Source organism: Niallia sp. FSL W8-0951, assembly GCF_038006525.1.
Lineage (GTDB): Bacteria > Bacillota > Bacilli > Bacillales > Cytobacillaceae > Niallia > Niallia circulans.
The window spans coordinates 4037501-4095171 of the sequence record NZ_JBBOVK010000001.1 but is presented as its reverse complement, the minus strand read 5'-3'; the positions used below and the strand labels follow the sequence as shown (position 1 = coordinate 4095171).

The following is a 57671-nucleotide window of genomic DNA, read 5'->3' as shown; positions in this document are numbered from 1 at the left end:
TTATCTAGAGATTCATATTGTTTTTTTAAAGCTTCAGATAAATGAGTTCTATCAAAACGTTTACCAAACGGATCTATTCCTTGTTCACGCAACTCATTCATTTTGTTACGTCTAACTAGTAATTGGTCATTTAAGTTTAATTCTTCATGACTCATGCTTAATCATCTCCAACATCTTTTTTATGTATGATCACCTAAAAAAGGAATCGTTCAATTTATACATACTTTATTATTCTACACAATGTCACGAATACAGACACTAAAAAAGAAAAAAAACTGTTAGATTTTTTGTCTAACAGCTTTATTTTTACACATATTACAGGAAATTTAAACAGTTACGTTCAAAATTAACCTACTTCGATTTCAGAATGTCCTCTTGCTTCTACTTCCAAGACTAATGCATTCAAGATCGTTACTAATTGTTCCCTAGTCTCACATTCATTAATAGCACTTCTTGTTTTCGCATTTCCTTTAATGCCCTTCAAATACCAAGCAGCATGTTTTCTCATTTCTCGAACGGCTACATACTCCCCTTTTAAATGGATTAACCGATCCAAGTGCAAGATGCATACATCCATCTTCTCTCGAACCGATGGATCACTAACTAACGCACCCGTTTCTAAATACTTAACCGTACTATAAATCATCCACGGATTTCCAAGCGCAGCTCTTCCAATCATAACACCATCACAGCCAGTTTCATCTAACATTCTTTTCGCATCTTGGGGTGTATTTACATCTCCATTCCCCATTAAAGGAATATTGATTGATTGTTTTACTTCACGAATAATATCCCAGTTTGCAGTCCCTTCATAAAGCTGGACACGAGTTCGGCCATGCAGGGCAACCGCCGCTCCACCTGCGCGTTCAACCGCTTGAGCATTTCTTACTGCATATATATGGTCTTCATCCCAGCCCATACGCATTTTAACCGTTACTGGTTTACGAACATTTTCTACAACAGCAGAAACCATATCATAAATTTTATCCGGATCTAACAGCCATTTAGCCCCTGCATCACATTTTGTAATCTTTGGAACCGGACATCCCATGTTAATATCGATAATATCTGCATTGGTATTCTGATCAACAAATTGCGCCGCTTCTACTAATGTTTCCTTTTCTCCGCCGAAAATCTGTAAACTCATTGGATTTTCACGCTCATCAATATAGAGCATGTTCATTGTTTTTTTGTTTTTTAAAACAATCCCTTTATCACTAATCATTTCCGCACAAACAAGACCCGCTCCAAATTCCTTCACTGTTAGACGAAAAGCAGAATTTGAAATACCAGCCATTGGCGCAAGAACAACACGGTTACTAATTTCAACATTTCCTATTTTAAACAATCTTTTACCTCCCTGATGAACCGTGCTTATTTATTTTGAAGTGGATCTAACTCTTCTCTCGTTATCTTTAGCACATCTACAATAGAATCAATCATTTCTTCTGAAGGCATCCGATTACCTCGCTCAATCTCTCCTAAAATAGAAACAGAAACGAGTAACTCTTTTGCTAAACCTTCCTGTGTATATCCTTTTAGCTTCCGAAAAGCCCGAATACGTCTTCCCCATTTTTCCGTTGTTTCCATACCCTTACTCCTTCTCTATCTCGCAAAAGCTGCAAACTTTCTTTTAAAAGTATTGGTTTATTTGGTAACTTTATGTCTGGAGCAATTTCTATTAATGGCACTAAAACAAATGCTCTCTCTTCTATTCTTGGATGTGGAATAATCAGCTTCTCTGATACTATATTTTCTTGATTATACAATAAAATGTCAAGGTCTATTGTTCTTGGCCCCCATCTAATTATCCTTTTTCTTCCAAGTTCACTTTCGATATTTTGACATTGTTCTAATAAGGAACATGGATTTAAGGAAGTTTCAACCTGTATGACAATATTCAAAAATAGTGCTTGTTCCTCATATCCAACTGGATCCGTCTCATAAACAGATGAAATATTTACCACCTTTATCTCTTCCTGATTATGTAGCATTTGTACAGCTTCATGTATATATTCCAACCGATTTCCTATATTCGACCCTAAAGATAAATAAACTTTATTCATTCTTTTCTTTTCCTTGTGATTTCTACCGCAACTGATTTATAGTGTCCTGGAATCGGTGGATCTGGCTTAATGATCCGAACTGTTAATCCTTCAATAAGAGAGTAGGATTCTAATAATTTTTTTGCAATATTCTCCGCTACCGCTTCAATCAATTTATATGGCTCCCCTTCCACAATCTCCTTTACATCGAAGAATAGCTGGCCATAATTAACCGAATACTGTAAGTCATCTGTTGCTCCCGCTTTTGCTAAATCTACATCTGCTTGTAAATCCACTATAAAACGCTGGCCTAACTTAGTCTCTTCTTTAAACACACCATGGTAACCATAGAACTCCATTTGGTTTAATATTATTTTATCCACTGTACTCACCCTTTCCCATCAAAGCATCCATCATCCGCGCCATTCTTGTCATTTCTTTCACATCATGAACGCGAATTAACTGACATCCTTTTTGAATGCCATAGCATATAGTTGCACCTGTTCCTTCTAATCGTTCGCTAACAGGTAAATTTAATACATGGCCAATCAATGATTTCCTCGAGGTTCCCAACAAGACAGGATAGCCCATTTCAACAAGCTTATCTAAGCCGCGCATCATGTCCAAATTCCCCTTTAAATCTTTCGCAAATCCAATACCTGGATCAAGAATGATTTTCTCCGCAGAAACTCCAGCTCCCTTTACCATATCAATACTTTCCTGCAAATCAGACACTACATCTTCCAAAAAAGAAGTATAGCTAAGATTATCTCTATTATGCATTAAGATAATAGGAGCTTGATATTCAGCTGCAACCTCAGCCATACTAGGGTCTCTTTTTGCTCCCCATATATCATTGATAATATGAGCACCCGCCTGTAAAGATTGTCTCGCCACTTCTCCTTTATATGTATCAATCGATAGAGGAACATTCACTTCGTTAGCTAATCGTTCAATAATCGGAATTACCCGTTCTAATTCTTCTTCAATCGATATTTCTGTATAACCTGGTCTGGTGGATTCCCCTCCTATATCAATAATATCTGCTCCATCCTCCACCATCTGGACGGCATGTTTAACAGCTCTATCCATTTCGTTATATTTTCCTCCATCAGAAAAAGAATCAGGATTTACATTTAAAATTCCCATGATGATTGTTTTTTGATCATAGTTTAACGTATATGGACCACAATCAATTTTATTTACCATTCCCTTATTCCCTCCAACTCTTTTACAGACCATAATTGATTCGTATGTTTTCTATATTCATTATATAGCATTGTAACAACAGGACCCTCTTTTCCCTTATATTCATACTTATCGATTCTTTTAATCGGAATAATTTCCTGAATGGAATTTGTTGCAAATATCTCTTTGGCACTTGCAAGAATATCTCGTGAAAAAATGCCTTCTTTCACAGCAACCCCATAAACCTGTGCAAGTTTTACAATAAACTGCCTTGTGATGCCATTTAATATTCCTGTCTGCAAGCTAGGAGTATAAAGCTCTCCATCTACAACCCAGAAAATATTAGAGGTAATACCTTCTGCTAAATATCCTTCCTTCGTCAAAAAAATTCCTTCCCTCGTCGGCTCTGGCCCAATCTCTCTCTTGGCAAGAATATTATTTAAATAATGATGTGATTTTAAGCGAAAGAATCCCTCTGGTGTATTCCTTGGAACTGTGACTATTTGCCCTGTTTTTTCAACCATACCAGCTGCCTTTGGAAGAGGTTTTATATACACAATCGTATTTGGTTGTGTATACGGCTCTGTTTGCAGTCCAATCATGCCATTTCCTGCTGAAACATTCCAGCGGATATAGGCATTTTCTATGTTATTTATACTGAGCAGTGCTTTTATAATAGATACTGCTTCTTCTCGCTCATAAAATTTTTCTATATTCAGCTCCGATAACCCATCATTTAATCGTTTAAGATGATCATCTAATAAGAAAGGATGTCCATCATATACACGCAATGTTTCAAATAAGCCTAAGCCATACATAAATCCATGGTCAAAAACAGAGATAACCGCTTCTTCCTGACGAATTATTTGTCCATTTAAATATATATACATCTTCTACTTAGTTCCTTTTTGATAAAATTGGATAAAATTATGTAAGATTTCCATCCCAGCCTTAGTCATGATAGATTCTGGATGAAACTGAACTCCTTCGATAGGAAGTTCTTTATGTCTAAGCCCCATAATCTCTCCTTCTTCCGTCCAAGCAGAGATCTCTAAACACTTTGGCAATGATTCCTTTTTTACAATCAGCGAATGATAGCGCGTAGCTGGGAAGGGATTAGGTAAACCATGAAAAATTGTTTGATTATCATGATAAATAAGGGATGTCTTTCCGTGCATTAAATTGGTCGCTTTCACAACCTCTCCTCCAAAAACCTGTCCAATTGCTTGATGACCAAGGCACACACCAAAAATCGGTATTTCACCAGCAAAAGTACGAATCGCTTCCAAACTAATACCTGCATCATTGGGCGTACATGGTCCAGGAGAAACCATTAAGTACATTGGCTTTTCCCCTTTAATCTCCTCGATAGAAGTCTCATCATTTCTTTTCACTTGCAGTTCCTGCCCTAATGAACCTAAGTATTGGACTAGATTATAGGTGAAGGAATCATAATTATCAATCATATAAATCAATTGCCATCACCTAATTTCTCTTCTGCTAATTCTTTTGCATTCCATAACGCTCTGGCCTTTTTCATCGATTCTTTATATTCATTTGCAGGAATAGAATCAATTACAATCCCCGCACCTGCTTGTACATATGCTTGGTTTTCCTTCACCAACATAGTTCTGATCATAATATTCAATTCTATATCATGGTTAAAACCAATCCATCCTAATGAACCGGTATATGGGCCTCGTCGCACCGGTTCTAGTTCCTCAATAATTTCCATTGTTCTTATCTTTGGCGCACCCGTAATGGTTCCACCAGGAAACATACTATCAATAAGATCATACTCATCTTTATTGTCCGCAAGCTGCCCTTTTACATTAGACACAATATGCATAACATGAGAATACTTTTCTATTACCATAAATTCGTCTACTCGAACACTTCCGTACGCACATACTCTCCCTAAATCATTTCTTTCAAGGTCTACTAACATTACATGCTCTGCTCTTTCCTTTTCACTCTCGATTAATTCACGAGCAAGCTCTGAATCCTCTGCTTCATCTCTCCCACGGGACCTTGTTCCTGCTATAGGTCTTGTACTTACGTCCTTTCCCTTCTTTTTAACTAGTAATTCTGGTGATCCACTAACTAGCTGAAATTCAGGTGTATGAAAATACCCCATATAGGGAGAAGGATTTAAAACTCTTAGCTGCTGGTAGACATCAAGCGCAGATACATGCAGTGGTTTAGCCTGCCGAACTGACAAGTTAACCTGAAACACATCTCCTTCAGAAATATAGTTCTGAATTCTGCGGACAGATTGTTGAAATTCATTGTCTTCCATCGATACTTTTAATTCTGACGATTTCTCTGCATGTCCTTGAACTATCTCTTCCTTCTCTTCATCTATCCAGCCTAGCATATAGGATTCTACTTTATCTTGAATCATCGCTAACTGATTTTCTTCATATAAGGCTGAAATCCATAATTTATTTTCTTTATGATCATAAGTAAACCATTCTTCGAATAACAAAAAGAAAACATCTGGTATTTCCATATCATCTGTCGTCAGGTTGGGGATTTTTTCAATATAACGGATATAATCATAACTAACGAATCCTATCGCTCCACCTTGGAAATCTGGCAGCTCTGGATTAGTCTCTACAACATACTTATTCATCACTTCTTTTATAGAATGAAGGGGATTTCCTTCGATTCGTACAGTTCCTTTTCCGTCTATCACTTCTAAACCATTATTTCTGCCTATCATTTTCACTATAGGTGAAATTCCGCCAATACTATACCTGCCACCACGTCCACTTTCTAATAGAACATAATGGGACTTATCTTCAGCAAGGGTTAAAAAGCGCCTAAAAAACTGGTCATATGATAGAGGAATAGTCTTACTATATACTTTGTAATTTTTCAAACAGACTTCGCTCCTTATCTTTTATCTGTTCTCATCATACAAGATGTACCGAGAGAAATACAAAAAAATCACCTATTTGTCAGATAGCTGCATAACAGGAGTTTTTTAATCAAAAAAAACAAAAAGCCCCCTTTTCAAAGGAGGCCTATTTCCAAGGCTGATTTTTATCCTTATTCTTCATCAAATTGATAAAGAGGTGTGCTTAGGTAACGTTCTCCATTACTTGGGATAATTGCAAGTACTTTTTTACCTTTTCCTAGCTCTTTTGCAACTTGTAATGCTGCATAAATAGCCGCACCAGAAGAAATTCCACCTAATACGCCTTCTTCTTTCCCTGCACGACGAGCATATTCAAAAGCGTCTTCATTTGTAACCTTAATAATACCGTCATAAACTTCACTATTTAAAATTTCCGGAACAAATCCAGCACCGATACCTTGGATTTTATGCGGTCCTGGTTTTCCACCTGAAAGTACAGGAGAATCAGCAGGTTCTACTGCATATATTTTAATATCGCTATATTTTTCTTTTAGTACTTCCCCAGCACCAGTAATGGTTCCACCTGTACCGATACCAGCAATAAACGCATCTAAGCCTTCCTCACCAAAGGCCTCCACAATTTCAGGTCCAGTTGTTAATCTATGTACTTCAGGATTAGAGATATTTTTAAACTGCTGCGGAATAAAGTAACCATTTTCTTTTGCTAATTCTTCCGCTTTACGAATAGCTCCACCCATGCCCTCTGGTCCAGGAGTTAATACTAATTCAGCACCGTAAGCTTTCAATAGTCGTCGACGTTCCACACTCATCGTTTCAGGCATAACTAAAATCGCACGGTAACCTTTTGCCGCAGCAACCATCGCAAGGCCAATACCAGTATTTCCACTTGTTGGTTCAATAATCGTACTGCCTGGTTTTAAATCCCCGCTTTTTTCCGCAGCTTCAATCATCGCAAGCGCAATTCGGTCTTTTACACTGCTTCCTGGATTCATATATTCTAACTTCAAATAAACATCTGCACTTGAATCGTCCACTAAACGATTTAATTTAACAATGGGTGTGCCACCGATAAGATCTACTACAGAATTTGCGATTCTTGACATTTTCTATCTCCCCTTATCTTTATTCCGAGTATTTTAATTGGTTTTATAATATTAATTTACCAAATACCTCCTTTGTTTGTCAATCGATATGTTTGTATTTTCGGAAAAATTAATCATTAGTTCGGTTCTGTCGAAGTTTTTACTTAAATCAGGGACAAAGTGGTTAAACACATGGAAGTAAGAGCCAAATCGTTGAGTATATAAACCAAATTTGTTTTTCAACCAAGCCATTGGACTTCCAGACAAAAATTTCCTTTTTTTAACCGACCACATCATCTCCACTCCATTACAAAAACGGAAAACATTCTTCATAAAAAACACCTGCAAGGGATAATGAATCCCAATTCTGCAGGTGTCTAATAACTATTTTGCTTCTTCTAATAATGTTTCTAGCTCATCCTTTGTAAACAGATATTTCTCATTACAAAAATGGCATTCTGCTTCGGCTTGTCCGTCTGTGTTGATAATATCTTCGATTTCTGCTTGACCTAAACTAATAATTGCATTTGAAAATCTTTCTTTCGAACATGTGCATGTAAAGGAGATTGGCATATTTTCAATTATTTTCACATTATCTTTTCCGCAAATTTCTTCTAAAAGCTCTTCTGGCGTTAAACCTTTTTCAATTAATTTCGAAATGGGCGGAATTTCACTTAATCTTTGTTCAATCTTTGTAATCGTTTCATCTTTCGCTCCAGGCATTAATTGAATAATGAAACCGCCAGCAGCTAAAATGCTGTTATCTGGGTTTACTAAAACTCCTACTCCAACAGAGGAAGGCACCTGTTCTGAATTAAACAAGTAATAAGTAAAATCCTCTCCAAGCTCTCCAGAAACAATCGGCACCTGTCCAGTGAAGTAATCACGCATTCCAATATCCTTTACAACAGATAGTGTGCCCTCTGTTCCTACAGCTCGTTTAACATCTAATTTTCCATGTTCATTTAAATCGAAATGAACTTGCGGGTTAGTAACGTAGCCGCGTACTTCCCCTTTAGCATTTCCGTCTACTAGGATAAGACCAATCGGACCACCGCCATCGATTTTCACTGTTAGTTTTTGATCTCCCTTTAGCATAGCTCCTAGCATTGCTGTAGCTGTTAATGATCTTCCTAGAGCAGCTGATGCTGTTGGCCAAGTATGATGTCTTCTTTGTCCTTCTCCTACTGTTTCTGTACTTCTGACTGCATACGCACGAACTTCACCATCAAACGCTAACGCTTTTACTAAATAATCGCTCATTGTTTACTCCTTATCTTTAATCAGTTAATGAACGGAATGAAAGTTCCGTTTAAACATATTTTATTTTAGTGTATCCTTATTCTTCTTATAAATAAGCTGTAACCCTTTTAAAGTAAGAAATGGGTCTACTTCATCAATAATATTTGACTCTTTTGCAATAAGGTTCGCTAATCCACCTGTAGCAATAACCTTTGGTTGTAAATTGCTTTCTGCCTTCATCCTTTTCACAATGCCTTCCACCTGGCCTACATACCCAAAAAGAATTCCTGACTGCATAGCTGAAACGGTATTTTTACCAATTACTCCTTCTGGTCTTGCAATTTCAATACGCGGTAATTTGGCCGCTTTTGAATACAATGCCTCTGTCGCAATATTAATACCAGGCGCTATCGCTCCACCCATGTATTGCTTTTGCTCATTTATATAACAAAATGTTGTAGCAGTCCCGAAATCAACAATAATCAACGGGCTCCCATATTCATGAATAGCCGCAACTGCATTAACAATTCGATCAGCTCCGACTTCCTTAGGATTATCATATTTTATGTTTAGTCCCGTTTTTGTTCCTGGACCCACAACTAACGGTTTTAAGTGAAAATACTTTTGACACATTCTTTCTAAAGAAAACATAATTGGAGGAACAACGGAAGAAATAATTATTCCATCAATATCTGAAAACGTTAAACCGACATAATCAAATAGGGATTTAATGATCATACCATATTCATCTTCCGTTTTATAACGATTTGTTTCAATTCTCCAATGATGCTTTAATTCTTCTTTATCATAAACACCTAATACTATATTTGTATTTCCAATATCAAAGACAAAAATCATTATAGTCACCACTTTTTATTAATTTCATTTTCCCGTCATTATCTCGTATCACTTTATTTACTTAGGAAAGCTATACCTAGAGTCTATCCAATACTGGAAATATCATAACATACAACCAGAAAGAGACAAAGCCTAAAGCAATGACTGCTTCGAAAAGATACGGTTGTAAAGGTTTTGACAAAAAAAAGACACGCTCGAAAGCGCATCTTTTTCCAACGATTACTCGTTATCATCTTTTTTGTTAATATTTACTTTTAGATCTTCCGTGCCTAAGGTAGTATCGGCCTTTTTCGTACGGTCAGGCAAGACACCATCTTTGTATAAGCTATTGATTTGTTCTGCATCCAACGTTTCAATTTCAAGAAGTGTTTCAGCGATTAAGTTCAACTTCTCACGGTTTTCTGTAAGAATTTGTTTTGCTCTTTCGTAACATTCTTTTATAATTCGTTGAATCTCTAAATCAATGTCATATGCAATTGCATCTGAATAATTTTGTTCATTATTTAAGTCACGACCTAGGAATACTTGACTTTGCGCTTGACCAAATTGTAATGGTCCAAGTTTATCACTCATTCCATATTCTGTTACCATTTTACGGGCAATACCTGTAGCTCGTTGGAAATCATTATGAGCTCCAGTACTTACTTCCCCAAATACGATATCCTCAGCAACACGACCGCCAAGTAATCCAGTAATCTTATCAAGAAGCTCTTGTTTCGTCATTAAGAAACGATCTTCCTTAGGAAGCATAACTGCATATCCACCAGCTTGGCCTCTAGGTACGATTGTTACTTTATGAACCATATCCGCCTCATCTAATACAACACCAATAATCGTATGTCCAGCTTCATGGTAAGAAACAATGTTTCTTTCTTTTTTGGAAATAACACGACTTTTCTTGGAAGGTCCAGCAATAACACGATCTGTCGCTTCATCCATGTCTTCCATGTCGATTTTCTTTTTATCCGCTCTCGCTGCAACAAGTGCAGCTTCATTTAGAAGGTTTTCTAAATCCGCACCAGAGAATCCTGGAGTACGTTGAGCGATGCTTTTTAAATTAACAGACTCATCTAACGGCTTATTACGAGCATGTACACGTAATACCGCCTCACGACCATTAACATCTGGTCTATCTACCGTAATTTGTCGGTCAAAACGACCTGGACGTAACAATGCAGGGTCAAGAATATCAGGACGGTTTGTAGCAGCAATGATAATAATCCCTTCATTTGCACCGAATCCATCCATTTCAACTAATAGTTGGTTTAACGTTTGTTCACGTTCATCGTGTCCTCCGCCTAAACCAGCGCCACGCTGACGACCTACAGCATCGATTTCATCAATAAAGATAATACAAGGAGCATTTTTCTTCGCATTTTCAAATAAATCACGAACTCGAGAAGCCCCTACCCCAACAAACATTTCCACGAAGTCAGAACCACTGATAGAGAAGAAAGGTACACCAGCTTCTCCCGCTACAGCTCTAGCAAGTAATGTTTTACCTGTTCCTGGAGGTCCATTAAGCAGGACACCTTTTGGTATTCTAGCACCTAGCTCAGCAAATTTCCGTGGATCTTTTAAGAATTCCACCACTTCTACCAGCTCTTGCTTTTCTTCATCTGCGCCCGCTACATCATTAAAGCGAACCTTTTTCTTTTCTTCATTGTACAGTTTTGCTTTACTCTTACCAAAGTTCATTACACGGCCGCCGCCGCCACCTTGGGCTTGATTTAACAAGAAGAAAAATAAGATAAAAATAATCACAAACGGAATAATTGAAGTAAAGAATGTGATCCATCCACTTGTTTCTTGTGCAGGCTTGACATCGATTTTGGAACCTTCTGTAGCAGCCTTTAAGATCACTTGAGCATTTGTTTCATTATTAGTTACATAGGAAACAAACGTTTCATTTTCTTTATAACCTTTTAATTTCCCGCGTATTTCAAGGACACCTCTTTCAGGCTGCTGCGTTATTTCGGCAACATCACCAGCATCAAGGTGATTTATTAATTCAGTATATGTTAATTGCTTGGTAGGCTGATTATTTCCATTGAAAAAACTAACCACACCGATAATTACTAAAAATATTAATAAATAAAAAATGGTATTACGAAAAATACGGTTCATCCCTTACCTCCTCCCACGGTAAACAAACTATAGAGTATAGTAACATAGAAAATTAAGTAAATTCAAGGAATTACCCTCTCCGGGCTAGAATTCCTCTTTTCATGTACTTATTCACTGTCACTCGTATAAACTTCCGGTTTTAAAACACCAATATATGGTAGATTTCGATACCTTTCCGCGTAGTCTAATCCATAGCCAACAACAAAAGCGTCTGGTACGATAAATCCTACATAATCAGCTTTAAGATCTGTCTTTCTACCAGTTGGTTTATCAAGAAGTGTCACAATTTTGATTGATTTTGCTTTACGATAACGGAACAACTCTACAAGATAGCTTAAAGTTAAACCACTATCAATAATGTCCTCGATAATTAGTATGTCTCTTCCTTCCACAGAAGTATCCAAATCTTTTAAGATTTTTACTTCTCCAGAAGATACAGTAGAATTACCGTAGCTTGACACATCCATAAAATCCATTTCAAGGTATGTATCCACGCGCTTTAAAAGATCTGCCATAAAGGGCATAGCACCTTTTAATACTCCAATTGCCAAAGGAAATTTATCTTGATATTCCTCTGTAAGCTGAAATGCCAAATCTTTGATTTTACCTTGTATTTCCTCTTCAGATATCAATATTTTTTCAATATCGTGTTTCATTTCTTGTGTGCCCCCTAGAAGATCATTGCTTTTTATATGTTATTAATAGATTACTACCACTATTCGTATTACTATGAGAATATATCGATTTTTTTAGTCCTGGAATCCAAAGAATTTCACCTTTGCTATCCGTAACGATCGGCCAATTCTCCCTCTTATGGATTGGAATCTTTTCATCGATAAAAATACGGTTCACTTTTTTCCTTCCAACCATCCCTTTCAAATGAATTCTATCGCCATCTCTTCTAGTACGGATAATAAGAGGAAAGGAAATAGAAGATGCATCCAAAAGAATACAATGGTCATCAATAATCGTTTCACCGTCTATATATTCTACCTTAATATTGTACCCATTTGGTAATAATAACTCTCCCATTTTTGATAATTCATAATAAAAGGATTGTGCTGGAGAAAAATTAAGTTGAAAATGAAGAAAATGATACGACTTTTTCACTTTCAAACCATTCGGGAGATCAATATTTCCAGAAGAATGAGGACTCTTAAGTAATATCATCATTTGCTCAGTATGTAATGCGGATAATGAAATAGGTATCTCGTCATAGAGATAATTTAATATTAGTTGAATACATCTTCTTTGTAAAGGAATAGCTATTAAAAGAAAACGATTAATATCAACTACTACTTCCGCAGCCTTTTTTTCAACCATTACATCAGAAAGCTTTTCTTCAGCCTGCTTCATTAAATAGGTTTCATCGTCTGTTAATTCTTCACTAAACCGTTGAAAATGCTTCGCCGCATGAATATTTTCTTTTTTTAAAAAGGGCACAACGTGTTTTCTATATCTATTGCGGCTATAGGTATCTTTTTCATTGCTTGGATCTCTTCTTGGATTAAGATTATGTACTTTACAATATTCCTCAATGTCTTCCCTTTCTAAACATAAAAAGGGACGAATAATTTTCCCTGTACCAAAAGGACGCATAAAAGGAATTCCAGCCCTTGCTTTCCCTAAACTTCCTCTCGTTAATCGCATTAAGATAGTTTCTATTTGGTCATCTCCATGATGACCTAACGCTAAGTAATCTAAGTTATGCCTTTTCATTACTTTTTCATAAAAGGAATACCTGCATTCTCTTGCTGCTTTTTGTGAATTCATTCCTGTTTTTTGGATAAATGCTGGTAAATCTATTCGCTCCCAAGAAAAAGGAATGTTTCTTTCTTCACAGAACGATTTTACAAACTCAGCTTCATCGAGCGACTCCTCCCCTCTAAACATATGATCCACATGTCCAGCAAAAACCTTGATTTTCCATTCTTCTTGTTTTGTCCATAAAAAATGAAGAAGCGCTAAAGAATCTGGTCCTCCAGAAACTCCAACCAAGATTTTCTTACCTTCTAGGTTCATATTTTTTCCTTGCAGGTAATTTAAAATTTGATCCTCAAACATTTTTCATTACTTCCTTATCACTATCACTATTCTACCGGCCTTGATGTTATTACTTTTTCATCAGAGGTTGTAGTTACTATAGTCAAGGATATCACTTTTTTAAAAGTGATACCAAAGACTATTCTCTAAAAATTGCTGAAAATCCTCTTTTCAAGTTAATTGACCATATATATACAAAATATAACAAATAGAGATAAGGATAATGATGAGTATAGATTCAGCCCATCCTGCCTTTTTCTTCTTTTTAACCAATTTACTTCTTGTTTGAGCAGATGGAGCAGGTTGAATGTTCGCTTGGCGAGCTTTACTTCTATTCGTTCCAGCTGTTATCGTGCTTCTACTTGTTTTTTTTGATTCTCCACTTGTTAATTTTAAATAATCTAATCGCATTTCTTTTGCCGATAGATATTTTCCTGTTAACGCATTTAGTAGAATCCCCTCGAAACGCATTAATTCCTGCTTTTGTCGAATCATCATATGCAGCTGTTTGATCCCGCCCTCTTTTTTATTAAAGCGCTTTGGATAATAAAGATTTAGTATAATCATCGCAACAGCAAACAAATCATAGCTTGGCTCTGCCTTTCTTGTGCCTGCCCCCCAGTATCCTCTATCAAAGAACTCGGTAAATTCTTTAATCGCTCTCCCTTTTATGGTTGTCCCCCCTACATCAATACATCTAATTCTCGTTGGAGGTCCTGTAATAATCAGGTTTTCTGGTTTTAAATCTCCAAACACCCAATTATTTTCATGAAGATTTTGTAAGTCCTTTAATAATTGGATCATTAGCACATCGATCCATAAGTCTTCCTTATTATGGATAAAGGTTAGTAAATCAGGTCCATTAATATACTCCATTACATAAAAAGAAATAGTTCCTCTATTTGTTACCCAATCATCTACATCTATTAAAGAAGGTCCAAGGCTATAACCTTGGACCTTTGCGAAGGATTTCAAAACATTTACTTCAGAAGTTATAGATACACTGTTGTTGCTTAATTTCAAAGCAACTCTTCCTATTTTGGAATCTGCTAAAAAAACTGTCCCATTCGCTCCATAGCCAAGTTCCTTTAAGATTGTATATTGCTTGTTATGCCACTTTCCTTTTATTACTGTTCCACTATTTATTTTAAATTGACTCTTCGATGTATTCATCATCACTTGAAATCAAGCTCCTTAATGAGCGCTTATGCTTAAAGTAACGAATGGCTTCCTTTAAAGCTGGACCTGTTGGTGTAATGCCTCCTGTCGATAACTTTGGAAAGATACTTGTTAAAGATTCAAGACGAGGTGTCCAATCCATTAATTTTTCGACATCTTTCTTTTTCCCGGGAAATACAAACACAGAGTAGCGATTCTCGCCAGATCGAGCATTCAAGCTTAAAGATAGATCAAGCAAAGCTTCTTTTACAGTTGGTAGTTTATGTTTCATACTAGCGCTTGTATCTAGTAATACTAGCACTTCCAGCTCAACAGTTTCCCCCAGTTCGTCCACAACCTCCATTACCTCTCCTCTTTTTTCGGGAGGAAGATCCTCCATCGTCTTAGAGGAACCTAATATTTGCTGAAGCTCTTTATTTACTACCCCTTGGAGTGTTTGGGTCATCGCCTTTTTTGTTACCATTTGGACAGTCTGACTTAACTGCTGTGCATAAACCACTTGACTAACACCGCCTCCAGAGAGTGCAATGCCTTCAATTTCTTTCATCCCCTGCTCATCAATTGTATCTTGTTCCATTACCCCAATAACATTTACTGTAATTCCTTGTTCATTTGCTAATGCTGCCATTGCGACAGGATCTTCTCCTTTATTAGAACATCCATCTGTGATAAGCAAAATCTGCTTTAACGTACCTGTTTTCATAAATATCTCCCCTCCATCTTTATGAGTTAGTCCCATTCTCGACGAAAAGAGAAGTATTTATACCTGTTCTGAAGGATAAACAGATTAGTATAATAAAAAACTAACAAACAGTATTTTTCTCCTACTGAATGTTAGTCCATTTAAATTTTTATAGAACTAGAAGGACCATTTTAAACTGACAAATTTAGTTTGCAATTTGCTTAAAGCCTTTTACTGGAATGGACGCCCACTTTGGAATATTATGGTCGATTTTCGCAACTAATACGGTCATGTCGTCTTCAATTAACCCTAAGCGGGAGCGGATAACCTCCTCCATAATTAAATCTGCTACCTCTTGAGGGTTCTCTGTTTTTAATTCCTTAATTTTTCTCTTCATCCAAATCTCAAAGTTTTCAACATGTTTTGGTCCTTCAAACACACCATCACTCATCATAATGAGAAGATCTCCAGCCTTTAATTGTTCACTCACAACATCCACATCAAATTCTTGCAGGATTCCCATTGGCAAATTACTTGCCTGTATTTTCATAACCTTTGACCCTCTTTTGATGAAACTAGGTGTAGAGCCAATTTTCAGAAATTTGACTGCTGCGTTTTGGAGATCAATCATTGCTAAATCCAGTGTGGAAAAAATTTCATCCGTTGTTCGCAAAGAAAGAATAGAATTAATTGATTTTATCGCTACTTGTTCTTCAATCCCTGATTGCAGAATTTTTTGCAATAATTGAAGGGTCTCTTCACTTTCTACATGTGCCCGCTTCCCATTCCCCATTCCATCACTAATTGCCATAGCGTATTTACCTAAACCTAGTTCAATAGTAGAGTAGCTATCTCCTGAAATAAACCCGCCATCCTTTGCTGCATGCGCAACACCAGTCTCTATTGTATAAGCTTTTGCTGACCGGAATGTTGCATGACTATAGTCTTTGGAATACTCAGAAACCTCCTCTTTATTTACAATAATGGTCTCGCCAAGAATATCGGATAGCATTGGTGCAATTAGTTTTTCACATTCTCCGTAGCCTGTATTGTATGGAATAGTGATATCGATATCTACATTTCCTTGTTCCAAGCTGTATATTTCAACATTTTCAATATGAATGCCAAACTCTTGAATAGCTTCTAGGATTAATTCCTCCTGCTTGTAGTGATTTTCTCTTTCTCTTTGAATTTCTTTCGCAAAATCACCCATTACCTCAGAAACACCGAGCAATTGATCTGCAACTAATTTTCTGCTTTCCTGTACTTGTTTTTTTAATTTTTGATTTGCCTGATACAATGTCAATTCTTGATGGATTGCATCTGTCACCTTCTTCGACCTTGTACAATGCTTATCCCACTCCCTTTGAAGGCTAGAGGAAATATTCCCACCAGTATCAGCCATTTCAGTCATAATATCTTTCATATAGTCATAGGTTGTATTAAAGTTACGTGCCCAGCAATGTTCTTTACGAAAACATGTCTGACACGTCTTTTCTGTCACATTGCTTAAAAAGTAGTCTAGCTCCTTGTCTTCTTCCTCTATCATTTCACTTATATTTGTGGGAGAAAAACTTTTAGAGAGTGCTTGAAATACATTGGAAAACTGAGATACTCTTTGAGCTGTTACATCTCTCATTTTTCTCATATATTGCTGTTGTTCTTGGGAATATTCTGCTGTTCCTGGTATATGCTTTGCTATGCGTGAGGTTAAACTTCTCGGTGTCATAAGAAATAGGAAAACAGCTATAGTTGTTTCCATCAATGAAACAGATAGGACGCCCCCACCTTCTCCATACATGCCAATAAGGAGAGTAGCAATAAATAAACCAAGTGCTACACCGATTTTCTTTCCTTCTTTCAGCAATCCACCTAGAAGACCAGAAAAAGCCAATAAGCTCATATGATAGAAGCTAGAGATGCTTGCAAGACTAAAAATTAATCCGGTAACAACGCCAACAGTCGAGCCAATAGTGGCCCCTGCAATAAAGGAAAAGAGGAGAACTAAATAACGAGACATAATATGTTCAATCGATAAGCCATAAACAGCCCAGCCAATTGTTCCAGTCATAATAGAAGCTAGCATAATGATAAGACAGACAATTTCTTCTGTTTTAAGGGCTTGTCTTCTTTTATTGACCGTGAGTAACGGCAGACTTTGTAAAAAAATTAATGTAAGTATATAGCCAAGACTTCCTTCTACAAACGCTAACATTCCACCATACAGTGTAAAACCATTTGTTAAAAGATAGGCTTTCACTAAGCTGCCTAAAAAGACTAGTCCAAACACAAATAATGGTACAAGTTGCTGCTCTTTATTTTTCCAATTTAAAATGATTTTATAGCTAATCAAAAAGAAGAAAGACAAGACAAAATTAGAAGCTGCCTCTGTTACCCCTAAAGTAGCAGCACCGGCTATTAATCCAATAAGCGCGAGTGGTGCTTTATCTTTCCTTGATAGATATACTGCTGCAAAAAATGGAAGAGCAAAAGGAGTAAGTTGTCCTAATATTAAGGCTCGTCCAAGTAAAAAACCGAGAATTAATAGTAAAAAGCCTTTTACTAAAAAGAAGTTTTCTACTTTTGTATAAAATTTATGAACTAATGAACTGAAGCTATCCCGTGACTTCCCAAAATCAACTTCACCAATCGGATCGATTATATCCCTTTCCACTTTCTCCATAAACCACACTCCCTAACAAGTATCGTTGCTCCACATTATAGAAGGTAGATATTTAAAAGTTTGTCAAAATAACGAAGCAGTTCCAATCTTTCGCTCGACTTCTTTCCTCCAATTTTTTATGGAAATACAAAATTCGATAGATTCCTTCTATCCAGGAAAAAGTAGTTACTTTATAATTAGTGAGCCTTATCAACAGACAAGCTTAATATAAATGGTCTTTTCTACTGTCACTTTTTTTATATTTCTTGCTTGTTTTTGTCATTTCATGCAATATGCTTTTTGGTCTTTCTACTCATTAACAAGTGCTTAAACATACATTAAACTACCCTATTAAATAAATGTCTAAAATCTATTGACATTGCGATTATTTATTTGTATTATATTAATTGTCTTGTTAATATTATGGCGGTGTAGCTCAGCTGGCTAGAGCGTACGGTTCATACCCGTGAGGTCGGGGGTTCGATCCCCTCCGCCGCTATCCAAAAAACCACGTAAAAAAATTTACGTGGTTTTTTTGTATTCTTTTTTACTGCATAGCTGAACAGACAAACTTCCTATAAAAATATAAAAAGCAAGCCAAATTGGCTTGCCTAAGCTATGGGAATATATAAACGATAAACCCTGCTATCTATTTGGTTATTCAGCAGCAAGTTACCCTCGTCTAGCGCCTCTTCCCCCGCGTTTCGACTCAGTATTTCGTTTCAGAGAAGCTAATCGATCTTCACTGTCTTTTAAGAAACGAGCCATTTTAGATTCGAAATTCTCCTTAGGAGCACGATTTTCATTTGATTTTGCATTACGTGACCTTTGAGAATTCCCTCCGGAATAGCCGCCTCTTGATTCTCTTCTTTCTCCGCGTTCGTATTGTGGTCTTTCTGGTCTCTCAGGTCTTTCTGGTCTATCTTTTGCTTTCTTAATAGATAGTCCAATTTTTCCATCTTTCTCGACATTAATCACTTTCACTTCGACTTCATCGCCTACTTTTAAGTGATCATTAATGTCTTTTACATAATTGTCTGCGACCTCACTAATATGAACAAGACCTGTTGCGCCTTCTGGGAGCTCAACAAACGCACCAAAATTAGTAATTCCTGTTACCTTTCCTTGTAACTTGCTGCCTACTTCGATTGACATAAAAAAGTTTTGCCTCCTTAAGGATATAAAAAATCGTACTTACTTATATTATACAGAATGGAAAAAAAGAGTGTCAATATTACTGCTGACCTTATTATTTTCCAGTTGTGTTTTTTGCATCTTTTTCAGGGATATTAAAAATAATTTCCCCTTTTTGTGAAAGTAATAAGTCTTTCCTTGCTAATTTAGCTAAATACTCTTCATCATTTAACTTAGCAATTTGGTCTTTTAGGTCTGCCTCTTTCTTTTCTAATGCAACAAGTTGTCCATCTAACTTTTCTTTCTCTGCTCTTTTCTCTTTTAAAGTGGAGCTTTGTGATATGAGTGTGGAAATCATGATAAAGCCAATAACAGCAGCACATACAAAGAACGTTGTCAGCCTGCGCATCAATAGCTTTTTCTTTCTAGCTCCACTAAGACTATTAGCTTGATGCTGTAAATTATATTCTGTTGGAAATGTTGTAACATCTGGTTTTCTTATGGCACTCATATGAGGCTCCTCCTTTCCATTATTTTTTTCTTTTAGCCATCCATTGTTTCAAATAGTTCTTTATTTCAAAGTAATATCCTGCCAATTTATTAAAAATTCTCTCGACGAATAATTTACCCTTTTTCGGCACAATTAGCCACAGCAGGGATAAAAGCCATTCAATTGGTTTAAAGAGTATTCCTATGATAAATCTTAATGTCCTAATTATACCATTGACAAGTGCCATAAGTCCCTTACCTAGAGCAATTATTATCGACAAAAGGAAGAAAATGATAGATTTAATTGGCTTATATACAATATTTACACCTATTCTAAGGAGAAAACGATAAGCATGGACACAAAAAGAAATAATTCCTTTTAATAATTTAAGGTAAAGAGTTTGAAATAAACTTTTGTACATAGCAAAACCTAATAGCAATGCTAAAGCCAAGTAAATGCGAACTTCTCCTTTGTTTACTAGAAAAAGAACATAAAACATAAGAAGAGCTTGCAAAACCCAAAAAAGGATATCATGGATAAAAACAATACTTCTTTTCCTTTTTGGCCTTTTCAAGAAGTATTGATATGTATCTAAACTTATTCCAAAGAATAGACCCATGCTAACCATTGCCAGCATGGTCATAAATTGTGTAGATAGTGTCATCGGAATATCTTGCTAAAGAATCCCTTAGCCTTATCTCCACTTTGATCGTCCACATAAACTAAATCAAATACCTTACCTTTAATAGAGACGATTCCCTTTTCTACATCAAGGTTTTTCATTTGCAGATTTTGACCGCGAATAGATAAAAATCCCATTACTGTTTCTAATATGAATTCTTCGTTATCAAAACTCTCTACTTGCTTTACACCCGTAATATCAAGCAGCTTTCTTCCTCTCATAATCACATCATGGTCTACAGTATTACTTTTGGTCATATTTGATTCATGATATTGGCTCATCATTATCCCTCACAATCCATTAGTACAATCTCTACTTGTACAAATATATGTGAGGAATCCTTATTTTAGAACAAGCCTTATAAGCGAAGAAAATAACCCTACTTTGTTTATTGCCATCTATATCGATTACTAAACTTAAGAAAGTGTTTCTTCTTTAATTATTTTATACATATTGGCAGCATCTTCTTTTTTCGTGGATTCCTGCAACATTTCCACCTTAGCTGTAACTAGCTTTTGCCCAAAACGAACCTGTAGCTCATCGCCGACCTTCACATTTGTGCTTGCTTTCGCCTGCTGTCCATTCACTAAAATTCTTCCTTGATCCGCAACTTCCTTTGCCAATGTTCTTCGTTTAATTAAGCGCGAAATTTTCAAGAATTTATCCAGTCTCATCCTAATAGCTCCTTCATATTGTTATTTTTTCTTTGCTTCATTCCAAAATTGGTCTAATTCTTCTAAATTCATTTGGCTCCATTCCTTCCCAGACTCTTTTACCCTTTCTTCTATATAAGAAAAGCGCTGTATAAACTTTTTATTTGTCCGGAAGATGGCTAATTCTGGATCCACTTTATAAAACCTAGCAATATTTACAAGCGAAAACAAAATATCACCAAATTCACTTTCTATTTGTTCATTATTATTAACCTCTTTTAATTCCTCTTGAAACTCCAGAATTTCCTCTTTTACCTTTTCCCAAGCTCCTTCTACATTCGGCCAATCAAATCCTATCTTTGCCGCTCTTTTTTGCAGTTCATAAGCTTGCATTAAGTTAGGCAACGCACTATTTATTCCCTCTAAAACAGACTCCCTGTCCGTTTTTTCTTCTTGTTTTTTCGCATTTTGCCAATGTTTCATCACATCATCAACAGAATCTGCTTGTTCTTCTCCAAATACATGTGGATGTCTACGAATCATTTTATCGGAAATCCCTTCCAATACATCATCAATAGAAAAATAACCTTCATCTTCTCCGATTTGACTATGAAGCATCACTTGCAATAACACGTCTCCAAGCTCTTCAATAATGTGGTCAATATCTCCTTCATTAATGGCTTCAATTAATTCATAGCTTTCTTCCAGTAAATATTTCCGTAAGCTTTCATGGGTTTGCTTTTTATCCCATGGGCAGCCATTTGGTCCACGAAGCTCTGCTATTATCTGCCTCAGTTGAGAAAATTCTTTATATAAGAATTTTTCTTCCTGAACAGGAGGCACATATATGCTTGTTAAATTATTTAAATCTACCTCTCTATCCAACTCATGCAGCTCTATTTCTTTTATCTTTTCTAGACTGCTTCCCGCTGCAGTGACAATCTTAATTGGATAATCATATGGCAGCATATCCATTAAGGTTAACTTCACTTCCGATGCAGAAAAAGTATCATATACCTGGCCAATAATCAAATGATTTCTAAGCTGAATACTTGCTCGATTAAGAGCAGTTCCGTCTAGCAGCTGAAAGCCCTCAATTGGATCAATTCGCAATGCCTGAAAAATACTGTCTAAAAAGCTTTGACCCCCAGCAATTTCGATAGAGGCAATTCCTTCTTTATCTTTTTCTATTAAGAGTTGTACTGTTTTCTCTGCAACAAGCGGGTGACCTGGAACAGCATAGACAATATCCATCTCTTTTGCTTTTTCTAAAAGGAATTCAACAATCTCCTCATATACGGCTTCAAATTGATTATGTTTTTCATAAATAGAATCAAAGGAATAAAAGGTTATTCCCTCTTGCTTAAGCGTTGAGATAACGGGATGATCCTTCGTCCGGACATATACAGTTTTATTGTCATCAATTAAGCTGCGATAGACACCTAACGGCAGCTGGTCTATATCCCCAGCTCCTAATCCAATAATTTTTATTTGACTCATTTTATTTCCTTCCTTTTTTCGGTAAAAACCATTTTAGTTTACTTCCTAATGGTAATAATGATAATTCCTTTTCTTTAAAAACATTTCCTCGCAACACGAGTGCCACATATATTATTCCACCTATTACTACCCCGGATACTGCTTGAATAGCGCTTTTAATCCGGTCATGCTCGATCCCTTCAAGCAGTATAGAAGTAAGTGGTATATATCCTCTCAGTACAAGTAACATAACTAGACTCGCACCACTTATAATCATTATCTGTTTTAAACTAATAAGCGGTTCTTTGACTATTTTTTTCAATTTTACTGCCATTAAAATTAGAATGATAGATAATACAATAAGCGATGCATAGGCTGCTCCATCTATCCCAAAGGCAGGAATGAGCACAATGTTAAGAACATACTTCCCTATAAAACCTAATACAATCAAAAGGGCTGGATAGAAAGATTGCCCTAAGCCTTGAAGAACGGCCATTATCGTTGCAATAATAGCATTAAGGAATATTACAAAAAACAGAACAGTAAGCACTTCTGAACCGGCATCATTCTTAAACAGCATGCTGTTTGTCTCTCGAATAATCCCAATTAGCCCTACAGTCGCTCCAAGTCCAATAAAAAAACTGACTAAAAGAGAGAAATGGATATTTCTCATAAGATCCCTCTTACTTGTCTTTTGGCGATTCTTTGTAATAAGCGGGACAATACTTAAAGCCATCGAAGTAGAAATGATACTTCCAATTTGTATGAGCGGCTGCCCTCTATCATAAATTCCTTTCATCACTTTGGCCTTTTCATCAGCCATGCCATTTCCCATTAATAAGGAATATAAATTCAATGAATCTGCTAGTTGCAATAACACTAAAAGCATACTACTAATAGAAATAGTTATGCCCTCATATATTACTCTTTTACAAAGAATACGATTCTCCTTTTCAAAAAGAAGCGAAAAGTGAAAAAGCGAAAAAGAAAGGGCGGATTTCCTATAAAAATAAATTAAGACGAACAAGGAGAGTAAGCCCCCGACAATAGAGCCAAACATAGCACCTGCCCCAATGGCATATAAGGAGTAACCTTGATAAGAAAAAAACACAGCGACGAACAGAATAATCCCTACTCTGATTAATTGTTCGCCCACCTGTGAAACTGCTGTCGGAATCATATTTCCTTCCCCTTGGAAAATCCCTCTCAAAATAGCAATCAAAGGGGAAAACAGAAACGCAAAAGAAATAACTTTCATTAAGGATGCCAGATGAGGATCTCCCATCCAAGAGGCAAGTCTTCCTGCATTAAAAAATAGAGCTAGAAAAGCTATCATGCCAATGGGAACAAATAAGAAAAAAGAGGAACTCACAAGTCTATTTATACCTGATTGATTCCCCTCTACTTTCATTTCCATATACAATTTTGATAGTACGACTGGAAAACCATATGTAGATAAAGCAATAATTACCCCATAAAAAGGATAAACTTGCTGATAGATATAAAAGCCTTTATCACCAACAATATTTTGAAACGGTATTCGATATACAGCACTTAGTACTTTAGTTATTAAGGCAGCTATCATGAGAATAAAAGCGCCTTTAAACCAGACATTTGATTGCGAAGTCTTCACATGTCTAGCTCCTTCCATAATTACTTTCGCTAGTATTATAGCATAGTTAGATGGAAGATGTATCCTTGCACATAACACTTTTTCCACAAATTAACATAAAAAGAGGAGGGGGACATAATTGTTTAAGTCAAATTTAACCCCGAACAATTATACGTAAACAAAATTCGTATAATTGTCCGAGGCTTTTATCTATTTTATGAAAGAGGGGTTGTGGTAATCACCCGCAGACTGAATACACTTCGCTTCCCATGGGGCGAGCGCCAAGCCTCCTCGGCGCATAGAGTGTCTGTAGCGTAATGGAACGAATTGGTTTCACAACTAAATTAGAGGTTGTTCATCTTTATCCATTATATATTTTGTTTTTTCCCAGCCACGCCTAAAAACAAATCCCCTTATTACATAATGCTTATCAAGATAATAATAAGCATTGGTAGAAAAACAATGACATACCCAATTGGATTAGCAAAGTTTAATGTCCAGCCAACACCAAAACGCTTCTCCACAAAAATAGAAGGATCACTTTTATTAAAATAAAATAAACCACCTTTCCAATAGCTATCTCCATCAAAAGATGAGATTTCTTTGGTGTCCTGTTCTTCTCCCTCCGCTCCGCGATTTAATCTTTCTAATTTAATCGTAAAGAAAATTGCTCCAATTAATAAAGATAAGGTAATAATAATTGGAATAAGAAAGACTAAGTGATCACTGAAGATATTATCGTATAAAATTGTTAATTGTAACAATATGATAGGAACCGTTATAGCAATAGACGTAAGAAGAAAGAACCAGCTTGTATATTTGCGATACTTTAGCTGTCTAAGTTTAGATGCTTGTTTATTATTGGCACTTATTTTAATCCCTGATTTTTTAGTGGCGCTGTTTATACTTAAGAACATAATCTGCATAACCAGTAAAATCAATAGCATGGACACACCAGATATAGGCGTCTTCTTCGTAAATCGATCAGCTTTTCCAGACAATCCCCAGTGTACAGGTATTTCCGCTGGTAATAAATGATACTGTGTTGCCGTAAAGACCAAAAATCCTACCGTAATAATTATTGGAATAAGAAATACATACCACGGGAGCATCTCATCCTTTTGTCTAACTCCAATTTCTGTTACATTTATTTCTTTTAGCTCCTCCTCCCACTTATTCTCTGCTTTTAGTGCCATCATTTTTCCGTGAAAGTAAAAGTAGAGACTTAAGCTCCAAAACAAAATAGCAAACAGCAAAACGGTTCCACCAATCGCTACTTGATCTGCTTGAATATTATTCGCAGCTTGCCAAATATAATAAGCTATAATCCCAATAAGAGAAGGAACGATAACGAAGAGAGAATATCGTCTTTTATAGGTTGAAATTTGCGGATTATTTACTTGTTTGTTGGGAATGGTTACCCCAAATACAACTGTTTTTCGTACTAGAAAAGGCATAGCCGCTTCAAAAAAAACAGTAATGATGATCATACTAATAAAAATAATGGTTTCCATTTTTTTATTCCTCCTTTAATTTATGGATAATGGATTGTATTAACCCAGTTATTTCTTTTTCCTTCATTCCTATTACTAACGCCTCCACAATCATTGGTTTTAAGCTATTTGAAATTCTGTCCTGCTCTTCTTGGGTTGGAATCCCATTGTTTGTTCGAATGATTGCACCAGATTTAGGAATAATTTGAATAAGCCCCTTTTTTTCGAGAGCATGATAACTTTTATTCACAGTATGCATATTGACACCTAAATCAGCGGCCAGTGAACGAACAGATGGTAACACATCACCATCCTGTAATTCTTGCCTAATTATCCCTATCATGATTTGCATAGTAAGTTGTTCATAGATGGGCATTTCCAATTCAGGATTTATTTGTATATACATCATTAATCACCTCATACTGTTATATTCTCATTATAACAGATTTGTTCTACTTTTAGTAGAACAAATTTCATCCTAGAGTGCTATTCTTTTCGTAAACAAAAAAAGTCGACAGCTCTTTCCCGAGTTTGTCGACTTTTAAAATATATGGTTTAGTAAAAATGTTAGGCTAACCTTATGATTCCATTTGGCGAGCTAAAAATCCTGCTGCGGTTTCAACTGCCTTTTTCTCTACATCACCAAGTGAATCCTCTTTTGCGAAAATGACAACTGCCCCAATTGGATCACCATTTGCAATAATAGGACCAATGGTATAGGCAGAAATCGTTTCAGTAGTACCATCAACTAAGGATACTTGGTCTTGTTGATTCATCAGTATGGACCCTCTATCCTCCATTGCCTTTTCCACTACACTACTAATGTTCTTATTTAAATAGTCCTTTTTCGATCCACCCGAAACAGCGATGTAAGAATCTCTATCACAAATTAGCACAGCATTTCCTAAACTATCATAGAGAGCCTCAGCATATTCCTTAGCAAAATCGCTTAATTCACTTATAGGTGAATATTTCTTTAAAATTACTTCTCCATCTCGATCAACAAAAATCTCTAATGGATCCCCTTCGCGAATTCGTAATGTTCTTCTGATTTCTTTTGGGATAACGACACGACCCAAATCATCGATTCGACGCACAATTCCAGTTGCTTTCATTCCGTGTTGCCTCACTTTCATCAGATGATTTTTTTTAAATTGGCGAAAGCATTCTCACTATACATGAAATGTTCACCATATTTAAACATAGTATCTTTCATATGGTAAGTTCTATACATTAATCATGCAAAATTTTCTCTAGGTAGCTTTATTTTCCTTTTTGAATATTTCAAGAAGGAAAAAGATGATTTACCATATTATCAATTTTACCTCCCGGATTGGGATAAACCATTTATTTATTATTGTATTTACTTAGATGTCATTCCAAAGAAAATCTACTATTGTTATCTATATTGTTTATACCCTTGTCCCCCTATATTAAACATCCTATTCACGCTATTTTCTTTATAAAATAGGGAAATGGAAAGGAAGGTGCACAAAGAATAGCTAATGTGGAAAGATGGGTAATCTATATAACGATTTCAATAATAACTGGTTTCTCATATAGTATTTATAAGCCAATTGTGGAGAACACTTTCCAAATTAGAGGATTTTAGATCTTTGAAAATGAAAAACCCAAATGATTATACGAAATGTTATTAGCATCCGTATAATCATTCGGGTTTCTCCTTTGTGGGAATACTTACATTCCAATCACAAGACTGTAAGGAAACTCATCCCTATTATTTAGTAACTTGTTCTGGTTCTTTTTTAAATGTATTTAATGCTTCTACCATTTCATGGCAAGCCTTCAGCCACTTTTCTTTTTCAACACCCTTTACATGGAAGATCATTTTTAATTTTCTTCCTTCCATACCAAGACCAATCATTCGACCATACTTAGAACTCTTCTCAAATATTTTTTGGCCATCCATACGGTCGCTTCCATGTTCCGATAATAAAATAAGTACTTCATCCTTCGTCTGCTTGATCAACTCTACTCCTGCTTGCTTTCCATAAATCTTCATTTCTGTAATTTTGAAAAGATACGAAACTTCTTCTGGATAGTCTCCAAAACGATCAATTAATTCTTCTCTTAGCTCTTCCATATCCTCTAAGGAAGTAACACCTCTAAAACGCTTATACATTTCAATTTTTTGCTGTCCATCATTAATGTAAAAATCAGGAATATAGGCATCTATATCTAAGTCGATTTCAATCGTCTGCCTTAGTTCTTCACTAATTGTTCCTTTTCTCTCTTCAATAGCTTCTTTTAGCATTTGAGAGTATAAGTCAAACCCGACTGAATCAATAAATCCATGTTGTTGGGCACCGAGAAGATTTCCTGCACCACGAATAGTCAAATCGCGCATGGCAATTTTAAAGCCAGATCCTAACTCCGTAAACTCTTTGATTGCTTGCAATCTTTTTTCTGCGACCTCTGTTAGAACTTTATCCTTCTTATACGTAAAATATGCATAAGCTACTCGATTCGAACGTCCAACCCTGCCTCGTAATTGGTATAATTGCGACAGCCCCATACGGTCTGCATCCTGGACAATTAGTGTATTTACATTTGGTATATCTACTCCTGTTTCAATAATCGTCGTACTTACTAAAACGTCATATTCCCCTTCTAAAAACCCAAGCATTACTGATTCTAATTCATTTTCTGTCATTTTCCCGTGAGCATAAGTAACTCTGGCGTCAGGCACCAACATTGAAATTTCCTCAGCCTTTCTCTCAATGTCTTCAACCCGGTTATACAGAAAATAAATTTGGCCATTTCTGGCAAGTTCTCTTTCAATCGCTTCTCTTACAAGTCCACCGTTATACTCCATTACATAGGTTTGAATAGGGAATCTATTTTCCGGAGGGGTCTCGATAACTGATAAGTCGCGTACACCTAGCATAGACATATGGAGTGTTCTTGGAATTGGTGTAGCCGTTAGCGTCAATACATCAATATTCGTTTTTAATTGTTTTATTTTCTCTTTATGCGTTACACCAAAGCGTTGTTCCTCATCGATAATCAATAAACCTAAATCTCGATAAGAGATATCTTTTGATAAAATCCGATGCGTTCCTACGACAATATCAATGGTTCCTGCTTTAAGTCCTTTTAGCGTGTCATTTTGCTGTTTTCTCGTTCTAAATCTGCTGAGTAAGCCAATTTCAATTGGATAATCTTGAAAACGCTCTCTCAACGTTTCATAATGCTGCTGCGCTAAAATAGTTGTTGGAACCAAGAAAGCTACTTGCTTTCCATCCGCTATCGCTTTAAAAGCCGCTCTGATTGCAACCTCTGTTTTCCCGTAACCAACATCTCCGCAAAGAAGACGATCCATCGGTCTTTCTCTTTCCATGTCTTTTTTGATTTCATGAATAGACCGTAATTGATCCTCTGTTTCCTGGTAGGCAAATGCCGCTTCAAATTCTCGCTGCATTTCCCCGTCTGGAGAGAAGGCATAACCAACAGAAGCCTCTCTTTCCGCATACAGCTTAATAAGATCATCCGCTATATCTTGAACAGAAGACTCTACCTTTTTCTTTACTTTCTTCCAATCGTTACCGCCTAATTTGTATATTTTTGGTTCTTTGCTCTCTGATCCAACATATTTTTGGACCAAATCAATCTGCTCAACAGGAACGTATAACTTATCATTTCCTTGATATCGTAAATGTAGGTAATCCTTGTGGACACCATTAATTTGAAGTGTTTCAATCCCAAGGTATTTACCAATACCATGGTTAACATGGACTACATAGTCACCAACATTTAACTCAGAGTAACTCTTTATACGCTCTGCATTTGTTAGTTTTTGTCTTCTTTTGGATAACTTTTTAGTCTTTGTCTTAAATAGTTCTTCTTCTGTTATTACCGCTAGTTTTAGGATAGGAAGCTCAAATCCTGACTGCAGATGACCTTCTAATAATTGAATTTTCCCTTCGGAAATCTTCTTAGCGTTTTTTTGAATCATTACTTCCATATCATAATCTTGAAGAACTTGCTCTAACTTTTCTAAGCGCTCCTCACTATTACCAAGCAGAACAACGGTGTAATGATTTTTTTTCCATCTTTCCATTTCTGTCTTCAAAACATTCATTTGCCCGTGGAAATTCTGCATTTGTTTACAGGATACATTTATGATATTTTGCGGATTAGTATTTGGAACATGGCGTAAGAATAAAGATAAATAGACAATTGGCTGTTTTGCCTGATGTAAAAGATGATTGATACTTTGAGATAAGGTTAACCCATGAATAATTTCTCCCTCACCTAACAAGCTTGTATACCAATCAGCTTCTTCTTTCTCAAGCGTGTCATTCATTTCTTGCACTCTACTAATTTCATCGACAATTAAAAAACCGTTACTCGGTAAATAATCTATTAAACTGACATGTTCTCCATAGAGAATGGATAAGTATTTATATAGTTGTTCTGGCTTTTGCCCATTTCTTAGCTGTTCCATTTCCCTGCTAATATTCTGTGTCAGTAACGTTCTTGTCGCTTCATCTTTTATTTTTTTTAAGCTTTGGGCTAAGCCTTTTTCCAGCATAGCCAGCAAGTCGCCGACTGCATTCTCATCATAAAGAATTTCTGTCGCCGGTCCAATGCTTACGTTTTCCTTTTTTTCCTTCGAGCGTTGATCCTCAAGCGAAAAGGCTCTAATCGAATCAATTTCTGTATCAAATAATTCAATACGGAGCGGATCTTCCTCTGTTAATGGATAAATATCTAAAATTCCACCGCGCACACTAAATTCTCCCGGCGATGAAACCATCTCCGAGCGTACATATCCCATATGAACAAGCTTTAATAAAAAGGCTTCTAAATCAAGATCTTGCCCAATTTCAAGCTTTAATTGCGCTTCCTTCCATAACTTTTTTGGAGGAAGCAGCTTTCTCAGACCTGCTACTGGCGCAATCATGATTCCCGACTTTTTTTTCGCCCAATAATTCAATACCTCTATACGCTGAGCCTTTAATTCTGGACTTGCAATACTAATTTCAGCTGCAATTAATTCATTAGCAGGATAGAGAAAAACGTCCTTTTCGTCCACTATATTGGTAATATCATCGTATAGCTTTTGCGCCTGTAATAAATTATGAGTCACAATTAATAATGGCTTCTTTGTTTTTTCATAAATTGAAGTCATATATAAAGTACGTGCTGAATTGGAAAGTCCTGAAACTAATTGTTCATGTAATCCAGCATCTAGTCCTGAAATGACATTTTGTATATCTTCTTGCTGTTTAAATAATTGTTTTAGCCCTAACAAAAAATTTTCCCTCCCATTCGAAAGCAAAAGACACCATAAAATGGTGTTGAGCTAGTTTTTTCTTATTTTTTAGTAAAGTATATGACTTCCTGCTTGCTAGCTCTTTTTATTTTCAACGTGCATCCATTCCTGATAATTTGTTCTTATCTTACACGATATATCTATGATTGCAATCTATTTATTTCCTAATTAATGACTAGTTACTATTAATCCTTCAGCTCATGCCCCTTAAGCAGAATGGAATCATGCTTATCATGACATCATTTAAAAAAAGATGAAAGAAAATACTCCTTAATGTTGTTATATACGAGATATCTTGCCTATATTCCTGCTACCCGCAAGAAAACAAATATATAGACAACGGAAAAATGCTTTGGATTATTCCAAAGCTTTTTCCGAATTAAAAAACAATCCTCTAATGAATCAAATAATCATTTTCATAGTAGCCTGGGTTTTTTGACAATGATTCTTGGCAGTCCTCACAAATAGACTTTACCTCAATATCACCTGTTTGATGATATTGAATCATTTCTGATCGATCTTCGTCCGATAAATGATCAAATCCTAAGCGATTTGCTGCAATGGACTCTGTATCAAGTGTTCCCATATGCACACCACAATGTCTGCAATGATAATGTATAGCCATCCCTAGGCCTCCTTACTAGCACATTAATATTGCTAGTATTCACCTATTCGGATGTAAATATAACCAAAATAAGCGGATGGTTCTCTATCTTACTGGATATTATATTTATTCATTACTTGTAAAAAGGGTTCTTCTGCCCATTGGACACACGCATCTGCACATTTTTTTATGGTTCCCTCTAATATGTCCATTTCTTCTTTAGTAAATTTTCCAAGGACATAATCAACTACTTTCATTCCATTTTTAGGACGATCAATTCCAACTCTTATACGATTGAACTTTTCTGTGCCAACATGAAGAATAGTTGACTTAATCCCATTATGTCCGCCAGAGCTTCCTTTTTGTCGAAGTCGGATTCTTCCGACTGGCAGATCTAGGTCATCATAAATAACGACTAAATCTTCTGGCTCTAGATCATAGTAATCCATAATTGGACGAATAGACTCCCCAGAAAGATTCATATATGTAAGCGGCTTTAATAAAATCATTTTTTCACCGCCAATAACTCCTATTCCATAATTTCCTTTGAATTTTGCCTTATCTAATGGAATATTATAATGACTTGATAAAAAATCAATTACTTCAAATCCAATATTATGTCTTGTTCTATCATATTGCTTCCCTGGGTTACCAAGACCTACAATTAATTTCATATGAATCCCCCTGCTTTTTCATTCTATACTCCTATATCATACAAGAAAAAGGTTTGGCCAATAGAATGCTAATCGGTCAAACCTTTTTCTTGCTTTTGCTTTTCTAGAAATCCCTTTCTAAAAAAGTACAGGGAGAATACATTTAGATAAATCGGATTATTCTTCAGCTGTTTCTGGCTCTGTTTCTCTGCCTTCCACATTATCCGGCATACCTTCTTCTTGTTGTTCTCCTGTACTAATTTCTTCTTCCTGTCTTGGTGCAAGAATTGATGCGATAACTTCCTCTTTTTCGTGGTTAATTTCTATTTTATCATAACCCTTCACATCTCCGACAGTAATCGTATCTCCTACCTGAAGCTCTGTTACATCAATATCAATACTAGATGGGATATCATTAGGCTTTGCTGTCACTGTTACTTCGTGTAAAGCCTGCTGCATAACGCCGCCATCTTTTACTCCAGCAGCTTCCCCCACTAAAGATACTTTTACTGGTGCACTGATAGCCTTTGATAAGTCTACCGCTAAAAAATCCACATGTATAATGCCTCGCTTAATTGGATCAGCATCATACTCATTTAAAACGACATTATAATTTTCCCCATCAATATCTAGTGAAATAACGCCATTTCTTCCAACTTCACGAATCGTTTTCAAGAAATTAGCCTCACTCAAGGAAATTGCCGTATTTTCTATTTTTGATCCATAAACAATACCTGGAATTTCTCCATTATTTCTTAATTTTGTTAAGCTTGAATGTTTGTCCATCGTACGTTTTTTTGCCTGTAAAGTTGTTGTCATGATTTCACCTTCCATTATTTTATCAAATGAACACTCTTATATAAAAAATGCCCTAAATGGAAGATATTTAAACATAAAGAATTTGCTTTCTGTTTAAAGGAAAGGCACAATACCAATAGCCGCCTGCCTTTTAGACAAGCGACTAATCTGAATGATATAAAGGGTTCTATCAATCAAATAAGAAACTTACTGATTGGTCTTGGTGAACACGTAAAATCGCTTCACCTAATAGGTCAGCAACTGATAATTGAATAACGTTAGCTGAAAGTTTCTTTTCACCCAATTCGATAGAATTTGTTACAACTAATTCTTTGATTTTAGAATTATTAATTCTTTCCATTGCAGGTCCTGACAAAACAGGATGTGTACAGCATGCATAAACCTCTTTTGCTCCATTTTCTGCGAGAGCATTGGCACCAAGTGTAATGGTTCCAGCTGTATCAATAATATCATCAATAAGGATAGCAATTTTCCCTTCGATATTACCAACAATATTCATAACTTCCGCAACATTTGGCTTTGGACGTCTTTTATCAATAATAGCAATTGGCGCCTTTAATCGTTCTGCAAGTTTTCTTGCTCTTGTAACCCCGCCATGATCTGGAGAAACAATCACAAGCTCTCCATCGAATTCACGTTGACTGAAGTAATTACCAAGGATTGGCACACCCATTAAGTGATCAATCGGAATATCAAAGAAACCTTGAATTTGTGGTGCATGCAAGTCTAATGTAATAACACGAGTTGCTCCAGCTGTCTCTAATAAATTAGCTACCAATTTCGCTGTAATTGGTTCTCGTGCTCTTGCTTTTCTATCTTGTCTAGCATACCCATAATAAGGAATTACTAGGTTAATCGTCTTAGCTGAGGCACGCTTCAATGCATCAATCATGATTAATAACTCCATAATATGTTCGTTAACAGGTGCACTTGTTGACTGAATAACATAGACGTCACAACCACGGATACTTTCCTCAATATTAATTTGAATTTCACCATCGCTAAAACGTGTTACTGAACATTTCCCTAATTCTACTCCAATTGAATCGGCAATTTCCTGCGCTAAAGCTGGATTAGAGTTTAAACTGAATACCTTCAAATTTGGATCTAAATTCTTAACTGGCATGCTGAACCTCCACTGGTCTTTTTCCTCTTATAGTACGAAGAATGAAACATATCTATTAAACGAATTATTCTTCCTTTTAACCTATTTATTTACGTTTATAATTCTCTTTATTAACTTGACGTGCACGGGCAATCGAAAGTGCCTCAGAAGGAACATTATCTGTAATGGTGGAGCCTGCTGCAACATAAGCACCTTTTCCAACTGTGACAGGTGCAATCAAATTGGAATTACATCCAATAAATGCGCCATCTTCTATCGTCGTCATAAACTTATTTTTGCCATCATAATTAACTGTAATGGTTCCACAGCCAATATTGACATCACTACCAACATTCGCATCTCCAATATAACTTAAATGAGATGCCTTACTGCCTTTTCCAAATGTCGCTTTCTTGATTTCAACAAAGTTTCCAATCTTCACTTCATCATCAATCATGGATGCTGGACGAATATGTGCAAACGGTCCAATATTCACATCAGAGCCAATGCTGCTATCATGGGCGACAGATTGTTTAATAGCCGTATTATTTCCCACTGTACAATTATTTATTTCTGTATTTGGCCCAATAATACAATCTGCACCTATTACAGTATTTCCTTTAATCATACTTCCAGGATATATAACGGTATCCTCTTTAATTGCTACGTCTGCTTCAATATAAGTATTGGACGGATCAATTATCGTCACGCCATTCCGCATATGCTGTTCATTGATTCGCTTTCTCATGATTGATTCTGCTTCAGATAAAGCAATCCGGTCATTCACACCAATTGTTTCATTGAAATCTGTGGTTTGGAATGCACTTACTGTTTCTCCCTGCTTTTTTAAAATCTCAATAACGTCTGGCAGATAGTACTCTCCTTGAACATTTTCATTGGAGACATTAGCCAACGCCTGAAATAGCAGTGCATTATCAAATACATAGGTACCTGTATTAATTTCTGTTATTTTTCTTTCTTCATCCGTTGCATCCTTGTGTTCTACAATTTTCTCTACTACTCCCATTGAATTACGAATGATTCTGCCGTACCCATCTGGCTTACTTGCCTTTGCCGTTAAAATGGTTGCCTTCGCTCCTACTTTCTCATGGTGTAAAAAGAGTGCTTCTATCGTTTCACTTGTCATAAGTGGCGTATCCCCGCATATAACGAGTGTCACTCCTTCTTTGTCTACAAGGAGATCTTTTGCTTGTATTACTGCATGTGCCGTTCCAAGCTGTTCTTTTTGATTTACGTATTTCACACTATTACCAAGCTGTGCTTTTACTTTTTCTGAACCGTGGCCAATTACTGTTACGATTGAATCCACTTGTAGCTTTTCCACTTGATCTACAACGTGCTGTACCATCGGTTTCCCACAAACAGGATGAAGTACTTTATAAAGTTTTGACTTCATTCTAGTACCCTGTCCTGCGGCTAAAATCACTGCGTAACGAGTTGTCATTCACAGGCCTCCAATAACCTTTTTATCCACTAAAAAATATATCTCAAATACATCTTGATTTCAAGGAAGGATTCACATTTTATGTATGCTTCTTTATAAAAGCTGTTTTATTAATTGTAACATTTTCTTTTTTCCCTATAGAGAATACCTTCGCCAACCATGAGAAAGTGATAAACCTTATCTATTTTATGATACTAAAAGAACAAATTGTTTTCATTGGAAAATCAAGGGGTAAATAGGAGAGAAATAGAAATAAAAAAAGAGCCTTACTCTTAGGAAGTAGGCTCTAGCTGCAGATTATTTTAGGAAGCTCCAGCTTCTTCAAATTCAATTTCTAATTCACCCAGGCGGTGGTATTCTGCCAAAACTGCTTCCTGGATTTTTCCTCTTGTACCAGAGTTAATTGGATGAGCGATATCCCTAAACTCACCATCTGGAGTTCGTTTACTTGGCATCGCTACAAATAGTCCGTTATTTCCGTCAATTACCCTAATATCGTGAACAACAAATTCATTATCTAGTGTAATAGAGGCAATAGCTCTCATACGTCCATCCGTGTTAACTCGGCGTAGCCTTACATCAGTTACTTCCATCCTGTTCACCACCTTTACTAGAAGATAAAATCTAGTTATTAAATTCAACAGAATTTTCATAACTCCTTCTTTTAGGTGAAATTTTTTAGAATATTTAGGAATAAAGTAAAGAAAAAGTGCCGAAAAGTGATAAAATCTTCTGTTTTTCCACTTATTCTCCGACTATCCTCCTTCAGGAAGCAACTTATTTACAAAGCGCAATGACTTCGATTTCAACTAATACATCTTTAGGGAGCCTAGCTACTTCTACACATGAACGAGCGGGCTTATGTGTAGAGAAATATTCTCCATACACTTCATTGATTGCTTGAAAGTCTTCCATATTTTTAATAAATACAGTCGCTTTCACAACTGTTTCAAAGGAAGCACCTGCCTCTTTAAGAACAGCTGCTAAGTTTTTGAATACTTGATGTGTCTGTGTCTGCACATCTCCCTCTACTAAGTTACCTTCTGCAGTTAAAGGAATTTGACCAGAACTGAAAAATAAATTATTCACAATAATCCCTTGAGAATACGGTCCGATAGCTGCTGGTGCGTTATTTGTTTGAACAACTTTCATTTGTCTTTTCCCCCTAAGAGTTACTTTTTGTCGAAATAATTACCATTTTCCACAGAAATTTTCTTTTCTTTTACATCGACACCGGATAATTTTACTAGTGATAAATAATCATCCACTAGTCTTTCCTCGGCTTCCTCGGCTTCTACTAATACTGCGATTCCTGCAACGCTTGCATTAAATTCCTCTAATAGACTAATCATACCATTGATGGTACCGCCAGCTTTCATAAAGTCATCCACAATCAAAACTTTTGAGCCATCTTCTAAACTTCTTTTAGAAAGCAACATCGTTTGGATTCTTTTTGTAGAACCAGAAACATAATTGATACTCACCGTGGAACCTTCTGTTACTTTACTATCTCTTCTAACCATAACTACAGGAACATTTAAATAAGTTCCAACTGCATATGCCAAAGGAATTCCTTTAGTAGCAACTGTCATGACCACATCAATATCCGTATCAGCAAAGGCAGAGGCAAACAGTCTCCCCACTTTTTGCATGATAGTCGTATTTCCCAGAATATCATTCATATATAGATAACCACCGGGCAAAAGTCTTTCTGGACTTTTTATCAAATCACAAAGCTCTTCAACAAATGGTTTCGCTGCTTCATCACTGACTTTTACTTGATACTTTACTCCACCGGCTGCTCCTGGCAATGTATGTAAAGTCCCTATTCCTCTTTGCTCAAATGTTTCTTTAATAATAGCCAAATCTTCGCTGATTGAAGACTTGGCTGCACCGTACTTTTCTGCAAAGTAAGAAAGAGATACTAACTGCCTAGGATGCTCCAGCAAGTAATTCGTCATGTCTATTAAACGCTCACTACGACGAAATTTCATAACTGAACCCCCAAAATCCGAATATTTAAAGACAATTTTACATTATTATACGGATTTAATCAAGGGTATGTCGCTGTCCAATCATTCGAACCGCAAATACTTGATCACAAAATCCTCTTAAACCATTATAAACACGATTCATCCTTGAATCATGTTGAATCAATCCAAAAACAGTAGGTCCACTTCCACTCATAAGAACAGCATCTGCACCAAATTTGCAAATTTGTTCTTTAATTTGAGCAACCTCTGGGTATAAGGTTAGAGTAACATTCTCTAACACATTCCCGACATTTTCACACATTAAATCATAATCTTTCGCTGAAATGGACTCAATCATTTTTTCCGTATTTGGATGCTGTATTGTCTCAGTATCTAGTCTTTTATAAATATCAGCTGTTGATACACCAATAAACGGTTTTGCCAAAATAACCCAGCACACTGGTGGCGCAGGCAATTCCTTAATGATTTCCCCTCTTCCAGTTGCAAGGGCAGTGCCCCCATAGACGCAAAAGGACACATCAGACCCAATTTCAGCTCCAATGACAGCTAATTCATCTAATGTTAACCCTAAATCCCATAACTTATTTAAACCACGTAATACTGCCGCTGCATCGCTGCTTCCTCCAGCAAGACCTGCTGCAACAGGAATATGTTTCTCAATTTTAATTTCTACGCCTTTTTTCACATCAAATTTTTCCTTTAATATACTTGCTGCCTGATAAGCAAGATTTCTTTGGTCATCAGGAACAAACCTATTAAGAGAAACTATTTTTATTACATCGTTGTCTAACAATGCTAGCTCAATTCTATCTGCTAAATCAATTGTCGTCATAATCATTTCTACTTCATGATACCCATCTGGTCTCTTATGAAGCACATCTAATGACAAATTGATTTTAGCTGGCGCTTTCACCAAAAGCTTCAATATTTCCACCCACTTAACAAATTTCATCATTTACTTTTTTCTCCAACTAACGAAAGAGGATTTTCCTTAAAGGAGATAATAATAGTAGGCTAGACGAACTTTATCTTACCCTTATTCCGTGTCTAACAAGCTTTATGCTCATCTAATCTTCTATATAGATATAGTGATTTTACCACAAATTATTCTCTTACATACAATCGAGATTGTGTTTTCCCTATAATTTATCAACATTTGAGGTGCGGTCTTACTCCCCATTATCTTGAATAAAAAAAGAATCTATCATTAACTCCTTATATCTATACTATTTAATGGATAATATAGATATTCGCTAATGATAGATTCTATAAATTGCCGTGGGTAAATCCAATTTGATTATCGTACAAATAAGATGGACGTAAAGTGAATTTTGAAGTTACAGGTTACTCTTTATTTTGAGTAAGAAGACTTTGCTCTGCTATTTCTATTGCCCTTTTGACCATATTCCCTGCGTCTCTTGCACGAATACCGCCCCAGCCCTCTTTCTGGACCACATCATAGAAACCAAGCTCTTTTGCTAATTCTTCCTTTAATCCTTCGGACATAATTCCTTTTCGTCTACCCAAAGTGAATCTCCCCTTTCATCACCCACGGTAAGCTTAGTATGTATCCATCACTAGTTTTTCATGTTATCTATTTGTTGCCAAAACATATGCTTATTTATACATCTATAAGCATATGTTTTGCCATATCATTATTTTTCTCCATGAAAAAAGCAGCAAACAAATTGTTCACTGCCGCTTAATGCTTTCAAGCAATAATAGTTAGCTTAAAGCAATTTGTCCTGATGTATCCTCGAAGAAGGTAATTTGAACCGTTTCTGTTAAAACATCTGCATAGCTGTATGATACACGTTCAAATGCATTTTCATCCTGATCTAACTCCACTACAAACACAGATGGATAAGTCTCTGCTAATACTCCTGAACGTTCAATTGTCTTCCGACGACCGCCATTTGCCTTCAGCATAAGTCTTTTTCCTAAATTTGAATCAAGAGCTTTTTTTATATCTGATAATGTTTTTGCCATTCGGTCCACCTCACTGTGTAAAGTATATCATACTGACACAACAGAGTCAAATAAAAACATAAATTATAACAGTCTTTTTTAGAAGTTGTCAATATTTTTTATTCTTATTTTTCTCCAATTTTTCAACAAAGATAGTTTGCACAAAGTGAGCATAAATATGTAGAAAATTTCAATTTTTTTCAAATACTTATATCTTTCAATTGCAATAAAGATTATTCAGGATAAAAACACACAGAATCCAGCTAGCATAACCCCCTTATTAAAGGGCAAAAGCTTACCTTATCCTGTGTGTAATAGTTAAACCTAGTATATGCTTCTATCTTTGTCACACCTCTTCTGTTGAATCTACATGATATGGCATGCCTGTTCGCAAAACTCCCTTTGTTTCAATTCCACCTAGCCCCTTTTCACCCGTTAATGTATTCCTTAAAACATCCCAAACATTTACTCTTTCCATAAATGGTGTAAAACTTATCTTGGCAACAATATAAACTGGATCAAGGGCATGAATATTTACTCTTGAGGGGGAACTTGCAAAATTAGCTCCTGCATAAATAAGCGATTCAAAGTGGGATTGACAAGCACCAGCAAAAATAACTAACTGATCCAGATTAGGAAGCTTCTTTCTCGCCTCTCTGACGGTCTGTACAAAGTATTTCGAGTGTCGGTAGGCATTAATATCACTTTTATCTCCTAACGCTTTAGAATAAGCATCATGACCTGTTATAACTAGTATGTCAGGGCGATAGTAATCCAAAAGACTGCCTATTTTACTTGGCATCTCTTTTTCATTGCAGTGCACTCCATTTACGGGTATCCCAATTTTTTCGTATAAAGTGAGACACTTTTTCAAATAGTTTGGATCTCCATCAATATGGAGTACCTTACCTGGTAATTGAAAATAGTTAGAAGGCTTGCTATAAGCTTCTGTTACTTGATACTCCTGCTTTCTGCGCAAAAGATTCACATCTTGTCGAAATAATTGGAGAGATTGTTCCTCCATCAACTGAACCTTTTGGGAAATTTTTCGTTGCATCGGTTGATTAATCAATACTAAATCCTCATATGGAGCATCTGCAATCAAGCGAAAATCTTCTCCATAAAGAATGGCAATTTTTTGGCCATTTACCTCTTTCATGTCAATTATTCGAAACAATAAATCACATTGATAAGACTCTCTACCGACGATATCCATGATATTTATAGTCACTCTTGTCACTCCAATTAACCCAAACATGTCTCTCCTGAGTGGATATTATTATTCAATATCTATCTCTGATAAATTATGCATACGTCTATAAAGTTGTGAGCAATTCAAAAAGAAGAATTAAAACATCTGCTGCTCTCTTTCTAACAACAACCTTTATCAAATAAAGCATCATATAAAAAGGTGCACAGAAAGCTTCCTCTTCCTTGAAATTTTTTAAGGAAGAGAAATTAATCTGTACACCTATTTATCATCATTATTTTCCAAACGTTTCATAAAGTATGTCACTTAGCTTTGCGAACTCTTCAATAGATAATGATTCTCCGCGTCTAGAAGGCTCAATTCCCGCTTGTTCCAGCGCTGCTATGATTTCTGCCTTCTTTTCTTTTCCACCCTCTAATTGGCTCGATAAGTTATTGAGAATCGTTTTTCTTCTTTGGGCAAAGCTTGCTCTTGTTACTTGAAAGAAGAATGCTTCGTTTTTCACTACAACAGACGGTGTTTCTCTAATCGTAAGACGAATAACAGCTGAATCCACATTTGGTTGAGGAACAAAAACAGTTTTTGGTACAATCATAACCACTTCTGGTTTTGTATAATACTGAATGGCAATTGAAAGAGAACCATATTCCTTCGTTCCTGGCTTCGCTGAAATTCGTTCCGCCACTTCTTTTTGAAGCATCACAACAATGCCTCTTAAGGGTAATTTTTCTTCTAATATCTTCATAATAATCGGCGTTGTAACATAATAAGGTAAATTAGCAACAAGCATAATATCCTTAATATCTTTAAACTCTGTGTCTAACATTTCCTTTACATTTGCCTTTAAAATATCCTGGTGGATAATTTTTGCATGAGGATATGGTTCAAGTGTCTCTTTTAAAATCGGTAATAGACGTTGATCAATCTCATACGCTACAACCTTTTTGCTGCGCTTTGCTAATTGTTCTGTCAATGCACCAATTCCAGGACCAACCTCTATTGCGCCTGATTCTTCTGTTAACTGCGCATGATCCACAATATTCCTTAAAATGTTTGTATCAATTAAAAAGTTCTGTCCTAAGCTTTTCTTAAAGGAAAATCCATATTTATCTAGTATTGCTCTCGTCCTCGCGGGTGTTGCTATATCTTTATACATGCTTATCCTCCTGGCGTATTTCCTTAATCGCTTGTGCAAACTCTGCCTTTGTAATATGAAACATCAGTAATCGTTTATAAAGCTGTTTTCCATTTGTATACCCAATTTTAAGCAGCCTACCTAACTGTTCTCTTCGCTCCTTAGAATCAGCACCGCCAATTAAGCCTGCATCAATTAAATCTTCTTTCGTAATTTCTTCCTTTATTGTTTCCTGCATCAAATGTGCTTCTTTTAATGCTTCTCTAATTACTTCTACTGATGCATGTTCCACCCCAACACCTTTACCATGCTTATGGATAGCAAGCTCCTTCGGGATAAAGGCATGCTTGCATTCAGGAATATGCATTTCAATTGTATGACGAATTTTTTGACCTGGATAGTCTGGGTCAGTCAAAACAATAACTCCTCTTGTTTTTTGTGCTAGCTTTATTTTATCTAATGTCTCTTGATTAATGGCTGAACCGTTTGTTTCAATTGTATCTGCATCAACCGCTCGCTTAATAGCGGTGGTATCATCTCGACCTTCCACTACTATTATTTCTTTAATCTTCATGGAACCTCCAAAAAATATTTAAAATTTGAAAAAAAAATGAAACATAATTGTAACATGAATCGTCTATATATACAGAGAGAGAAATATTTTAATTATTATCATTATAGCTAATATTTATGTTTAAACAAATGGCTGACTCTTTGCAAGTTAATTAACAGATATTGAACCATAAAAAAGACAGAGGAGATGCTTCCTCTGCCAAATCAGCTATCTTTCTATCATCAATATTAGATGATAAAATGTCGAGATTTCTATTTTACCTAATTAATTATTTTTATCTTAACTTGCCTGTTACCCCAACGGTAAGCTTCGGCTTTCGTGGAAAAGAAAACATCTATTTTCTGCCCTTTTACACTTCCGCCAGTATCTGCGGCAACAGCGTAGCCATAGCCTTCAACATAAACTTTTGTTCCTAAAGGGATAAAACTTGGGTCGACAGCGATTACTTTTGCATTCGGATTAGCTTTCAGATCAATACCAGTAGCCGTTCGGCCAGAACATCCATTACAGCTAGCAGTATATGCTGTTGAATTGACGAACACTTCTTGCCCATTTTCTTCACCACGTGATGCAAGTTGAATGACGTCGTCTTTTGTTCCAACAGATACAATTTTATCCTGCTTTTCTTTCACTGTTGTTTCACTTAGCAATTTTCGGGAAATCTCTTTGCCGTTTTCCTTCGTCACCTCATACTTTTTAGAGACCACTCCTTCTGTTCCCTCTTTAAGTACTTTTTCTGTTCCGTGTGGAAGATCATCGTCCTTTTGGGTGATTACGGCAAAATTAATCGGTTGTTCCACTACATCGGTGACCTTTTCTATTCTTGTTATATTAACAATAGCTTCGTCTTTCACTTTTTCCTTTAGAGCTGGTTCAACTCGGTCTAATTTATCAAGTGAGATCTTCTGTTGTGTTAAAAAGTCAGCGACCGTAGTCGAAGTGGACCATACTTGCTTTTTCTTTCCTGCGTCTACTAGTGTTACTGGAAATGCTGTATGTACGACAACTTCCATTTTATGTTCTATAGGGTTATTTTCTTTCTGATTGATCTGGTCATGCTCGTTCAAAGAAATTTTTTGTTCTTCTAAAAATTCCTTAACAGTATCAACTGTTGTCCAAACCGTTTTCTTCTCGTCGTCTTTTTGCAATTCAACCTGTTTAGCTTCTTTCCAGACAACTTCTAAGTTATCTGTCACCTTTGTGTTTAACGAGGGAAACACATAATCTTCTGAGCCAACGGTAATGCCTAAATCATCAAATATTTGTTGTATAGTAGATGAGTGCGTCTCGATGATTTGTTCTTTACCATTTAGCGTTAGTGCCACAGTACTTTTAGTAGTTTCATAAATTATAAATCCAATACTACTCGCAAAAACGATGAAACTAGCTAAAAAGATAGACACTTTCTTCTTGCTCAAAGATTTTGAAAACAGGTTTTTCATGTTTTTGATTACGATGAAAAACGCCTCCTTTTCTCTCGGAGTGATTATATAGAGTATCATGTCCGCTGTCAACCCTTTAGAATCTCTGAACGTATATCCTATTATGCAAAAAAAACCAGCGAAAGGAAAGAAAGAAATCTCGACATAATTAGTCTATGAGAAAAGGAAGCAATGTAGAACCATTAAAAATAAGAGGAAGTTCGGACAAGCTCTTTCTGCATTCGACAAAAAACCTTATCAGTTTATGCCGAATAATTTTTTTGCGTTTTCAGTTGTTTTTGATGCCACCTCTTCATAGGAAATCCCTTTAATAGCAGCTATCTCTTCTGCTACTAGTTTTACATAACTAGGTTCATTGCGTTTTCCTCTAAAAGGGGTCGGAGCCAAATATGGGCAGTCCGTTTCGATTAATAAATGATCTAACGAAATGGCTTCTGCAACTTCCTTTGGCTTTCGTGCATTTTTAAAAGTAACCGTTCCACCAAGCGAAATATAAAAATTCATATTTATGCATTCCAGTGCAGTTTCTACGCTTCCTCCATAACAATGCATAATCCCGCCTACCTCTTTTGCATCCTCCTCTTTTAAGATTTCAACAATATCAGCAGTCGCTTCACGGTTATGAATAATTATCGGGAGTTTTACTTTTTTTGCTAATTGAATTTGCTTTCTAAATACTTCTTTTTGAATATCTTTTGGCGATTTATCCCAATGATAATCTAGTCCCATTTCTCCTATTGCAATGACCTTTGGATGCTTTGCCAATTCTTCAATCCAAGCCAAATCTTCATCTACCATATCGATAGCATCTACAGGATGCCATCCTATGCTTGCATAAACAAAATCATACTGCTCAATAAGCTCCATCGCCTTTGTAATAGTAGGTCTATCAAACCCCACCACTACCATTTTTTCCATTCCTACATCAAGTGCCCGTTGTATCACTTCTTCTATATCATCTTGAAACTCATTTGCGTTAATATGTGTATGTGTATCAAATAACATGATAAACATCCCTCCATCATCTGTTAGATATATTTACACTTTATTTTTTAAGACCGTTCTATCCTTGCGCCACAGTCTTAATGAAAGAAGAAAAAACATAGAGATGATTAAAATATGGAATTTCCCCGCCCATTCTTCTCCATAAAAGATCTTGGCGATTTCCCCATTAAAACATCTCCATGTTTTTTATATCATTTTATTTTACTTTTGCACCGAGTGGTAAAGCCTCTGCGATTGTCGCTAGAGACAATTCACCGTCATGACTTCCAGCTAAAATCATTCCCTGTGAAAGCTCGCCTCTTAATTTAACTGGTTTTAAATTTGTTACACAAATAACTTTTCGTCCTACCAAGTCTTCAGGAGAATAATATTTAGCGATTCCAGAAACAACTTGTCTTTTTTCATAACCTAGATCCAATTGTAACTTCAATAACTTGTCCGCTTTTTTTACAGGTTCAGCTTCCAGTACTTGTGCTACACGTAAGTCTACTTTCATAAAGTCATCTATTGTAATTTCCTCTACGTCCGGAACTTCTTGAACCTCTTGTTTCTTTTCCTCTTCCATTTGAGGTCCCTTCATTTCGCTTTTGATAAATTCCACTTCTTCTTGAATGTCTAATCTAGGGAAAATAGGATCTCCCTTCTCTACTATAGTACCCGCAGGAATGACACCAAAACGTTCCAGGCTGTCCCATGTCTGTAAGGATTCGTCTTGTATGTTCAACTGTCTAAAAATCTTGTCAGGTGTTCTTGTTAAAAATGGTTTTAACAAAATGGCGATTCTTCTTAAAGATTCTGCTAAATGATTCATCACAACTGCTAATTCTTCTGTCTTTTCCTCTTTCGCTAATACCCATGGCTGTGTTTCATCGATATATTTATTATTTCTGCTGACTAATTGCCATAATGTTGTTAGTACAACAGAGAACTCCATATTCTCCATATGCTCCGCATATTTCTTAACCGTTTCTTGATGTGCTTCCACAAGTGACTTTTCAAAAGTGCCTTCTGAATTTTTATAGGTAGGAATTTCACCATTAAAGTACTTATTAATCATCGCCACTGTACGATTTAATAAATTCCCTAAGTCATTTGCTAAATCGAAATTTACTCTCTCTACAAACGCTTCAGGAGTAAACACACCATCAGAGCCAAATGGTACTTCTCTTAATAAATAATAACGAAGAGCATCTAATCCATAACGGTCAATTAACGTCACTGGATTAACCACATTTCCTTTTGATTTAGACATTTTGCCATCTTTCATTAGAATCCAGCCATGTGCAAAGACTTTCTTTGGCAATGGTAGATCTAATGCCATAAGCATGATTGGCCAATATATCGTGTGGAAACGAACAATTTCCTTCCCAACTAAATGTACATTTGCCGGCCAAAACTTTTTATATAGACTCTCATCATCAGAGCCATATCCTAGCGCAGTAATATAATTGGAAAGGGCATCGATCCATACATATACCACATGCTTCGGATCCCCTGGCACTTTAATTCCCCAATCAAAAGTAGTTCTTGATACTGCTAAGTCTTCCAATCCAGGCTTAATAAAGTTATTGATCATCTCGTTCTTGCGAGATTCTGGCTGGATAAATTCTGGATTTTCCTCGTAAAATGCTAACAAGCGATCTGCATATTTTCCCATTCTAAAGAAATATGATTCCTCTTTTACTAGTTCAACGGCATGACCACTGTCGGGGCTTTTCCCTCCAATTATTTTGCCATGTTCATCGTAAATAGGATCAACCAACTGCAGTTCTGTATAATATGTTTCATCAGAAACAGAATACCATCCTTGATATTCATCTAAATAAATATCTCCTTGATCCACTAATTTCTTAAACATTTTTTCGACAACATCTGTATGTCGTTTTTCTGTTGTACGGATAAAATCATCATAGGAAATATCAAGCTTATCCCATAATTCCTTTATTCCTGCCACAATTTCATCTACATACTGAATAGGTGTAATTCCTGCTTCTTCTGCTTTGCGCTGAATTTTTTGCCCATGTTCATCCGTTCCAGTTAAGTAACGAACTTCATATCCTCTCATTCTTTTATAACGAGCCATTGCATCTCCAGCAACTGTTGTGTAAGCATGTCCAATATGTAAATTGCCACTTGGATAATAGATTGGCGTAGTAATATAAAAAGTTTTTTCTTGATCCTTCACTTAATTTCCTCCTATATATATGTATATAATATGTACCTTTAGTAAGATAACTGCTATTACTATTGTAACCATTCTTCTTTTTTATCGAAACAAAAAAGTATAAGAACATTTATAAACCGCATAATTAATGCCATTTTTCCTTTTATCCCATCAAAATATACCTAAAAATAATTAGTAATGCAACAGCGATGTTTTGGAAGAAAGAATGAGAAATAAAAATGTTGTTTTTTGTCGAAAAAATAATAAAAATAGAACAAAAAGACTATACCAATTTATCCCATCCTATGTTTATTTATCAATTTATTCTCCTGAAAAGCCTAATTTAATAAGGTTTTTAAAATACAATAATTTCAAAATAAAATAATTGACGTTTATGGGAATGGCTGGTATTATAATAAACATACAAAGAAATTTGTCGAAAATTAGCGAAAAAAATATAAATACTTACTTTTGGGAGGAGAAAAGAAAATGAAATCTACAGGTATTGTTCGTAAAGTTGATGAATTAGGTCGTGTGGTTATTCCAATCGAATTAAGACGTACATTAGGAATTGCTGAAAAGGATGCTCTAGAAATTTATGTAGATGATGAAAAAATCATCTTAAAAAAATATAAACCAAACATGACTTGCCAAGTTACTGGCGAAGTATCAGATGATAATCTATCTTTAGCTGGTGGTAAATTAATCCTTAGCCGTGAAGGTGCAGAGCAATTAATCGCGGAAATCAAAAGCAATTTTGAACTTGCAAAATAAAAATAAAGTAAGCAATGTGTAAGTACATCACTCTTTATTGATTCGTAGCTTCTTGAAAAAAATTAAGAGAAATACTTATTCGTTCTTTTTATAAACTAAAGGACTGCCGCCTTAAAGGGGAACACCATCATATTTTTGATGTTCCGATTTAAGGCAGCAGCCCTTTTTCTTATTGAATATGATATTCTTGATATATGTCTCTTTTTTGCATTTCTCTATCTAATGCAGTCTTTTTAATTGCTTCTTTTACCGTAATTCCCTCTTTTTCCACATAGTGATCTACATGTTGAACAATAGACAAGTCTTCCCACCAATTATTTTCTTCTGTTTGTAATTCTCCTTGTTCAATAACTAAACAAAACTCTCCTCTTATTTCTTCTGATTGAGACCAAGCAATTGCTTCCTCTAGAGTTCCACGAATAAATTCCTCATATATCTTTGTCAGCTCTCTACATAATGTAATCTTTCTATTACCGAGAATCTCCCTTATTAAAACCAATGTTTCTTTTAAACGATGCGGGGATTCATATAAGAGCAGCGTGCCTGGAACGTTCTTTAGAAAAAGCAACTCCTTTTTCTTCTCCTTCTTTTGGCGATTAAGGAAACCATAAAAGTAGAAAGGATGTGTCGGAAGCCCCGAAGCAATCAGTGCTGTTAATGCTGCATTCGCTCCTGGAAGAGGAATAACTGGTATTTCTTGATTAATAGCATCTATAGCTAGTTCATATCCTGGATCTGCAATGGTTGGCATTCCCGCATCACTTACTAATGCGATTATTTTATCCTCTTTCAAAGCTTGTATTAGCTTTTGACCACTAGCCTCTTTATTATGTTCATGATAGCTGACTACTGGAGTAGCAATTTCAAAATAATTGCATAGTTTTTTTGTATTACGTGTATCTTCTGCAGCAATAATATCTGCCTCTTTCAAAATTCTAATTGCTCGAAAACTCATATCTTCTAAATTCCCGATAGGAGTAGGGACTAAATACAACGCTCCCCCTTTTTCTTTAAAGCTTTTTTGTTGTTTCATTTCCTTCACCTACTTCCTTCCATAAAAACTTTTCCTTCTTCTTTCTATCTAGCTGTTTAAAAGCATACTCTGCTTTCATGGCTTCTTGTTTTGTCTGAAATTCCTCATAGTAAATAACAGATACCGGTAAACGTCCTCTTGTATATTTTGCTCCTTTACCTTCATTATGCGTTTTTACGCGCTTTTGAAGATCATTTGTATAGCCAGCATAATAGCTGCCATCCTTACACATTAATACATAAAAATAATGACTCTTATTTTCCATACAGTATTCTGCTCATTTCCTCTGTATAATTGTTGCCATCTTTATAAACAAATAACGGAGGGAGAACTTTTAAATCTGGTTTCCCATCTTTTATCGCTTCAACTAATAAAATATTCGCTTCTTTTCCTTCCTTTGGATAAACAAATCGGATACGCTTTGGTTCCAATCGATTTGCCCTCATTAATGTAATAATATCTAATAGTCTTCCTGGTCGATGAACAAAAGCTACTTTTCCACCTTGTTTAACCAATTGACTGGATATACTAATTGTATCCTCTAGCGTACAGAGGATCTCATGTCTCGCAATAGCAAGATGCTCATTACCATTAATCTCTTCCACTGAATTAGTCTTCTTAAAGTAAGGTGGATTACACGTCACTGCGTCATATTTCTCATACCCAAGTAAACCAGGAGCATCCTTAATATCACCATGAATCATTTTTATCTTTTGCTCTAAACGATTATACTGAATGCTTCTATTTGCCATATCATATAATCTTGCTTGTATTTCTACTCCTACAATATCTCCCTCTGTTCGAAGCGACAAAAAGAGTGGAATTACTCCATTCCCACTACATAAATCAACAATCGCCCCCCTTTTCACAGGAATAGAGACAAAATCCGCTAATAATACTGCATCTAATGAGAAGGAGAAAACAGATGGACTTTGAATAATTCTTAATCGTTCATCCAGCAAATAATCTAATCTTTCATCTCCAATTAATGGAACCACTCTTTATACCTCCATCTTTCCTATTTCCTGCATAGAAAAAGAGATGTCTCAAGAAGAAGAGTCATCCCCTGACAATACATTGGTTGTATTGCTTACATACTCGGGCAATAATTTCTTTGAGACATCCTTATTTTTTATTAAGAAACGATAAACAAAAAAGACAATCTCCATCTTTTCGAGGACTTCCAAAATGAAGATTACAAATATGAAAACCTTCTTGATATAGTCTTGCCAGGTTGTCATACCCTTCCCCTATATCAATATTTTTCTCCTCTATCATCTTACCTTGTTTTATGTTCCTTCTTTTATTTTTATCTTGTTTCGAATCCTTTTCTCTTGGTATATCCTCTAAGTGCCTTCTTAGATTTTCATTTTCTAGCTGCAGCCTATTATTCTCTTCAATAAGCTCTGCTACATGCTGTTTAAGATCACCTAATTGCTTATATAAATTACCAATTTGACTTTCCATATTTATTACTGATTCAAAAACTTCTTTTTTATCCACTCTTCCACCTCATTAATCTGTGGATTGAACTGAAACAGCATCCTCTTGCAGTATCTCATCTAATGTATATTCAAGCACTCGTTCTTGTTCAGAAATTTCCACTTGGAGTACACGTTCTAAAATATTTAAACCAACAACTTTTCCCTTTCCATCCGGTGTATCAATCCAATCACCTAAGTCTGGTAAAAGTTCCTTTGCAGCTTCATAATCGTCATTCTCATATTTTAAACAACACATTAGTCGCCCGCATAATCCGGAAATTTTCGTTGGGTTTAAGGAAAGGTTTTGGTCTTTTGCCATCTTAATAGATACTGGTTCGAAATCCCCTAAGAAAGTCGAACAGCATAACATTCTTCCACAAGGACCAATCCCGCCTAGCATTTTCGCTTCATCTCTTACACCAATCTGACGAAGTTCAATTCTTGTTCGAAAAATGGAAGCTAAATCTTTTACCAATTCCCTAAAGTCTACTCGACCATCTGCGGTAAAATAAAAAATGATTTTATTACGGTCAAATGTATATTCTACATCCACTAATTTCATATCTAATTCATGCAGCGTCACTTTCTCACAACAAACATCATAAGCCTCTTTTGCTGCAACCTTGTTTTCGGCTACAATCATCTGATCTTTATGATCCGCGATTCTTAATACTTTTTTCAAAGGTAAAACTACATCATTTTCATCTACTTTTTTCGGTCCAATAACTACTCTCCCGAATTCTACACCCCGAACAGTTTCGACGATGACGAAGTCTCCCTTTTGAATGATTAATTCATTTGGATCAAAATAATATATTTTTCCAGCTTTTTTAAAGCGGATTCCTACAACATCATACAACTGAAGATCCCTCCTGCAGCTCTAGCACCAGCTGCTCCATCAATAACTGTGGATTCATATTCCCCTGCAGCTTTCGCTTTGCTTCAAAAATAGCTGTCATTTGTTCCGTTAAGCGTCTGTTAGAAGTTCTTAAAGCGTAAGTATCTAATCGTCCCTTTTCGCTAACGTATACAATCTGATCGTGCTTGCCAAGCTGTATATATAATAAATCTTTATAAAGCAGCAATAATAAATCAAGTCCTCTATCAAACTGGTCCTTTTCTTTAAATTGAGAAAACCAGTCTCTTTGAAGAGCTACTAATGCTTCTAAAGGAGCTCCTTTAAGAGCCTCATATAATTTTACCACTATTTTTTGCGCTTGTACAAACCATTCATCCGTACTAAGTGACAATGCCTCTTCAAAATTATTGGTAATTTGCGCAAGTAAAGGGGCTTCATTTGGTTTTATTCCATTTCTTACTAGTTCTTTAGCCATTTCATTTGGGGATAATGGTGTAAAGGAAAGGACCTGACACCGAGACAAAATAGTCGGCAATATTTGCTGAATTTGTTCTGTTATTAAAATGGCCGTTGTTTCTGCATTCGGTTCCTCTAAAAACTTCAGTAAACTGTTAGCCGCATTTGTAGTCATTTTATCTGCATGAACAAGAATATACACCTTTTGCTTTGACTCTACTCCAGTCTTGGAAAACTCTTCTTGTAGGCTTTGTATTTGATGCTTCTTTATGGATAATCCATCTGGCTCAAGTAAATGCACATCAGGATGGTTACCATTATTTATCCGCTTGCAATTTGAACATGTTTCACATGGAACATATCCTTCTATAGTATTTTCACATAAAATGCTCTTAGTGAGAACTAGACTTATTTCCCTTTTACCTGTTCCCTTCATTCCTTCAAAAAGATAAGCATGAGCTAATCGCTCTTTTTTCAAGCTGTTTTTTAGCATCTTTAAAACAATGGGTTGTGTCCCTTCAAGCTGTTCCCACGTCCTTGTCAAGACAATCACTCCATTTACATATATATATTAATTAGTAGACCTTTAATTTTACCATTTTTATCTAAGGTATTTATGCCATTTTTCTCATTCGCGATTACTTCTTCTGTTGATTATACTAACTTATCATCAATTACCTGTACAACACGCGAATTTTCCTAAGCCAAACTGATCCCTCGCGTTGTACTTTTTACCTTTCATCCCAAATTCAACAGCTTCTTTTACAAACTGTTTAACAAGAGATTTATATTTAGTTAAGTCTTTGAAATTTTGGGTTTCCCTAACCTATTGCTTTAATATCATCGATGTTTTTCAACAATTTTGAAGCTGATCGACCTTTAATTTCTCATTTTGTTGTTGGACATATCTGAAATTTAGAAGCTCCTAAGACTACCTTTGTTTCTAATCTATTTTCCAGATTGATTCAAATCTCTTTATTAACTTCTATTTTTCCTCCTGAAGAGTGGTCTGCTACTTATTAGAAAAGGATATGCGTATCCTACTTTTTAACTTTTATCATTTAACTATGAAAGTACATCGGTAACAGAAGTTACCGATGTACAGCTTAAAATTGTTTAAATTGCTCTACAGGTAATACAAAGACTGTTGCTCCGCCAACTTCTACTTCTACTGGATAAGGGACATAAGAATCTGCATTTCCTCCCATTGGCGATACAGGTGCTACTAATTGGTCTCTTGATTGACAATTTTCTTTAATGATTTGTAATGCCTTTTCCACACGTATATCTTCCGTTCCTATCATAAAGGTGGTATTTCCAGATTTCAAGAATCCGCCAGTACTTGCAAGCTTTGTCGCTCTAAAATTATTTTCAACTAGTGCATTAAGTAATTTGTTACTATCTTTATCTTGAATGACTGTTAGAATTAATTTCATTTTTATCCCGCCCCTTATTATAGTTTCCGAATGATTTTATAACTTGTTCCTATTATAGCAATAAATATAAAAACAAACAGCTGAAAGAAAAAATAATTCTTTGAGAGCCTATCCATTTTTTATTTTGTCATCACTATATGCATAATACCCTATTATTTAAATAGCAACGCACTTCTACTTTAAAAAACGATTAATAATATCTACTGTATCCTCCAAAACCTGTTCTAATGGTTTCGATGCATCTACTTTTATGATTCTCTCTGGAAATCTTTCTATTACCTTATAATAGCCTTCTTGTACTTTTTCATGGAATTCAATCTTTTCTAAATCCAAACGGTTAATTTCTCTATCACTCGTATTACTAATTCTTGCTAAACCAACCCTTGGATCTAAATCAAAATAAATGGTTAGCTCAGGCATGGTATCTCCAATTGCAAATTGATTAATTTCCCAAATTTCATCCATATCAATTCCTCTTGCATGCCCTTGATATGCCAATGAACTATCAATGAAACGGTCACATAATACAATCGCTCCGTCGTTTAAAGCTGGAATGACCTTCTCTACTAAATGCTGTCTTCTAGCAGCTGCATAAAGCAATGCTTCTGTTCGCGCATCCATTTCAGTATGCTTAGGATCTAATATAATATTTCTAATTTTTTCTGAAATAGGAATACCACCTGGCTCCCTTGTCTTTATAATCTGTAGTTCTTTTTCTTGATAATAATTTAACAACATATCAATAACGGTTGTCTTTCCCGCTCCCTCTGGTCCTTCTAATGTAATAAAGATACCTTTTGTCACCTTATTGTCCTCCTAAGTTGTCATTTCTCAAAAATGGTAATTTTATTTTTATATATAGATGGGCTTCCTTGAAATCTTGCTCCATCCTTTAATAAGTTCGTTATTTGTTTAATATGATAGTTCGTTATTTCCTCTCCAGGCATTAAAATAGGAATTCCTGGTGGATATGGAATAATTGTTTCTGCACAAACTGCATGTAAAGCTTCACTTAATGAAACTTCCACCTTACTTCGTGTGGCTTGTTCTTTTTCACTAAGTTTTAATTCTACTATATCCTCACGCTTTTTTATAGATTCAACTGTCTCACTCTGAGCAGAATGAGTATGTATATTTTTAAGAAGCGCCCTTTTTATTTTAAAAATAATCTTCTCTAAAGGATAAGAGATTCCTTTCTTTAACAATGGAAAGACAAATAATATATTATTTGAATCAGCTAACTCCGTATATATACCCTCTTTTTCTAATTCTTTTTGTAATTCAAATCCGCTTCTATTTTCTGTTGATTGAATAGTAATTTTTAAAGGATCTCCATCATAAGGATAGTTTAGTACGTTTAGCTGAGGAATTGTATGAAGTTGTTCCCGAAAAAAAGTTACCATTGTATGTAGGTATTCCCAATCCTCCATGCTATAGTTTGCTATATAATGCCTAGCCTTATCTAGGGAGGCCATAATAAGGTAAGAGGGACTGCTGGACTGTAAAATGTCTAAGTAATGTTTAACATCCTCTTGTTGAACGAATGCCGTATTATAATGTAAATAAGCACCCATTGTTAATGCTGGAAGCGTCTTATGTGCTGATTGAACAACTATATCTGCACCTGACTCAACTGCTGAAGGTGGAAAATTTGAATTTCCTTTAAAATGAGCCCCATGCGCTTCATCTACTAATACACAAATTCCATTAGCATGGGCTAAGTCAATAATCTCTGGTAAATTTCCAACCATTCCATAATAATTAGGAGAAGTTAAAATAAGCGTTTTGACTTCTGGAAATCGTGCAATTGCCTGCTCAATTGTTTTTTTCGAAAGGACTGTATCGACTTTCCAATCTTCCTCATAATCCGGGCTAAGTAAAATGGGCTGTGCCTTTGCTAACTTTATTCCATTCATAATTGATTTATGGCTATTCCTTTGTACAAATACTTTGTCACCCGCTGTTAAGGTGGCTAATATCATTGCTAAATTACCAACAGTACTCCCATTTACAAGAAAATAACTTTTCTTAACTCCATAAAAATCTGTTAGTAGTTTTTCTGCATCTGCAATAACACCAGTTGGTGCATGTAAATCATCTAAGCCATTAAGCTCTGTCACATCAAAATTCCATAAAGGTCCTTTCCACTCATCTTCCGGAGAAATTAATTCTCCATTCTTATGACCAGGTACATGAAAAGAAATATTATTTTTCGACTGAAATTGCAAAAGTTTAGAATATAACGGTGTGTTTTCTTGCAATTGTATTCCTCTTTTCTTTTTTCACTCTATTTATTTTATCATTTTTTCTTTATAGGAAGTAATTTACGCTTCTTTCTATTTTCTTATTTAAAGTATTTTAGATAATATAAATCCCTTATTCATTCATACTGGGCTATTTATCAATACCCCTTTAGTCTTTCTTATTAGTAATATTTTAGTTTAGTAGTTTTCAAGAATAAAGGTATGCGTGATTACTAAAATGGTTAGAATAATGTCTATGGAGGTGGAGAAATGGGGAAGTATCAATCAAGTAGAGCAGAAGCCTGTCTCATATGCGAAGAATATAAATTAGAAGGCATTCATCTATTCGAATCCTTTATATGTATGGATTGCGAAAGAGAGATTGTTAATACGAAGACAAATGATCCCAAATATCGATTTTTTGTTCATCAAATGGGAAAAGCACGAACTCTTCAGGAAAGACGACAAGCTTAGATATAAATAAAAAACAAGCATCTAACGAATAGATGCTTGTTTCCTTATTGCCTGGCGACGTCCTACTCTCACAGGGGGAGAACCCCCAACTACCATCGGCGCTGAGAAGCTTAACTTCCGTGTTCGGTATGGGAACGGGTGTGACCTTCTCGCTATCGCCACCAGACTTATTTATTTCGAGAATTATTCTCTCAAAACTAAATCATTTAGAAGTATTCCAAGTTGCCAAGTAATCATTTTGTCCAGCTCCAACGCCTATCAAACTTCCGATAAACAGGCGTTTCCGCTTTTCATTTTAGTTAAGTCCTCGATCTATTAGTATCAGTCAGCTCCACATGTCGCCACGCTTCCACCTCTGACCTATCAACCTGATCATCTTTCAGGGATCTTACTAGCTTGCGCTATGGGAAATCTCATCTTGAGGGGGGCTTCATGCTTAGATGCTTTCAGCACTTATCCCTTCCGCACATAGCTACCCAGCGATGCCTTTGGCAAGACAACTGGTACACCAGCGGTGCGTCCATCCCGGTCCTCTCGTACTAAGGACAGCTCCTCTCAAATTTCCTACGCCCACGACGGATAGGGACCGAACTGTCTCACGACGTTCTGAACCCAGCTCGCGTACCGCTTTAATGGGCGAACAGCCCAACCCTTGGGACCGACTACAGCCCCAGGATGCGATGAGCCGACATCGAGGTGCCAAACCTCCCCGTCGATGTGGACTCTTGGGGGAGATAAGCCTGTTATCCCCGGGGTAGCTTTTATCCGTTGAGCGATGGCCCTTCCATGCGGAACCACCGGATCACTAAGCCCGACTTTCGTCCCTGCTCGACTTGTAGGTCTCGCAGTCAAGCTCCCTTGTGCCTTTACACTCTACGAATGATTTCCAACCATTCTGAGGGAACCTTTGGGCGCCTCCGTTACTTTTTAGGAGGCGACCGCCCCAGTCAAACTGCCCACCTGACACTGTCTCCCACCCCGATCAGGGGTGCGGGTTAGAATGTCAATACAGCCAGGGTAGTATCCCACCAATGCCTCCACCGAAGCTGGCGCTCCGGCTTCCAAGGCTCCTACCTATCCTGTACAAGCTGTACCAAAATTCAATATCAGGCTGCAGTAAAGCTCCACGGGGTCTTTCCGTCCTGTCGCGGGTAACCTGCATCTTCACAGGTACTATAATTTCACCGAGTCTCTCGTTGAGACAGTGCCCAGATCGTTACACCTTTCGTGCGGGTCGGAACTTACCCGACAAGGAATTTCGCTACCTTAGGACCGTTATAGTTACGGCCGCCGTTTACTGGGGCTTCAATTCAGAGCTTCGCACTAACGTGCTAACCCCTCCTCTTAACCTTCCAGCACCGGGCAGGTGTCAGCCCCTATACTTCGCCTTGCGGCTTCGCAGAGACCTGTGTTTTTGCTAAACAGTCGCCTGGGCCTATTCACTGCGGCTCTCGCAGGCTTGCACCCGCAAGAGCACCCCTTCTCCCGAAGTTACGGGGTCATTTTGCCGAGTTCCTTAACGAGAGTTCTCTCGCTCACCTTAGGATTCTCTCCTCGCCTACCTGTGTCGGTTTGCGGTACGGGCACCCTAAATCTCGCTAGAGGCTTTTCTTGGCAGTGTGGAATCAGGAACTTCGGTACTATATTTCCCTCGCCGTCACAGCTCCGCTTATGTGGTAATGGGATTTGCCTCATTACCAGCCTAACTGCTTGGACGTGCTAATCCAACAGCACGCTTACCCTATCCTCCTGCGTCCCCCCATTGCTCAAACGATTTAAAGGTGGTACAGGAATATCAACCTGTTGTCCATCGCCTACGCTTTTCAGCCTCGGCTTAGGTCCCGACTAACCCTGAGCGGACGAGCCTTCCTCAGGAAACCTTAGGCATTCGGTGGATGAGATTCTCACTCATCTTTCGCTACTCATACCGGCATTCTCAC

The 57671-nt window shown here is 36.3% G+C and carries 57 protein-coding genes, 1 tRNA gene, 2 rRNA genes and 1 pseudogene (2 of these 61 running past the window's edge); 3 read left to right on the top strand and 58 right to left on the bottom strand.

Translation table 11 applies throughout. From position 1 onward, the window contains the following. The 18 genes from lysS to spoIIE form a co-directional block, all read right to left on the bottom strand. Positions 1–155, bottom strand: partial view of a lysine--tRNA ligase gene (lysS, locus tag NSS71_RS19955; protein WP_047944408.1) — the 5' end (the start) only. It extends 1336 nt beyond the left edge of the window; the window shows 155 of its 1491 coding nt (coding positions 1–155); the start codon lies at positions 153–155; the stop codon falls past the left edge of the window. A 191-nt stretch (positions 156–346) separates the two neighbouring features. After that, positions 347–1348: a tRNA dihydrouridine synthase DusB gene (gene dusB, locus NSS71_RS19950; protein ID WP_047944407.1), complete on the bottom strand. Its 1002-nt coding sequence runs from the start codon at positions 1346–1348 to the stop codon at positions 347–349. 26 nt (positions 1349–1374) lie between these two features. After that, on the bottom strand, positions 1375–1590 hold the full coding sequence (locus tag NSS71_RS19945) for a helix-turn-helix domain-containing protein (protein WP_047944406.1): 216 nt from the start codon (positions 1588–1590) through the stop codon (positions 1375–1377). Further along, the gene (folK, locus tag NSS71_RS19940) at positions 1539–2066 is read right to left on the bottom strand and encodes a 2-amino-4-hydroxy-6-hydroxymethyldihydropteridine diphosphokinase (protein WP_047944405.1); all 528 of its coding nucleotides are present in this window, start codon (positions 2064–2066) and stop codon (positions 1539–1541) included. Before folK ends, NSS71_RS19945 begins: the two co-directional genes overlap by 52 nt. Then, positions 2063–2428: a dihydroneopterin aldolase gene (gene folB, locus NSS71_RS19935; protein ID WP_047944404.1), complete on the bottom strand. Its 366-nt coding sequence runs from the start codon at positions 2426–2428 to the stop codon at positions 2063–2065. The genes folK and folB overlap by 4 nt, the downstream gene beginning before the upstream one ends. Then, on the bottom strand, positions 2421–3254 hold the full coding sequence (gene folP / locus NSS71_RS19930) for a dihydropteroate synthase (protein WP_061801112.1): 834 nt from the start codon (positions 3252–3254) through the stop codon (positions 2421–2423). The genes folB and folP overlap by 8 nt, the downstream gene beginning before the upstream one ends. Next, the gene (gene pabC / locus NSS71_RS19925; RefSeq protein ID WP_341151956.1) at positions 3248–4123 is read right to left on the bottom strand and encodes an aminodeoxychorismate lyase; all 876 of its coding nucleotides are present in this window, start codon (positions 4121–4123) and stop codon (positions 3248–3250) included. Before pabC ends, folP begins: the two co-directional genes overlap by 7 nt. 3 nt (positions 4124–4126) lie before the next feature. Then, a complete protein-coding gene (gene pabA, locus NSS71_RS19920; RefSeq protein ID WP_047944401.1) occupies positions 4127–4708 on the bottom strand; it encodes an aminodeoxychorismate/anthranilate synthase component II in 582 nt (193 codons plus the stop codon). After that, the gene (locus NSS71_RS19915) at positions 4705–6117 is read right to left on the bottom strand and encodes an anthranilate synthase component I family protein (RefSeq protein ID WP_095320977.1); all 1413 of its coding nucleotides are present in this window, start codon (positions 6115–6117) and stop codon (positions 4705–4707) included. Before NSS71_RS19915 ends, pabA begins: the two co-directional genes overlap by 4 nt. A gap of 170 nt (positions 6118–6287) precedes the next feature. Next, on the bottom strand, positions 6288–7220 hold the full coding sequence (cysK, locus tag NSS71_RS19910) for a cysteine synthase A (protein ID WP_047944399.1): 933 nt from the start codon (positions 7218–7220) through the stop codon (positions 6288–6290). 363 nt (positions 7221–7583) lie between these two features. Next, positions 7584–8462 carry an Hsp33 family molecular chaperone HslO gene (hslO, locus tag NSS71_RS19905; RefSeq protein WP_095323098.1) on the bottom strand — a complete coding sequence of 293 codons (879 nt, stop codon included), beginning with the start codon at positions 8460–8462 and terminating at the stop codon, positions 7584–7586. A 60-nt stretch (positions 8463–8522) separates the two neighbouring features. Then, positions 8523–9299, bottom strand: coding sequence for a type III pantothenate kinase (locus NSS71_RS19900; RefSeq protein ID WP_341151955.1), 777 nt, complete (start codon positions 9297–9299; stop codon positions 8523–8525). Positions 9300–9518: 219 nt separating this feature from the next. Beyond that, positions 9519–11426 (bottom strand): ATP-dependent zinc metalloprotease FtsH, encoded by a 1908-nt coding sequence (gene ftsH / locus NSS71_RS19895; protein ID WP_047944393.1) that lies wholly within the window; start codon positions 11424–11426, stop codon positions 9519–9521. A gap of 107 nt (positions 11427–11533) precedes the next feature. Continuing rightward, positions 11534–12082: a hypoxanthine phosphoribosyltransferase gene (gene hpt, locus NSS71_RS19890; RefSeq protein WP_047944392.1), complete on the bottom strand. Its 549-nt coding sequence runs from the start codon at positions 12080–12082 to the stop codon at positions 11534–11536. A gap of 22 nt (positions 12083–12104) precedes the next feature. Next, the gene (tilS, locus tag NSS71_RS19885; RefSeq protein WP_047944391.1) at positions 12105–13490 is read right to left on the bottom strand and encodes a tRNA lysidine(34) synthetase TilS; all 1386 of its coding nucleotides are present in this window, start codon (positions 13488–13490) and stop codon (positions 12105–12107) included. A gap of 150 nt (positions 13491–13640) precedes the next feature. Next, positions 13641–14648: a serine/threonine-protein kinase gene (locus tag NSS71_RS19880; protein ID WP_328283079.1), complete on the bottom strand. Its 1008-nt coding sequence runs from the start codon at positions 14646–14648 to the stop codon at positions 13641–13643. Further along, positions 14617–15351 carry a vWA domain-containing protein gene (locus NSS71_RS19875; RefSeq protein WP_047944388.1) on the bottom strand — a complete coding sequence of 245 codons (735 nt, stop codon included), beginning with the start codon at positions 15349–15351 and terminating at the stop codon, positions 14617–14619. The genes NSS71_RS19880 and NSS71_RS19875 overlap by 32 nt, the downstream gene beginning before the upstream one ends. A 184-nt stretch (positions 15352–15535) precedes the next feature. Further along, on the bottom strand, positions 15536–18013 hold the full coding sequence (gene spoIIE / locus NSS71_RS19870) for a stage II sporulation protein E (protein WP_047944387.1): 2478 nt from the start codon (positions 18011–18013) through the stop codon (positions 15536–15538). 404 nt (positions 18014–18417) lie between these two features. On the opposite strand from spoIIE, the gene NSS71_RS19865 reads away from it, so the two are divergent. Continuing rightward, positions 18418–18491, top strand: a tRNA-Met gene (locus tag NSS71_RS19865). A 173-nt stretch (positions 18492–18664) separates the two neighbouring features. Here the strand turns inward: NSS71_RS19865 and NSS71_RS19860 are convergent. The 28 genes from NSS71_RS19860 to metG form a co-directional block, all read right to left on the bottom strand. Beyond that, on the bottom strand, positions 18665–19147 hold the full coding sequence (locus tag NSS71_RS19860; RefSeq protein WP_047944385.1) for a S1 domain-containing RNA-binding protein: 483 nt from the start codon (positions 19145–19147) through the stop codon (positions 18665–18667). A gap of 94 nt (positions 19148–19241) precedes the next feature. After that, complete coding sequence (locus NSS71_RS19855) at positions 19242–19637, bottom strand: FtsB family cell division protein (RefSeq protein WP_095259497.1); 396 nt, start codon at positions 19635–19637, stop codon at positions 19242–19244. A 19-nt stretch (positions 19638–19656) separates the two neighbouring features. Further along, a complete protein-coding gene (yabQ, locus tag NSS71_RS19850; RefSeq protein ID WP_341151954.1) occupies positions 19657–20280 on the bottom strand; it encodes a spore cortex biosynthesis protein YabQ in 624 nt (207 codons plus the stop codon). Beyond that, positions 20277–20579, bottom strand: a complete 303-nt coding sequence (yabP, locus tag NSS71_RS19845; RefSeq protein WP_047944382.1) for a sporulation protein YabP — start codon at positions 20577–20579, stop codon at positions 20277–20279. Before yabP ends, yabQ begins: the two co-directional genes overlap by 4 nt. A gap of 135 nt (positions 20580–20714) precedes the next feature. After that, positions 20715–20972 carry an RNA-binding S4 domain-containing protein gene (locus NSS71_RS19840; RefSeq protein WP_016204747.1) on the bottom strand — a complete coding sequence of 86 codons (258 nt, stop codon included), beginning with the start codon at positions 20970–20972 and terminating at the stop codon, positions 20715–20717. A gap of 21 nt (positions 20973–20993) precedes the next feature. Continuing rightward, the gene (gene mazG / locus NSS71_RS19835; protein ID WP_095323099.1) at positions 20994–22451 is read right to left on the bottom strand and encodes a nucleoside triphosphate pyrophosphohydrolase; all 1458 of its coding nucleotides are present in this window, start codon (positions 22449–22451) and stop codon (positions 20994–20996) included. Between the two features lies 1 nt (position 22452). After that, positions 22453–24063: a putative polysaccharide biosynthesis protein gene (locus tag NSS71_RS19830; protein WP_341151953.1), complete on the bottom strand. Its 1611-nt coding sequence runs from the start codon at positions 24061–24063 to the stop codon at positions 22453–22455. 395 nt (positions 24064–24458) lie between these two features. Further along, on the bottom strand, positions 24459–25556 hold the full coding sequence (locus NSS71_RS19825; protein ID WP_321198373.1) for a DUF1648 domain-containing protein: 1098 nt from the start codon (positions 25554–25556) through the stop codon (positions 24459–24461). A 4-nt stretch (positions 25557–25560) separates the two neighbouring features. Then, positions 25561–25944 carry a GntR family transcriptional regulator gene (locus tag NSS71_RS19820; protein WP_321198374.1) on the bottom strand — a complete coding sequence of 128 codons (384 nt, stop codon included), beginning with the start codon at positions 25942–25944 and terminating at the stop codon, positions 25561–25563. 169 nt (positions 25945–26113) lie between these two features. Next, positions 26114–26650: a stage V sporulation protein T gene (spoVT, locus tag NSS71_RS19815; RefSeq protein ID WP_047944373.1), complete on the bottom strand. Its 537-nt coding sequence runs from the start codon at positions 26648–26650 to the stop codon at positions 26114–26116. A 623-nt stretch (positions 26651–27273) separates the two neighbouring features. Then, positions 27274–30813, bottom strand: a complete 3540-nt coding sequence (mfd, locus tag NSS71_RS19810; protein WP_047944371.1) for a transcription-repair coupling factor — start codon at positions 30811–30813, stop codon at positions 27274–27276. A 415-nt stretch (positions 30814–31228) separates the two neighbouring features. Next, the gene (locus tag NSS71_RS19805) at positions 31229–31459 is read right to left on the bottom strand and encodes an anti-sigma-F factor Fin family protein (protein WP_047944370.1); all 231 of its coding nucleotides are present in this window, start codon (positions 31457–31459) and stop codon (positions 31229–31231) included. Between the two features lie 89 nt (positions 31460–31548). Then, positions 31549–32112 (bottom strand): aminoacyl-tRNA hydrolase, encoded by a 564-nt coding sequence (pth, locus tag NSS71_RS19800; RefSeq protein WP_047944369.1) that lies wholly within the window; start codon positions 32110–32112, stop codon positions 31549–31551. Positions 32113–32268: 156 nt separating this feature from the next. After that, positions 32269–32910: a 50S ribosomal protein L25/general stress protein Ctc gene (locus NSS71_RS19795; protein WP_047944368.1), complete on the bottom strand. Its 642-nt coding sequence runs from the start codon at positions 32908–32910 to the stop codon at positions 32269–32271. A 169-nt stretch (positions 32911–33079) separates the two neighbouring features. Continuing rightward, positions 33080–34036: a ribose-phosphate diphosphokinase gene (locus tag NSS71_RS19790; RefSeq protein ID WP_047944366.1), complete on the bottom strand. Its 957-nt coding sequence runs from the start codon at positions 34034–34036 to the stop codon at positions 33080–33082. An 85-nt stretch (positions 34037–34121) separates the two neighbouring features. Continuing rightward, a complete protein-coding gene (glmU, locus tag NSS71_RS19785; protein ID WP_047944365.1) occupies positions 34122–35480 on the bottom strand; it encodes a bifunctional UDP-N-acetylglucosamine diphosphorylase/glucosamine-1-phosphate N-acetyltransferase GlmU in 1359 nt (452 codons plus the stop codon). Between the two features lie 302 nt (positions 35481–35782). Continuing rightward, positions 35783–36073, bottom strand: coding sequence for a septation regulator SpoVG (spoVG, locus tag NSS71_RS19780; RefSeq protein WP_026574035.1), 291 nt, complete (start codon positions 36071–36073; stop codon positions 35783–35785). Between the two features lie 184 nt (positions 36074–36257). Then, entirely contained in the window at positions 36258–36632 is a 375-nt protein-coding gene (locus tag NSS71_RS19775; protein WP_061801125.1) for a RidA family protein, read from the bottom strand. Between the two features lie 20 nt (positions 36633–36652). Continuing rightward, on the bottom strand, positions 36653–37474 hold the full coding sequence (purR, locus tag NSS71_RS19770) for a pur operon repressor (RefSeq protein ID WP_047944363.1): 822 nt from the start codon (positions 37472–37474) through the stop codon (positions 36653–36655). Between the two features lie 55 nt (positions 37475–37529). Further along, complete coding sequence (gene ispE / locus NSS71_RS19765) at positions 37530–38399, bottom strand: 4-(cytidine 5'-diphospho)-2-C-methyl-D-erythritol kinase (RefSeq protein WP_047944410.1); 870 nt, start codon at positions 38397–38399, stop codon at positions 37530–37532. Positions 38400–38818: 419 nt separating this feature from the next. Further along, complete coding sequence (locus NSS71_RS19760) at positions 38819–39001, bottom strand: small, acid-soluble spore protein, alpha/beta type (RefSeq protein ID WP_016204730.1); 183 nt, start codon at positions 38999–39001, stop codon at positions 38819–38821. A 198-nt stretch (positions 39002–39199) separates the two neighbouring features. Beyond that, positions 39200–39463 (bottom strand): biofilm formation stimulator Veg, encoded by a 264-nt coding sequence (gene veg / locus NSS71_RS19755; protein WP_016204729.1) that lies wholly within the window; start codon positions 39461–39463, stop codon positions 39200–39202. 325 nt (positions 39464–39788) lie between these two features. Beyond that, on the bottom strand, positions 39789–40673 hold the full coding sequence (gene yabG, locus NSS71_RS19750) for a sporulation peptidase YabG (protein ID WP_047944409.1): 885 nt from the start codon (positions 40671–40673) through the stop codon (positions 39789–39791). Between the two features lie 253 nt (positions 40674–40926). Continuing rightward, positions 40927–41808: a 16S rRNA (adenine(1518)-N(6)/adenine(1519)-N(6))-dimethyltransferase RsmA gene (gene rsmA, locus NSS71_RS19745; protein WP_047944362.1), complete on the bottom strand. Its 882-nt coding sequence runs from the start codon at positions 41806–41808 to the stop codon at positions 40927–40929. Continuing rightward, positions 41801–42361: a ribonuclease M5 gene (gene rnmV, locus NSS71_RS19740; RefSeq protein WP_047944360.1), complete on the bottom strand. Its 561-nt coding sequence runs from the start codon at positions 42359–42361 to the stop codon at positions 41801–41803. The genes rsmA and rnmV overlap by 8 nt, the downstream gene beginning before the upstream one ends. 260 nt (positions 42362–42621) lie before the next feature. Next, on the bottom strand, positions 42622–43803 hold the full coding sequence (locus NSS71_RS19735; protein ID WP_061801126.1) for a G5 and 3D domain-containing protein: 1182 nt from the start codon (positions 43801–43803) through the stop codon (positions 42622–42624). Between the two features lie 237 nt (positions 43804–44040). Beyond that, on the bottom strand, positions 44041–44808 hold the full coding sequence (locus tag NSS71_RS19730; protein ID WP_061801127.1) for a TatD family hydrolase: 768 nt from the start codon (positions 44806–44808) through the stop codon (positions 44041–44043). 196 nt (positions 44809–45004) lie between these two features. Then, entirely contained in the window at positions 45005–46993 is a 1989-nt protein-coding gene (metG, locus tag NSS71_RS19725) for a methionine--tRNA ligase (RefSeq protein ID WP_047944356.1), read from the bottom strand. A 468-nt stretch (positions 46994–47461) separates the two neighbouring features. On the opposite strand from metG, the gene NSS71_RS19720 reads away from it, so the two are divergent. Beyond that, positions 47462–47746, top strand: coding sequence for an AbrB/MazE/SpoVT family DNA-binding domain-containing protein (locus NSS71_RS19720; RefSeq protein WP_047944355.1), 285 nt, complete (start codon positions 47462–47464; stop codon positions 47744–47746). A gap of 169 nt (positions 47747–47915) precedes the next feature. On the opposite strand, the gene rsmI is transcribed toward NSS71_RS19720, so the two are convergent. The 10 genes and pseudogenes from rsmI to NSS71_RS19675 form a co-directional block, all read right to left on the bottom strand. After that, positions 47916–48779 carry a 16S rRNA (cytidine(1402)-2'-O)-methyltransferase gene (gene rsmI, locus NSS71_RS19715; RefSeq protein ID WP_047944354.1) on the bottom strand — a complete coding sequence of 288 codons (864 nt, stop codon included), beginning with the start codon at positions 48777–48779 and terminating at the stop codon, positions 47916–47918. Then, a complete protein-coding gene (locus NSS71_RS19710; protein ID WP_047944353.1) occupies positions 48757–49044 on the bottom strand; it encodes a GIY-YIG nuclease family protein in 288 nt (95 codons plus the stop codon). Before NSS71_RS19710 ends, rsmI begins: the two co-directional genes overlap by 23 nt. Continuing rightward, the gene (locus NSS71_RS19705; protein WP_047944352.1) at positions 49034–49777 is read right to left on the bottom strand and encodes a tRNA1(Val) (adenine(37)-N6)-methyltransferase; all 744 of its coding nucleotides are present in this window, start codon (positions 49775–49777) and stop codon (positions 49034–49036) included. The genes NSS71_RS19710 and NSS71_RS19705 overlap by 11 nt, the downstream gene beginning before the upstream one ends. Positions 49778–49904: 127 nt before the next feature. Next, positions 49905–50282 (bottom strand): DNA replication initiation control protein YabA, encoded by a 378-nt coding sequence (gene yabA, locus NSS71_RS19700; RefSeq protein ID WP_047944351.1) that lies wholly within the window; start codon positions 50280–50282, stop codon positions 49905–49907. A 12-nt stretch (positions 50283–50294) separates the two neighbouring features. Continuing rightward, positions 50295–51122, bottom strand: coding sequence for a PSP1 domain-containing protein (locus NSS71_RS19695; RefSeq protein WP_047944350.1), 828 nt, complete (start codon positions 51120–51122; stop codon positions 50295–50297). Continuing rightward, the gene (holB, locus tag NSS71_RS19690) at positions 51115–52122 is read right to left on the bottom strand and encodes a DNA polymerase III subunit delta' (protein ID WP_047944349.1); all 1008 of its coding nucleotides are present in this window, start codon (positions 52120–52122) and stop codon (positions 51115–51117) included. The genes NSS71_RS19695 and holB overlap by 8 nt, the downstream gene beginning before the upstream one ends. 126 nt (positions 52123–52248) lie before the next feature. Next, positions 52249–52344 (bottom strand): annotated as a pseudogene (locus tag NSS71_RS25730) (hypothetical protein); the annotation flags it as partial. Between the two features lie 340 nt (positions 52345–52684). Further along, on the bottom strand, positions 52685–53014 hold the full coding sequence (locus NSS71_RS19685; RefSeq protein WP_016204713.1) for a cyclic-di-AMP receptor: 330 nt from the start codon (positions 53012–53014) through the stop codon (positions 52685–52687). Between the two features lie 174 nt (positions 53015–53188). After that, on the bottom strand, positions 53189–53818 hold the full coding sequence (gene tmk / locus NSS71_RS19680) for a dTMP kinase (RefSeq protein ID WP_061801128.1): 630 nt from the start codon (positions 53816–53818) through the stop codon (positions 53189–53191). A gap of 20 nt (positions 53819–53838) precedes the next feature. Further along, entirely contained in the window at positions 53839–55275 is a 1437-nt protein-coding gene (locus NSS71_RS19675) for an aminotransferase class I/II-fold pyridoxal phosphate-dependent enzyme (RefSeq protein WP_061801129.1), read from the bottom strand. A gap of 252 nt (positions 55276–55527) precedes the next feature. Here NSS71_RS19675 and NSS71_RS19670 point away from each other — a divergent pair, with 252 nt between their 5' ends. Further along, positions 55528–55731: a sigma factor G inhibitor Gin gene (locus NSS71_RS19670; protein WP_047944345.1), complete on the top strand. Its 204-nt coding sequence runs from the start codon at positions 55528–55530 to the stop codon at positions 55729–55731. 49 nt (positions 55732–55780) lie between these two features. Here the strand turns inward: NSS71_RS19670 and rrf are convergent. Both rrf and NSS71_RS19660 read right to left on the bottom strand, forming a co-directional pair. Then, positions 55781–55897 (bottom strand): 5S ribosomal RNA (gene rrf, locus NSS71_RS19665). A 129-nt stretch (positions 55898–56026) separates the two neighbouring features. Then, positions 56027–57671, bottom strand: a 23S ribosomal RNA gene (locus NSS71_RS19660) (it continues 1291 nt past the right edge of the window).

Coding starts and splice junctions, on each gene's coding strand:
- pth (WP_047944369.1), bottom strand. CDS start 32,112: ATGAAATTAATTGTAGGTCTTGGTAACCCAGGGAAGCAATATGATAGA.
- rsmA (WP_047944362.1), bottom strand. CDS start 41,808: ATGTATAAAGATATAGCAACACCCGCGAGGACGAGAGCAATACTAGAT.
- yabP (WP_047944382.1), bottom strand. CDS start 20,579: ATGAGCCAATATCATGAATCAAATATGACCAAAAGTAATACTGTAGAC.
- cysK (WP_047944399.1), bottom strand. CDS start 7,220: ATGTCAAGAATCGCAAATTCTGTAGTAGATCTTATCGGTGGCACACCC.
- glmU (WP_047944365.1), bottom strand. CDS start 35,480: ATGACAACTCGTTACGCAGTGATTTTAGCCGCAGGACAGGGTACTAGA.
- mazG (WP_095323099.1), bottom strand. CDS start 22,451: ATGAGTCAAATAAAAATTATTGGATTAGGAGCTGGGGATATAGACCAG.
- spoVT (WP_047944373.1), bottom strand. CDS start 26,650: ATGAAAGCAACTGGAATTGTGCGTCGAATCGATGATTTGGGTCGTGTC.
- NSS71_RS19860 (WP_047944385.1), bottom strand. CDS start 19,147: ATGTCAATCGAAGTAGGCAGCAAGTTACAAGGAAAGGTAACAGGAATT.
- NSS71_RS19875 (WP_047944388.1), bottom strand. CDS start 15,351: ATGAAAACAGGTACGTTAAAGCAGATTTTGCTTATCACAGATGGATGT.
- NSS71_RS19795 (WP_047944368.1), bottom strand. CDS start 32,910: ATGACAACAACTTTACAGGCAAAAAAACGTACGATGGACAAACATTCA.
- yabQ (WP_341151954.1), bottom strand. CDS start 20,280: ATGACACTATCTACACAATTTATGACCATGCTGGCAATGGTTAGCATG.
- rsmI (WP_047944354.1), bottom strand. CDS start 48,779: ATGAAACAACAAAAAAGCTTTAAAGAAAAAGGGGGAGCGTTGTATTTA.
- purR (WP_047944363.1), bottom strand. CDS start 37,474: ATGAAATTTCGTCGTAGTGAGCGTTTAATAGACATGACGAATTACTTG.
- folK (WP_047944405.1), bottom strand. CDS start 2,066: ATGAATAAAGTTTATTTATCTTTAGGGTCGAATATAGGAAATCGGTTG.
- NSS71_RS19685 (WP_016204713.1), bottom strand. CDS start 53,014: ATGAAATTAATTCTAACAGTCATTCAAGATAAAGATAGTAACAAATTA.
- NSS71_RS19670 (WP_047944345.1), top strand. CDS start 55,528: ATGGGGAAGTATCAATCAAGTAGAGCAGAAGCCTGTCTCATATGCGAA.
- NSS71_RS19710 (WP_047944353.1), bottom strand. CDS start 49,044: ATGGAAAATAAGAGTCATTATTTTTATGTATTAATGTGTAAGGATGGC.
- veg (WP_016204729.1), bottom strand. CDS start 39,463: ATGGCAAAAACATTATCAGATATAAAAAAAGCTCTTGATTCAAATTTA.
- NSS71_RS19900 (WP_341151955.1), bottom strand. CDS start 9,299: ATGATTTTTGTCTTTGATATTGGAAATACAAATATAGTATTAGGTGTT.
- NSS71_RS19805 (WP_047944370.1), bottom strand. CDS start 31,459: ATGGCTATACATTATCATTGCAGACATTGTGGTGTGCATATGGGAACA.
- pabC (WP_341151956.1), bottom strand. CDS start 4,123: ATGTATATATATTTAAATGGACAAATAATTCGTCAGGAAGAAGCGGTT.
- spoVG (WP_026574035.1), bottom strand. CDS start 36,073: ATGGAAGTAACTGATGTAAGGCTACGCCGAGTTAACACGGATGGACGT.
- hpt (WP_047944392.1), bottom strand. CDS start 12,082: ATGAAACACGATATTGAAAAAATATTGATATCTGAAGAGGAAATACAA.
- NSS71_RS19825 (WP_321198373.1), bottom strand. CDS start 25,556: ATGGAAACCATTATTTTTATTAGTATGATCATCATTACTGTTTTTTTT.
- NSS71_RS19735 (WP_061801126.1), bottom strand. CDS start 43,803: ATGAAAAACCTGTTTTCAAAATCTTTGAGCAAGAAGAAAGTGTCTATC.
- folP (WP_061801112.1), bottom strand. CDS start 3,254: ATGGTAAATAAAATTGATTGTGGTCCATATACGTTAAACTATGATCAA.
- NSS71_RS19945 (WP_047944406.1), bottom strand. CDS start 1,590: ATGGAAACAACGGAAAAATGGGGAAGACGTATTCGGGCTTTTCGGAAG.
- tilS (WP_047944391.1), bottom strand. CDS start 13,490: ATGTTTGAGGATCAAATTTTAAATTACCTGCAAGGAAAAAATATGAAC.
- NSS71_RS19820 (WP_321198374.1), bottom strand. CDS start 25,944: ATGATGTATATACAAATAAATCCTGAATTGGAAATGCCCATCTATGAA.
- NSS71_RS19840 (WP_016204747.1), bottom strand. CDS start 20,972: ATGAGACTGGATAAATTCTTGAAAATTTCGCGCTTAATTAAACGAAGA.
- NSS71_RS19855 (WP_095259497.1), bottom strand. CDS start 19,637: ATGAGTGCCATAAGAAAACCAGATGTTACAACATTTCCAACAGAATAT.
- NSS71_RS19730 (WP_061801127.1), bottom strand. CDS start 44,808: ATGTTATTTGATACACATACACATATTAACGCAAATGAGTTTCAAGAT.
- NSS71_RS19790 (WP_047944366.1), bottom strand. CDS start 34,036: ATGCCAGTTAAGAATTTAGATCCAAATTTGAAGGTATTCAGTTTAAAC.
- rnmV (WP_047944360.1), bottom strand. CDS start 42,361: ATGAAGATTAAAGAAATAATAGTAGTGGAAGGTCGAGATGATACCACC.
- NSS71_RS19720 (WP_047944355.1), top strand. CDS start 47,462: ATGAAATCTACAGGTATTGTTCGTAAAGTTGATGAATTAGGTCGTGTG.
- ftsH (WP_047944393.1), bottom strand. CDS start 11,426: ATGAACCGTATTTTTCGTAATACCATTTTTTATTTATTAATATTTTTA.
- spoIIE (WP_047944387.1), bottom strand. CDS start 18,013: ATGGAGAAAGTGGAAAGGGATATAATCGATCCGATTGGTGAAGTTGAT.
- NSS71_RS19775 (WP_061801125.1), bottom strand. CDS start 36,632: ATGAAAGTTGTTCAAACAAATAACGCACCAGCAGCTATCGGACCGTAT.
- hslO (WP_095323098.1), bottom strand. CDS start 8,462: ATGAGCGATTATTTAGTAAAAGCGTTAGCGTTTGATGGTGAAGTTCGT.